Here is a 55,986-nt window from a genome sequence, read left to right as displayed (position 1 = left end):
TTGAGCGATATCGAGAAGGCACAAGTGCAACTGAACGAACGCATGAACAGCTTGAGAAAAGATATCTCCATAGTTGTGGAGACCTTGACGGACAATTTGAAAAGCTTGGAGCGGCAAATGCAGTCTTACGGGCAGCAAGCGCAGAGTTTGGAGAGGTCGCTAAACAGGTTGACCAAGTGATCGAACATGAAAAGGCGCAGGAACAAGAAAAACTGCGCCATAGCCGTGATGATGATTATGGTTTTAGTCTATAAAGCAAAGGCAGATCAGACCTACAGCGCTATTTGATTTGCGCGGTCTGATCTGCCTTTTAGAACCTATCAGGTAGGCATGATATAGAAAAATTGTGTCTGGACTTCTAAAAGGTCGTACTCCAAGTGAGCTCCATAAAGAGCATATAAGAACAACAAGAAAGGTCTAGTAATGGGAAGGGCTGGTTCAAACAGTCTTCTTCATGTCGCGAAGAAATCAAAGAACGACGAGTTTTATACTCAGTTATCAGACATTGAGCGTGAGCTAGTGCATTACGAAAGACACTTCCAAGATAAGGTTGTGTACTGCAACTGCGATGATCCGAATGTGAGTAATTTTTTTGATTACTTCTTTACTAATTTTAAGCGACTTGGTCTGAAGAAGCTCGTGGCGGCATGTTACCAAGAACAAGATATCGACCTCTTCGGTGAAATAAAAAATAAACCTGGATTTTTTGTTACCTACTCTGGGGAAGAGAAGGAGAAAGAAGATGTCATTCGGGATAGCGTGGAATATTTCAAAGAGGATGGAGATTTTCGTAGCAATGAAAGTATTAAAATACTGATTGAGTGCGATATTGTTGTAACAAATCCGCCATTTTCTCTTTTTAGAAAATATGTAGATCAACTTGTTAAAAAAGATAAAAAATTTCTGATCATCGGAAACATCAATGCCATAACCTACAAAGAAATATTTAAAATAATCAAAGAAAATAAAGCGTGGCTAGGAATAAATCTTGGGCGAGGCATATCTGGATTTATAGTCCCCTCTCATTACGAGCTGTATGGAACTGAAGCTAGAATAGATGAGAACGGTAATCGGATTGTGTCGCCAAATAACTGCCTTTGGCTTACAAACTTGGATCACGATCAAAGGCATAAAGATATTGATTTGGTGAATTCATATTATGGCAATGAAAAGTCATATCCCAGATATGATAACTATGATGCTATAAATGTAAATAAAACTAGTGACATACCGTATGATTATGAGGGGGTCATGGGGGTGCCGATCACGTTTTTGCACAAGTTTAACCCTGAGCAATTTGAGTTGATAAAGTTCAGAAAAGGAGAGGACGAAAAGGATCTTTCAGTAAATGGGAAATGCCCATACTTCCGGATATTGATCAGAAACAAACGTTGCAGGCCCGTCTCGATCAGAGACACAGTAAAACACAGAAATTTTGTATAAGAAGAGAGTAGATAATGGCAAAGAAGGGCCAGTCAACAAGGTTAACTGACCAGCATAAAAAATCTATGGGAGTGGTCGGAATTTTTGGACAAGTCGCTCGACAGCATGATCTATCTGTTGGAGAGGTCGCGCTGCTCGTTATGAAGTATCTTGAAGAAAAGTACACTGATCTGAAATTTAGGTATAGGAAAGATATATCGAAATCCGAAATACATCAGAAACTATCAAGTATAGATCCTGAATTGGGGCAGTCTATATTCGTTACTGGAGCAAGTATTAGGCCAGATGGAGGCTTGATAGAAGTGCAGGATGATGAAGGAGAATGGCGGGTCATTCTGGTTACGGAGGCCAAGCATCAAGGGAAAGATGTAGAAAATATAAAGGCGGGTCAGATGGTTGGATCACGCGGTGATCAAGACTTAATGGCCGCTGGAAATGCTATAGAAAGATCACATAAAAATATTGCCGAAATCGCCAACTTTATGCTGACAGAGGCTCACTTCCCTTATGTTTTGTTTCTAGAAGGTTCGAACTTCTTGACTAAAACGATAGCTGTTGCTCGGCCGGATGGGAGGGTTGTGACGCTTCATCATAACTCTGGAACGTTAAATAGGTTGGATCGACTAACAGCTGCTAACTACGGTATGGCGATCAACGTAAATCACTGTGTGAATAAATTTATAAAACCAAAAGACAAGACAATTATGCTTCAAGCAGCGTCTCTGTACACCCAAGGTGAGGGGGAAGAGTGGGATCAGGTGAAGATGCTAGAGATTATGACAGAAGTTGCGGAAACTTCTCTTAAGGTCTTGGGTAGCGACCTGTTTAATCAGCTTACGAGCGGAAAGTAAGATAACGTAATTTGGTGAAAGATGACCGATTACCTCAGTGAGGTTGGCTTTTGCGGTACGGAACGAAAGCGCCCCCCTGAACTTTAGAAGGGGGGCATGTAACCTTTTTCTATCCTGCTAGACTTTTCCACCAAGGACGTTGCGCTATAGAACGCCAACCCTTTAGTGCCGATAGTCTCATCGTTTTTTTTTAAAAAGTTTATCTAGTAAACTTTGAGGCTCCGGCGCTTTTGCTTTAGCTAATGTTTGAGCCTGTTCTCTCCAAGCATCTCGATCTTGTTCCGCTGCTGCTGTGCGGTTGCGCTCGGCTTGCAGGACTTCTTTTAGTCCGGTTATTTCAGCTTCCAGCTTCGCAAGCTGAATATGGACAGGGTTATCGGGACTATCCCTGTGACTGTCCCCCTGTTCTACTGCGGACGGAAATGCATCAAGTGGGACATGGATTCTGATTGTCCCATCGTTGCCAGTAGTCCGGTGCCAACGCTTCCTTTGTGCGGTTTTCCGCGCGGATTCCACCTTAATAGCTAGACGATCTGCTAGTTCTTTGTAGGTAAGAGCTACAGTTTCCATAGGTACAATCCCCGTGACTGTCCCTGCGACTGTCGCAGGTATATGATAGGGACAATATAGGGATAAAGTTAAATCTCTTTTTAAATCACGATAGGTAACTGCCTAGCTGAAAAGGGGAATTAAAATGGTTGATGAAGTCTCTGAAAAAATCAAAGAAAATATTACGGAAATTGCTCCGGACGCTGAAAAAACTTTGATGCGTGAACGCATTGCAGAAATCCAAGAGGATTTCAAAAAACTGTTAGGACATTTGCCTTCTGATTTTGATGAGAAGGCTTTTATGGATGAAGGCTGGGAGTGTTAAATTGCTGTATGATCTCCATAAAGTGCCGTGCGGTCGGGACACGATGGACGCACGTAACATTCCTGAGCCGTTTCAATCGCAGTTTCGAAAAGCCATGATAGGGTCAGGAATTCCGACCGCTGACCCGAATATATTCTTTGCCCATGACTGGCTTGATTGGGCTAGTGGAAATTGGCGTTGGGGTGACAAACCTGTCCTACTGGAAGAAACTAATTAAAAACTAGGGTTTCCTGCATAGACGGCCTATCGGTTTGCTTTTGAAACCACTTGGCTAGAGTTGAGTATTCCATTCTCCAATTTGGGATGAAATGATGCATATCCATTAAGTGTAACGCACACGCAAGTGCGGCAGCTCTGAACTCACTTATCGTAGGTAACGAGCCATTGGTGGAAAGAGTGTCAAAGTAGTTTAGACATCGGAGTGTTCTATCTCGTTCAACGCTCAAAAGGAAATCGGATTGCTCTTGTGGAGCCCGACGCTTTTCTCTTACCCAAAACGCGATCCCTTCGAGAAAACCAGAAATTTGACCTTCCTGAACAACGGTCGTCCAGTCTGCTTTTGCTACAAAATTGGTGTCATCAGCATTGGCTAAGTGCTTGATGTACGCGAATACATTACATGCTTCTGTAATGACCATACCGTTATGAACCAATGTGGGCACTCTGCCTACAGGGCTGAATTCTAGCACTGGATTATGGGCTTCACGATTAGCAGCTAGACGTTCCTCTGTGGTGGCCCCTGAACATTAAAGGGGCACAGATATACGGTAGGCCGATTTCACGCCTTTTGCGCAGCCTTCTTGATGGCAGCTACGAAGCCCAACAGTTCGGCTGGCGAGGTGAACCGGAACACCCGACCGGCAAATCCTTCCATTCGAGCAAGGTCGCGCTGTCGTTGCTCCTTTCGGTAATTGATCACAAATCGGAAGAAGGCCCAATCAAAGCGTTCAGGACATCCCGGCGCGAGCTGATCACCGCGATTTCGGCCCAAACCGGATACCGTTCGTCGAATAACTCGCCACAGGCATAACGATGTTGTGTAATCGAGATGGATAAGCGTGTCCGCAGATGCCAATCGCTGCTCAAGCGTGCCGCTATAATTCCCGTCCATAATCCATTCAGATTGCGCCGCAAGCTTTTCGACGGTTTTCTGCCATGATGCGCTATCCGGCCTTTGCCAGCCCGGCTGCCAGTAATGTCTATCGAGGTGGACGACGGGCAAGCGGGTCGCTTCGGCCAGTTCTTTGGCGAGTGTGGATTTCCCGGCGCCCGGACAACCGACGATGAGGACTCGTTTCATTTCTTTGCCTTCCGCATAAGCAGCCGCTCTCCATCGGTGCGCAGCGCGCCCTTAGGATCGACAAACCGGTAGAGCGTCTGTCGTGTGATACCGAGTTCGGCGCAAAGATCGGCCACCTTGGTTTCCGGCTTCCCCATTGCTGCCTGAGCAAGGCGCAGCTTCGCCGGCGTCATTTTGAAGGGCGCTCCGCCGTTCCGGCCACGTGCGCGTGCGGCGGCGAGACCAGCTTTGGTGCGCTCAATGATCAATGCCCGCTCGAACTCAGCCAGCGCCGCGAATATGCCGAACACCAGCCGGCCATTCGCCGTCGAGGTGTCGATCGACGCCCCTTCACCTGCCAGAACCTTGAGGCCGATATGCCGTTGGGTCAGATCATCGACCAGATTGACGAGGTGGCGGAGATCGCGGCCGAGTCGATCGAGCTTCCAGACGACAAGCGTGTCACCGCGACGCAGCGCCTTCAGGCAGGCGGTGAGACCTGGACGGTCCTCTTTCTTTCCTGACGCGGCATCCTCATAGACATTGTTGGCGTCGACACCAGCCTGTGCCAGCGCGTCACGCTGAAGGTCATGGACCTGGCTGCCGTCGGCTTTCGACACTCGCGCATATCCGATCAGAGCTGTCATTTATTCGTCCGTCTGCGTGACAATTTCGATTTGGCCGCGCCAAAGCCTGTAGATTGTCACATAACCCGTCTTGCAAAGTAAGCTCCGCGAACGGTTATCTCCAGTCTTTTTGTGACATATGGAGCGCCGATGCCTCGCCGCATGATTTTGACGGATGCCGAACGGCAGAATTTCCTTGCCCTGCCCAGCGACGACGACACCCTGATCCGCCATTGGAGCCTTGATGATGAGGACCATCGTCTTCTGGAAACGCGCCGTCGCGACGATACCCGTCTTGGCTTGGCCCTTCAGCTTTGTGCGCTCCGTTATCCCGGCCGTCTCATCCAGCGCGGAGAGGTCATCCCGGAAAGCGCGCTCACCTTCCTTGCCGAGCAACTCCGCATCGAGCCGAATGCACTTGCCAGCTTCGCACGAAGAGCGCCCACACGCTACGAACAACTGACCGTCCTCCGCCAACACTACGGGTTCAGCGAGCTGAGCCACCCGTTGCGCACCGATCTGCTTGCCTTCGCGCGCGGCGTGGCGATCGCCTCGACCAAGGACAAATTCGTCGTCGCCGCTCTCGCCGATGAGATGCGCCGGCGGCGTATCGTCATTCCCGGCATCACCGTGATCGAACGGATGGCCGGACAGGCATGCACCGAGGCTGAGGAGGCGCTGTTTGCCGATGTTGCCGGAAGGCTGACGCCCGACATCATCGTCAGAATGGAAGCGCTGCTCGGTATTGGTCCACGCGTCCGCCAGAGCGGGGTCTCCTGGTTACGTGAACCTGCCGGAAAGGCTGGAGACGCAGCGATGCGGGGTCTGATCGATCGGCTTGAGGCCGTGCGCCACGTTGGCCTTTCAAGTGATGTGCTTCAGGCCGTCCCCGCCCATCGGGTGAGCCGCATGGCACAAGAGGGCCGGCGCCTGACCGCCCAGAACTTCGAGCAAATGCGGCCCGGCCGCCGATATGCTACGCTCGCAGCTTTCCTTCTGGAGATGGAAATCGCGCTCACGGATGCCGCAATCGCCATGTTCGAAGTCCTGATCGGCAAGGCGTTTCGGCGGGCCGAGGCAGAGCGCGACAAACGACTGCTGGAAACCGCCACCTCGGCGACATCGGCGCTGGATTTCTTCGTGGGCTTCGGTGAGGCGATCGCTGCCAGGCGAGAAACCGACCTTTCGCTCGATGAGGCGGTCAATGCAGTCGGCGGCTGGGAGCAGTTGATGCGGGCAACCGCGGCTGCGAAGGCAGCATCTCGTCCCCGCAAGGACGATGATCTGATTGCCTATCTGCCGGCGCAATATATGCGTATCCGGCGCTTTGCAGCACCATTCCTGGCAGCCTTCACGTTCGAGGGTAATCGTCAGAGCCGTGATTTCATCAACGTGGTGATGCAAATGACGGCCGCAGGGAAAAGCCGCCGTCGCTCTCTGGACGCGCAATGGATCAAAGCGGCGCTCGATCTGGTCGACAAGCGGTGGAGCAAGGAAATCAGAACGCCAGATGGCTCGGTTGACCGCAGAATGCTGGAAATCTTTGTCATCGTTGAGCTGAAGAACCGGATCGCTGCCAACGAGATCTGGATCAAAGGTTCTCGCACATATCGCGCCCTCGATGAGGGCATGATCTCCCATCAGACTTATTCCATCATCAAGGCCGAGGCCCGCATTCCCGTCGCCATCCCGGTTGATGTCGAGATCTATCTCGCCCAGAAAGCCGAGGCGCTCGATCAAAAATTGCGTGAGGCAGCAAGCCGGCTGGAGGCGGGTCGCGGCGACACGCGGATCGGCGCGAAGGGCCTGCGGGTGCCTGCGGTCAAAACTGCCGAGACCGAAGCCGCGCTCGCCTTCGCAAGGAGAGTTGCGAGCAGCATGCCGCCGATCAGGTTGACGGATCTTGTCGCCGACGTGGATCGAATGACCGGTTTCAGCTCACTGTTCGAGCATCTTCAGACAGGCCGAACGCCGGGCGATATGCGAATTTTCTATGCCGCGCTCATCGCCGAGGCCACCAATCTCGGCTTCTCGAAGATGGCATTGGCCTGCCCCGGCATCACACGCCGCCAGCTACAGCAGATGGCGATCTGGCACTTCCGGGAGGAAACCTTCACCTTGGCACTTGCCCGGCTGGTCGAAGCCCAGCACGCGGCGCCGATCGCCACTGTTTTCGGTTCGAACACGATATCGTCTTCCGACGGACAACATATCCATCTCGGCGATGGCGGCGAAATCGCCGGTGGCGTCAACGGCCGTTACGGAACCAACCCGATCATCAAGCTCTACACGGCGATCTCCGGTCGATATGCTCCCTTCCATACCAAAATCATCGCCGCCACGGCGAGCGAGGCCGTCCATGTTCTCGACGCGCTTCTCGAAACGGATGCGGGCCTCGACATCGTGCGCCATCATGTCGATGGTGGCGGCGTCAGTGATCTCGTCTTCGCCTTCTGCCATGCGCTAGGCTTTGCATTTGTCCCGCGCATTCCCGATCTCGATGGCCGATGCCTCTACGGCTTTGGCCCCGGCAAGCAGTATGGCATTCTCCAGAATGTCATGGGCGATCGCATCGACGCCGATTTGATCCGGGCGCACTGGGACGAGATTCTGCGCTTGATGACCTCACTGCGCACCCGCACCGTCAGCGCTTCGCTCATGCTCAAACGGCTGTCATCAACGACCAGGCAAAGCGGTCTTGCCCAGGCACTACGTCAGATGGGCCGGATCGAGCGAACTCTGTTCACGCTGGACTGGATCAACGACGAGGAACTGAGAAAGACGACAACGGCAGAACTGAACAAAGGGGAAAGCCGCAACAGCCTCGTGCGGGCCGTCAATCTCCATCGCCTCGGCCGCTTCCGCGATCGCAGCCAGGAAAATCTCTCGATCCGGGCCTCCGCCCTCAACCTGGTTGTCACCGCCATCATTCACTGGAACACGATCTATACCGGCCGCGTGGTCGATGCCTTGCACACCGGCGGTCAGCATGTGCCTGATCATTTGCTATCCAGCCTCTCGCCGCTTACCTGGGAGCACGTGAACCTCACCGGCGACTACATATGGGAAGACAAGCCGGCACTCGATGAAACAGGCTTCCGACCTCTCCCGTTCTCGGTCTGATCCCCTACCGTATATCTGTGCCCCTTTAATGTTCAGGGGCCAATATCGCCATCGACCGGCCGCACGCTTCGGTCGACCACGATCAGATCCCCGTGGAAGATCCCGGCGTCCCGCATCGAATTGCCGTCGACCTTCCACAGGAAGGTTGCCGGCGGATTCCGGATCAGGAGCTTGGCAAGGTCGATGGACTCTTCGATGTAGTCATCTGCGGGTGATGGAAAGCCGGCGCATAACCCGTGGAGCATGAGAGGCACATAGATTTCTGCCTCGATTTTCAGGCCGGCGAGCATTCAATTCGATCCTTTCACGACTGGTAGCGAAAGGAACAAACAGGGAACACATGGGGCGTCAAAAATCAAGATAGAAGATTACGCGATCCTAATCTGCAGATCTGCAGCTAACGCGAGTGTCGGCATGGTGGTAGCTTTTCGGGGCACTGTCACAGTGGAGAGGACGAGGATCACCATGGCTGACGAAGTGGAGCACCTTTCAAATACCCTGATGTGGACCGTCGGCATGATTACCCAAGCCGGGCCGGACGACCTCAAGCGCGTGGCAAGGGCCTATCGAGAAGCGCAGGACCTGGTCTCGAAGATCCCGAAGACTGAGGAAGGCGCGCGCCCTCGCATCATCGCTTGTTTTCATAGATCGGATGAGTATCGCGCTGCAGACGATATCGCCTGCGTCGGATGGATCCTGACCGCGATCCAAGAGCGCGTGAACGAAGGCGATCTACGCGACTGGAGGAAGCTGCGAACGGTTGTGAGGCAGATGGTGAAGCTGCTGCAGGAGCCGGCCCCAATGTTGCATTGAGTTCGGGTAGGATTGATGATGCACGCGTTCTTGATAGATCTCTACCATGTCACGATCAGACACCTTCCTGAGCTTCGCTTCGACAAGAACAACGAAGTTCACCGCACGCTCATTTCACTTTACAGCACCATAATCGAGCTTACGAACGCTGCTCTCCACATTCGGCAAGCTGGTGGATACACCGGAATGGATATCCTGCTGCGTTCTGTGCTCGAGGCCCACGTCGATCTTATCAACCTTGCGAATGACGGCGGCTATCTGAGAGTCATGGTGGCAGCTTACCACAAGGAATGGATCAAGCTTGCGGACGATGGGGTGAAGGGTGAGAATCCGTTCCTCGCCTATTTCAAAGACAGTCCGGAAGCACTTGAAAAGCTGCAACACCATAGGGCTCAGCTGGCTGAACTCAAGAAGTCCGGACACATTCCGACCAATCTTGAGAAGTTCCAATGGGCAGGCATGGAGCACGAGTACCGCTCCATCTACAACAGCCTTTGCAACGAGAGCCACAACAACTTGCGAGCGCTGACCAGCCGGCACTTCCGGGAAAACGAGGATGGCAGCTTGGACCTGGTAATATTCGATACGCCTACTCGCGAAGATCTTGCCGCTACGTTGGACACATTCATCGCGACCCTGAACACGTCTAACCGGATCATGCACCACTACTTCAAATCTAAGCCGGAAGTCGCTGGCGAACTCGACCATTTTCGCAGGGTTCGTGAGGAAAAGGGCCTATCGTGGGTGGAAGACCTGGAGGTTTAATCCGATCAGGCGGAACGGTTTTGCCGGGGGAAGTCGGTCCCGGCTTCCGCTTCGCGGCGCTATGCTAAGCCTCCTACGGCTTCCCTTCTTCCGGCAAAACCGTGTCGAGAATTCCCGCTTTCCCGCCCCTGATGGGGGCGGCGCTATGCTGAAAGCTCCGATGTTCTTCATTGTCCTTCTCGGATCTCGGACTGGCGCCGATTGATCCGAGCTATGTCCTCGCCAGACGGGCCGCAAAGGACGCCGCATGAGCGCCGGCTGATCGCCAAGGGCGGCCGGCGCGCGGCGGAAACCAAAGCCAACCCGCTGAGTGTCATGGCGCGGCTTTCGCCGCGCCATTTCTTTTCTGCCTTCCGATCGTCCGGGGCTCCATGGCTATCACCAGGTCATGCACCATCTTCAAGGCCGTATCGTCGAGCTTCTTCAGGTGGTCGAAGGTTTCCTCCATCAGCTGGTCTCTCAGGGCTTCGCGTGACTCGGCTTTGGAGTGAGAGGGCTGTTCGTTGACGAGAGGATCGAAGAACTCTTCCGGGGTGATATTCAGGACTTCGAAAACGTGGAGCAGGCGTCCGACGGTCATCAAGGATGAGGCGTTTTCGTAGCGGGCGTAGGTTGCCTCCTTCACCCCTAGCAGCATGGCCACTTTGGCTTGCGCAAGTTGTCTGTCGGTTCGCAGGTCACGCAGCCTTTGCGCGACCAGCAGATCCAGTTGCCTGAGATCGATGATCTTTCCGTCGAGCGGCTTGCGATAAACCGGATGATCTTTGTCTGGGTCTACAACGCGTTCAAGTCCGAGATAGCTTACCCACTGCTCGAGTCCGAAACCTGCCATTGCCACCAACCACACTGGAATTTCATCGTTGTTCCTCCGGGACAATTAAAGATGGTGCCTCGAAAGTCTACCCTGGATAGCTGCTTTGGCGCATCGCTTTGCGACCCCGCTCTATGCCTTCGGCACGGAGCCAGCAGACACTGTCTCCGCCCATTCGGGTGACGATCGGTTGCGCTGCGGCTTCGCCTCAAATCAGTTTCATCGCAGGCAAAATCCGTTCGGAACATTTACAGCCTCGCCCGATCGACCCATATTGGCTGTTGATCAAGTCAGGTCGTGGCAAGTCTCTAGCCCTTTCTTGTCGCGTGCCTACGGAGGCCGCCCTGCCTCGTATCGGGGCGGCCTTTCCCCTCCCCTACTGCTCTTCACAGTAATCAGCATCAGCGGTTTGCCGGCCTAGGCCAGGATAAAGCAGTGACGCCGGAGGCGTCCTGTCTGTTTCTTTGATGAGGGAAAGAGGAGCGCTGCCCCCTCTCCCTCACAAGGGGAAAAAACGGTCTCCCCGTCCTTCCTTCGCGCAGCCTTAAGGCCGCGCTTTCGTGCAGGATCGCCGCTAACGCGCCGCCCCTTCGGCTTTGCCTCGGGCGGGCGAACCCCCTCCGTTTTTATCCCCTTGCCACCCTCTCCCCCGCTGCTCCGCGCGAGCTCGGGAGCAGGAGCGGGGCTCCTGCCCACGATGGGCATGAGAAGACCGCTTCGCGGAATTGGAGAAAGGGTGAGAACTATGACCACAACCGCAACCGTTTACCTGCTGGACCCGGAAGCCGGGACCATTCAAGCCGCAGAGGTCGCAGCACCTAGCGCATTCTCTCAGACCTACGGGCTGATTGGATGCCAGCTTGTCGAGGTGGTGCCATTCGACACGAACCACGTTCTTATCGTCGATGAGGAGGGTTTGCGGGACGGCTTGACCGCCTTCACCGTCTTTGACGGCTACCCGCAGCCATTGGCTGGAAAGATCGTTCTTGCCAGCCTGGACGGCGCGCATGTCCTACCGCCGCAGATCAGCATTCAGGAAGCAGCGGCCCGCCTGAACGTCTGCAAGCCGGTTCTTGATCCGGTCTTTGCCAAGGCAGACGAGCATTCCCCCAATGGGGTCATTCTGGGCGGCGCCTTGATCGGGTTCCAGACCCGTATCACCCGCACTCACCCAACCGTCATGGCGGGGGTAGTCCGATGATCATCGCTGTTGTCGAGGACCGCACCCTGTCCATTCTCGCCGGAACCTTTGCCGCGACCATCGCGGCGAAGGACATCGAACATAGCTTCCATGCCCTTACTCATTTTCCGGAGCGGCGCACCCTTTCCGAACTGGAAGGGCTGGCAGAGCGCCTGAACGGCTTTGCCGCCTACATGGTGGAGCTGTGGGAGCAAGCAAAACTGCCCCTGCCGGATGCTGAACTAGAGGCCTTTGCTCGCCGTCATGTCGAGATCACCGCCAAGTATTGGGCAGCGGAAGGCCGTTGCATGAACTGGTTCATCACCGGACCTGCGCGTTTTCCCGTCGCCCGCAATGAAAAGCGGATGCGAGTTTCAGACGCCCGCCGTGCTGACATCTCAGCCCATATCGCGATTGCGAAAAAAGCAGTGAAGCGCAAGGCGTTTCCCCACGGGACCGATGACGAGCCGATCCGCTCCGGCGATCCGGCAGCCATGCAGCGCATCGCCTCGCGGATCGAAGACCTGGCACTGTCCATCGACCGGATGAAACGGGCGAATGTCATCATTCGCCGGATGGAGAAGGATCAGGCGAGCGAAGCCGACATTCTGGCCCGTGTGGTGGCCGAAACCGGCATGGACGAGGAGAGGGCATCGCGTGGCGTTACCCTTGCCCCGTGGCAGAACCGACGCGGCTTTTCCACCACCAACACCCGAGCCGAACTGCGCCGCATGCAAACCCGCCTTGCATCGCTTGCTGCGATGAAGAAGCGCGGCGACCGCGCCGAGGACGTCGAGACGGAGGCAGGAGCAGTCACGGTCAAGGAAAATACCGACATGGCCCGCATTCAGTTGCTGTTTCCCGGCAAGCCGGACGAACAGACGCGGCGTACCCTGAAATCTCACGGGTTCCGCTGGTCCCCATCGCAAGGAGCGTGGCAGCGCAACTTGAACGAGGCCGGACGCTATGCGGCCAAGTGCGTCTTGAAATCGATCAGCGGCGACAGCGCCGCTTGATCAGCCCCGGAAAACAGAGGATCCCCACATGAATGAGCAAATTTATACAGTCATGGAGTTTTCCGGCCGAGGCGACGCCATGTTCGGCGGCAGTGCCGCCGACTGGAGCCTATACACCCAAGAAGACGGCTCAAACGCTTTCATGAGTGCAGCCGACGCGCAGCGCCGCCAGCTGGTGAAAGCCTATTTCCCGACCAAGAAGGAGGCAAGTGAGGCCGGAGAGGCAGCCAGTCAGCGCAAGGGCCTGATTTCGGCCCTGCCTGTTCGGCGCGTTGACGAGATCCCCTATGCGCAACTGCGCTGGATTGTCGGAAACATGCACGTTGGGACCAGCGATGACGACTTGAAAGCCGACATCAAGGGACGCGCGAAGTCGGGCATGACCGCGAATCCCGACCTTCTGGCGCAGGCGTGCGCCTATGCACTGGCAAGCCACCGAGCCAATCAGGGCTTGGTTGCCCATTTCCGGCTGTAGGAGGCGAAGCATGAAAAGCAACGGCCAGCGCCGAAGCGTTGAGGTCTTCGACACGCCCTCCGGTTTAGGAGGGAGCCACACGGTTGAGGTTGTCGAGGACCTTGGAAACAGTAAGGTCAGCGTGCGCGTCTGGTATGGACGCGCCACTGCGACAGGTTGGGAAGCGTGGAAGGATTGGGACGGCTACCGCTTTGAGACCGACCGCGCCAGCCTGACCAACAAGCGGTCAATGCCGCTGTTCAAATAGGACCTGGGCCGCATTCGGTGCGGCCCGATATTAGGAGGGACACCATTGAGCCGCTACACCGTGACCGTGAAAACCGACGAAGAGACCGACGAGAACGCCGTAATCGGCTATGATCCGCCGTTGCGCACCTTCTTTCTGCAGGCGTTTCCCGATGAGGAAACCGACGAATATGCCCTATGGTTCGGAACGCATCTTGAGCAGCACCCAAGCCTTGAATCGATCATCGAGAGCGCGCGCCGTTTTGGCTATGAGATCGAAGGGCTGTCACAGAAGGCCATCGTCGCCATGACAAAGGAAGCGGGAACGCCGACGCCGCCAAGCCTTGGCGAGCGGCTAGGATTGGTACGCTGACAATTGTTGGATGCTTTGTTGCGGGGCTGGTTCGGAAGAGCTGGCCCCGTAGCCATTTTGGCAGTTGCGAACCTGGCCGCATCGAGCGGGCTGCGGTCCGCCCGAAGGGAGCCCATGCCCCTCCCCTCGGCTCCCCTCCCGCCCAATTGCTGCCGCTGAAGCGAGGCCGGGATCGGAACGTCAGGGGCGTCCACGAGCGCCAGAGTTTTCAGAAATCGACTTCAGCTCTTGGATAGATAATGAGCTCCTGGTCGCGATCAGATAACCGGCCAGATAGGTCAGCTTCAGATACGCTTCACCGTCGCCTTTTGGCTCATAATTGATGATTGCCAGGCGGCTCGCCTTCGCCTTTCTCCCCCCTTGAACTGCCGCTGAATGCTGATCGATCAGCTCACGAAGCGAAGGTTTTTCTCCTGTCGCACCAGCTGCGATCTCCGTTCCCACTTTGCTTGACGTGGACAATGCCGGAGCCGTTTTGGTGCATCGAGCGGCAATTGCTTCACGGGACGAACGCGAACTGGATGACGACAGTAGCATGGCGGATGCCTCACCGATCTAGTTGCATTGGGGATCGTCTCAGACCATCAAATCGTCCACAACGCACGATAGGATACGAAACAAGACGAAATCTTGGGCTGTAAGTCATTGGAAAAGAACGGTAAGATTTTTGTTCCACCGCCGGCGGATGGAAGCGATTTAAAGGAACTGTTCAAGAAAATGGCTGCTGCGGGTGCCGGACGCCCCTTGGGTGAAGACGGTTTTCCCCAAGGCCCGTGGACGCCGGAGCTACTGGCGGATGCCATCTCAAAGATCGACGCCAACCGTGTCGGAGTGGATCTTCGCACCGTCCAGCTCTGGTTTCAGGAGAATGACAAAGGCATCAGCCCGGCCAACATTCGCTGGCTGGCACGCATCTTCGGTTGCGACGATCGCGAGGCGACGAATGATTGGCTGAATGAGCTCAGCTGGGCCCAAGCGCGCCTGATCGCCAGACGACGAGATCAAAAGAAGACCGGTGGCTCGACTGCGACTGCCCTGCGTGTGCCTGACACGTCAGCGCCAGAAAAAAACCAGGTTCCTCTAACGCCCGTCGTCTCGGTGGACCTTCAAACCATGCCAGCGGAGCGGCCAAGGGGTTTGGCAATCAAGACCGAGGCGATTTTCTCGCACGGATCACATCTGAACTTGCCGGCCTGGATCTTCGCCGGTTCGTCCGCCCTCGGATTCCTCTCTTACATTTTGGGGATCCACAGCATCACCTATGTGCGCGCGGATGGTATCGAGAAGCAGGTTGGCTTCCTCTGGGCACCGAACTGGACCTTCCTGTTCATGGTGCTGTTGCCACTGTTTTTCGCCGTCGTCATCGAGCTTCTGGGTTTCTGGAAACATGATGGCCGGCTCAGGCTAATGGCGGAGGCTGATCGTGTAAGAAGCGGCGACGCCTGGACGCTAAATTTGCAGGCCAACTCACAGACCTATTGGGCAGTTTTCCTGATCTGCATATTATTCGCGGGCGTGGTGCAATGGATCGGCGTGCAGCTTATCCCTCTGCTTGAGCAAGCGCAGGATTTTGCCCCAAGCTGGGGGACGATCGGTATCATCAGGCCGGATATCCTATCGACGCCGGCGGCAATCATATTTACCGCCCTGGCCTATCTCTACATGTCCACAAGCTTCTACCTGCTGTTCGCTGGCCTGATCCTGCTGCATACGATCATCCATGATCTATGGAAGCTTAAACGCGTAGCTGAACTCCTTGGCGAGCAGAGAGCCTGGCCGGACACCAGTGAAATCGGTCTGCGGATCATGCGCGGGGTCTTCAGATGTTCCGTGCTCGTCGTCCTTGCTGCCATCTGCATGAAGGCACAAAGTGCCTATCTTGCATCGCAGGGCCCGGATTTCGTGACATGGCTGGTCCGCGATGTCTGGGCTGCGCTGGCAGATTACGACGATGGAGATAGGACCTTTGATTACATCATGCCCACACACTACAGCAGCTTGCTCGTCGTGCTTTCGACCTGCAGCGTCTTTGTGTATGGAGCAATCCGCTTGGGGGATGATCGGCGGCTTCGTTCCCCCCTGTGGAAGATGTCTGCGGTGATCGGTTTGCTTTTCGTCTCATACATGTTGATCGACGCGTTCGATGGTTTCTCTGTTTTGCTGATCGTTACCGCGCTCATTGCGACCTATGGTCTATTCGATCCGGCATTTGAGTCAGCTTGGCGTGCCCGTGAGATAAGAGGCGACAGCCATGTTTCATAATTGGCTGGATCGTTGGGACGAGGGTCGCGCACAGCGCGGCGAAGAGGCCAAGAAGATCACGGACGTCATTCTGGACGCCGATCGTGCATTTCCCGGCATGGGGGCGGCTGAAACGGTAGAGGAGTTTTGCGTTCTCGCGGAAAAGGCCGCCGCTGACCCGGACTACTTTGAGCCGCCTGATGCGAGCGATCATAGCTTCGAGCTGCGGAATGGCTGGCTGAAATTCCCTTCGGACGTTGCAACCGATGTTGCTGAAAACAACATCGTGTGGGCCAGGATCACCGAGAGCGGAAAACGCGATCAGGCGGTGGTGATCTTGCATCACTGGAACGCCGAAAGTCGGAACCGGCAGATTGCCGGATTCCTCTCCTGGCAAGGGATTACGGTTATCGAGATCGCCATGCCTTACCACTTGGAGCGCAAGCGTCCGGGCTCGCTCTATGCCGATTACATGCTCAGCGCCAATCTCGGCCGAACGGTGCAGGCCGTCAGACAGGCTGTATGGGACGGGCGCAAGCTTATCCGCTGGCTGAAGCGCGAGGGGTATCGGGATGTTTCTGTCCTCGGGATGAGTCTTGGTTCCTGGATAGCCGGACTGGTCGCGGCGCATGAGACCGCCGTTTCTCGGGCGTCACTCTTCCTCACGGCAGGAAGCCTTGCCGAAATGGTATGGACCGGGCGCGCAACCCAATCGATCCGCAAGAGCCTCGAGCCGCATCTTACACTTGCCCAGCTGCAACGAGCGTGGGCACCACTCAATCTTGAAAACCATGCAGACAAGCTGGCGCAGCCAAGCCTCGAACTTCATGTCATCCTAGCATCGAGGGACACGGTTGTTTTGCCGGATCTGTCAGAACGCCTGCTCAAGCGGCTGCAGAATGCCGGAGCCAGAGTGAGCGTGCTGCGGCTGAATTGCGGGCACTACTCTCTTGGGCGGCCACCCTACATCTTGGGAGCCGGATGGAACCTGAAGCGGTTTCTGTTGCGCAAGCGCGACGCCGCTCAGGCATAGGAGCGCTTGAGCGCCGCATCGAGCGGCACCCAACCGCAATGAGGGGAGCCCCCTTCGGCCCCTCCCCTCAAACTCCCCTTCCCCCTCACGACGGACGCGCCCCGCAAGCGGGACGGCTCACTGAGGCTTGTTGTCGTTTCCGGCTAGGAGCATCGACGCGAGCTCAACCACCGCTACAGCATCACGGCGATGGAGATCCGACCTGGCGGCCGGATCACGATTTGCCGGTTGAAGGCAAAGGCGACGGCCGGGGCTACGAAGGCCGCGTTTTCGGGCCGCTCCTTAGTGGCCGTACGTAATCTAATGCTGTGCACGATACGTCAGGCCCCGCCTTGGCGTGCAACCCTAAAGGGTTCTCCTCTCCGCTTCGCTCCGTTGCGATCGCTGCGCGATGCACTCGGCGGTTCCGGCCGTATTCGAGCTTCGCGATTACGCACAACCACTAAGGAGGAACCTCTGATGAAAACGCTCGTAACCTTCTGCCAGAAAACCGGCCGTCGCCTTCGCCAGTTCATCAACCGGCAAATCGCGAAGCTGTCCCATAAGGGCCAACTTCGGTTCTCCATCGCCGTGATGCTTCCGCTCATCGCCAAGGTCGAGTTCAGCTATCAAGTCGAGCTCAACAGCAAGGCCGGAAACGACAACAAGCCTCAGTGAAGTACGGCCGCACCCTGCCCTGCAGGGTGCGGCCTATCCGTCGTGATCCCGAACCCGCGGCCTTGCACGCGCCCGCAGGAAGCATATTTGCTGGAACATGACCGACTTTCCAAAAGCGCCACCCGAAAAGGACGAAAGCCGCTACATCGCTTGTCAGATGGCGGTGGAGACTGTTTTGCAGGACCTGGTCGAGGATGCCTTGCGCCGAGGTTGGGAGGAGACGGAAGTCCTCTCCGCCATTACAGAGGTTGCGGACAACCTGATGCTGGCGGCGGATGCCAATCGGGATCTAGGCCTGCTTCTCGTTACTCTGCGAAGAAACATGCCCCCGCCCAATCTCGCTGGTTAGGCAGGGTTCGACGCGATCTGGCTTGGGATCGAACGGGAGGCGCGGCTGTTCAGGGGCGCCTTATCTTACCTCAGAAGAGGTTGTGGTCGGTTCCAGGCTGAGGGCGAAATGACACTCTGATGTGCGAAGTCAGCCTTCGGCCCGAAGCGGACACCCTGGTCTGAGATGCTGAAGACAGGTTTAGTCCTCACACAGGTGTCTTCGAAATCCATGTGTCGGCTAATCTATCGATTGAAAAGTGAACGTCCCTATGCGTGTCTTGCCCTTACTGCTGGACGAACTGCTGATAGTGATCCTTGGGGCCAGCCTAGACACCGGTTGATCGTCATCAAGCGACCAATCTCGTCCTCAGGCTATGGTTTACGGCAGGGAGGAAAACTTGATGCAATCAAACCCAGTACTCAGCTTCCACGGCGCCGCTGGCACGGTGACGGGATCGTGTTTCTGCCTTGAGGCAAGCGGCCGGAGGGTCATCATTGACTGCGGCATGTTTCAGGGCTCGAAAAGCGAGAAGCAGTTGAACTATAGGGCTTTCCCTTTCGATCCCGGCCAGATTGACGCCGTCATCCTGACGCATGCCCATATCGACCATTCGGGCCTTCTACCGAAGCTCGTGAAGCATGGTTATGGCGGACCGATCTACGCGACGCGCGGTACGATTGATCTGTGCGGCGTGATGCTTCCGGATTCGGCTCATATCCAGGAATTCGAAGTCGACCAGCTAAACCGCCGGAACCGTCGCCGTGGCCGCGACACCGTCAAACCGATCTACACGGCCGAAGACGCCGAGGCAACGCTCACCCAGTTCAGACCATTGTCGTTGCGTCAGTGGCAGGATCTGGGTGACAGCATTCGCATCCGCTTCTGGAATGCCGGGCATCTGCTTGGATCGGCCTCCGTGGAGATCGAGATCGGCGGCGAGGCGCCAGTTCGGCTTCTGTTTTCCGGTGATCTCGGGCCGGCCTTCAAACTGCTTCAGGCTGATCCGGAAGCGCCTCAAGGCTGGGACTACGTGGTGTGCGAGAGCACCTATGGCGACCGGGACCGCATCGATACGACCGACGAGATGCGCAGACGGATCTTGCAGGATGAGGTGAACGCCGCCGCGCGGCATCAGGACGGGGCGCTAATCATTCCCTCCTTCGCCGTCGAGAGAACCCAGGAACTTTTCGCCGATCTCGCCTTCCTGATGGAGCAAGGGAAGATCCCCGAATGCCCTGTCATCATCGACTCCCCGCTGGCAACAAGGGCGACTGAGATATTCAAGGCCCATTCCGGCGAATTGAACAATGGCGACCTTCTGGAGCGCGCGATCCGCTCGCGCTTCGTACGCTTCACCGAGAGCGTCGAGCAATCCAAGGCGCTGGACTTCGTGAAGGGTTTTCATATCGTAATCGCAGCGAGTGGCATGTGCGAGGCAGGTCGCATCCGCCACCGATTGAAGAACTGGTTGTGGCGCGAGGAGGGGACAGTGCTTCTCGTCGGTTTCCAGGCTGCGGGAACGCTCGGACGCATACTCCAGGACGGAGCGGCGACCGTGAAAATCCAGGGTGACGAGATTGCCTTGAGGGCGAGGATCCGTTCGATCGATGTTTACAGCGGACATGCCGATGGTGCTGAGCTGGCGGACTGGCTCTCGGCCCGAAAGCCGATCCGTCACGCGGTTTTCCTCGTGCATGGTGAAGATCAGGCACTGGCCGCCATGAAGGCACGGGTCGCCGGTGTTGTTGGCGAGGAACGGATCTTCATCCCCCACATCGACTCGGCCTTTCGTCTCGAAGCCGATGGACCCGTCGACATCTCAACCTTCCTGCCACCGCCTCGTATGGATCCTGCGCAGGCGGGCCATCGTGACTGGAACAACGACTATCAGGGCCTGATCCAGGATCTCCAGGCTGAGCTCCGCATGGCTGCAGACGACAAGGCCCGCCGCGCCATCGTCCGCAAGATAAGGCGCGCCTTGGAGAGCTAACAGCGTGCGTGACTGTTTCCCATGCTGACCTGCCGGGGCTGGTCTGGTAACCTTGGCTGGCGGCCTCAGGCAGCTCGGAGATGGCCATATCAGCTAGCTGCCGCTCAATGCGAGTTCACGACTATCTCCCCCTCAGGCCCAACCTGATCTGCTTTTCGATCTCGATGATGGTGAAAAAGGCGGCACCCAATGCCGTGATCAGCAATCCGTCGACGAGTGACACGGGCATGGTGCCCAGCAGCGCCTGTAGTGGTGGCAGATAGGTGACCGAAAATTGCGCGGCTGTGATGGCAATCACGACGGTCCACACCACCTTCGTTCCGCGTACGGCGGCCCAGGTGAGCGAAGTGCTGTGGATGTTGCGGATGAAAAACAGGTGGAAGATTTCCAGAACGACGAGGGTGTTCATCGCCATGGTCTGCGCCAAGGCCAGCGGATAGCCACGGTCGACAGCATAGGAAAAAATCCCGAAGACGGCGGCGAGAAACAGCAGCGCGACCAGGATAACATGCCAGACGAGCTCACCCGACAGAATGGGGGCGTTCCTTGGTCGAGGGGGACGTGCCATCGTGCCGGTTTCCGTCGGCTCAAAAGCGAGTGCGATACCAAGTGTGATACCGGTGATCAGGTTGACCCATAGGATCTGGACGGCAGTCACAGGCAGGGCCAACCCCATCAGGAGAGCCAGGACAATCGTCATGGATTCACCGGCATTGGTCGGCAGCGTCCAACTGATCACCTTCTTGAGGTTGTCATAGACGGTGCGACCCTCCCGCACTGCAGCTGCAATGGATGCGAAATTGTCGTCCGCGAGCACCAGGTCAGCCGCCTCCTTCGCGGCCTCGGATCCCTTTTGCCCCATGGCAATGCCAGCATCGGCGCGCTTGAGCGCCGGTGAATCGTTGACGCCGTCTCCGGTCATGGCGACCGATAATCCGCTGCTTTGAAGTGCGGTGACCAGCCGTAGTTTATGTTCGGGGCTGGTGCGGGCAAAGACATCAACACTGACCGCTTCAAGCGCTAGTTGAGCGTCATCCAGCTTGTCGAGGTCTGTTCCCGTCAACACCCGATGGGGGTTTTCCAGTCCGATCTGGGTGGCTATCGCGGCCGCCGTTCCCGCGTGGTCGCCGGTGATCATCTTGACGCGGATGCCAGCGGACCGGCACTCGGCCACTGCGGCAATCGCTTCAGGACGGGGCGGATCAATCAGTCCCACCAAGCCGAGAAAATGCAATCCATGTTCCAAACTGGTGGGAGCGATGGTTTCGCCCAGTTCCTGCCGTTCCGCCAGGGCCAGTACCCGCATACCAAGACCGGCCATAACTTCGGCACGCTGGTGCCAGTGCTGTAGATCTATATCGGCACACATGCGCAAGACCCGTTCGGGCGCACCCTTTACATAGGCGGTTCTGCCTTCGGTGCTCTCGGTGAGGACTGCCATGAAGCGGTGTCGGGAATCGAAGGGAATGGCATCAAGCCGCCGATGGTCGAGCCTGTGGCTCCCGCAAACCTTGCCTGCGAAGGCTAGAAGCGCACCTTCCATCGGATCGCCTTCGACGGTCCATTGACCGTCCCTCAGCGCAAGATGCGCATCGTTGCACAAGGCGCTTGCATGCGCCAATAGCTTGAGATCACCATCGGGTGCGATGATGCCTTCCGGGGCATAGCCTTCGCCGCTAATTCGGAAAGCACCTTCCGGTGTTTCCACTGCGGCCACAACCATCTCGTTGCGGGTCAGCGTGCCAGTCTTGTCTGTGCAGATGACCGAAACCGACCCAATAGCTTCGATCGCTGGCAGTCGACGTACAATCGCGTTGCGCCGCGCCATGGCCTGCACACCGATGGCCAGAGTGATTGTCATAACCGCTGGCAGGCCTTCGGGAATGGCCGAAACGGCCACCGCCACCACTGTCATGAACATGTCGAGGAAGTCATGATGCGTGACGAAGTAACCATAGGCCAAAAGGAGTGCGGCGATCAGCAGGATGAGAAAGGACAGCCAGCGGGCGAAATGGTCCATCTGCTCAACAAGCGGTGTCGTCAGCTGCTCGACCCCCTCGAGAAGACCACCGATGCGACCAATTTCAGTTTTGCCGCCAGTCGCGACCACCAGCCCGCGGGCCGTTCCCTGGGTGACCAGCGTTCCAGACCAGAGCATCGGGTGGCGATCACCGAGGGGTGACTCGGGAGCAACAGCCGGGATGCTCTTTTCCACCGGCACGGATTCACCGGTCAGAATTGCCTCCTGTGCCGCCAGACCACGCGCCTCCAGCAACCTGAGATCTGCGGGCACCTTGTCGCCGGCTTCCAGAAGGACCACATCGCCGGGAACCAACTCTGCACCGTCGACCGTCAGGCGCTCACCGTCTCTCAGGACTGCCGCATGGGGTGCCAGCATGCTCCTGATGGCGGACATCGCGGCTTCCGCCTTACCCTCCTGGATGAAACCGATGATCGCATTGGCCAGAACCACGGCAAGGATGACGCCGGTGTCGACCCAGTGCTGCAGGGCGGCGGTCACAAGCGCTGCCGCCAGCAGGACATAAATCAAAACGTTGTTGAACTGGCCAACGAACCTGATCAGCGGTCCACGACCGGTTGTGTCTGGTAACCGGTTTGGCCCGTATTCCCTGAGGCGCCGGGAGGCTTCCGATGCGGATAGTCCGGTCAGAGACGTGTTCAGGCTAACAAGGCAGACTTCCGGTGATTGGCTGTGAGGAGCTTCGATCGGCATTGCTGTATCCTTGTCGTGCGTCATCGTGCGGTGTAGCCGCCATCAACGACCAATTCAGCTCCAGTCACGAATTTGGCTTCGTCCGAGGCCAGATAGACCGCCGCCCAGGCGATGTCGTCCGGCTCCCCCATGTGGCCGACGGGATGCACGGAGCCGGCCGCGGCCTTGGCGGCCTCCAGATCTTCGGACGTGGCACGGAGATGGTTTTCCACCATCGGCGTCCAGATATAGGCGGGATGGATGGAGTTCACGCGGATCTTCTCCGCGGCATAGGTAATAGCGTCGTTCTTGCTCATCAGGCGCACGGCACCCTTGGATGCGTGATAGGGCGCGATACCGCCGACACCGATGAGACCTGCAATGGACGACAGATTGATGATCGACCCACCGCCAGCCGCACGCAAATGCGGAATGGCATGTTTGGTGCCGAAGAAGACGCCCTTGACGTTGACCGCCTGGACCCGATCCCATTCCTCCTCGGTCACCTGGTCTGTCGGTTTCGGCGTTCCGGATATACCCGCGTTGTTGACCATGATGTGCAAACCACCGAACTGTTTCGCGGCCGCGTCGATTGCAGCCTTCATAGCCTTCTCATCGGCCGCATCGGCTTTCCAGAACGCCACCGCGTGGCCCTTTTTCGTCAGAGCATCGGCAAGGGCGGAGCCCTCTTGTTCGAGCAGATCGAGGATAGCGACCTTCGCGCCTTCCTCGGCCATGCGCTCCACGCAAGCGCGCCCGATGCCAACGGCACCTCCGGTGACGACGGCAGTCTTTCCCTTCAGACGATTCATTGCAGTTCCTCCTTCGGTTGATCGTCCTGCGCAGGCGCTAGACGAGTTGGCGGCCTTCTGTTTCGATATCCGGAATTTCAGTGCGTTCCTCCGTTTCACCGCCGCATAGCAGTTCGACAGCCCGGTCGGCGGCATCCTGGAACGGCTCGAGCACGAGGTCCGCGCCGGATCGCTTGAGATCCGACGTCTCTTTCGCGCCATGCGAAGTGACCGCGACCGTCCCCTGGAAGCCGGCGGTCCTGAGGAGCTGGATCAGCGTCCTTCGTGTGTCTTCAACGGTGAGCCCGGTCACATGCTGGGGTATGGTGGAGACGACCCATCGTGCGCGCTGCAATGGCAGCTCGGCGAGGAATTCCGGGTCAGTTGCATCGCCGAAGCGGGCCTCAAGGCCGAGTTCTCTCCAGCGCTGAACCGCCTGAGGATTGAAGTCCACTCCCAACACCGGTATCCCACGCCGCTGCAGCCTTAGACCGACGGCGCTGCCGAAACGCCCGAGCCCGAACAGGATTATGTCGCCCATCGCCGCCGTCTCGCCCTCGCCTTCCGCGACGGGTTCACGATAGGTGTCACGGCGCTCGAACACGTTCAGCAGCGGTTCGAATTTGGCGAAGAGCGTGTGGGAGTAGGTGATCATGTAGGTGGACATGGCGATCGTCACCAGTCCGACCATGGTGACGAGCCCAAGAGCGTCCTCCCTTACATGGCCGATCGTCACGCCCATGGCGACGAAGATCAGGGAGAACTCACTGATCTGGGCGACAGTCAGGCCGGCAAGGAAACCGGTCCGCTTGCGGTATCCCATGGCACCCATGATCGCTAAGACGATGAGCGGGTTGCCGATGAGAACGAACAGCGAGAAAACGAAGGCGGCAAACATGTTGGCGCCCAGAAGAGACAGATCCAGTGTCGCGCCAAGCGCGATGAAGAAAAAAAGCAGGAGAAAATCCCGCAAGGGTGCAAGGCGGGCAGCGATCGTTTCGCGGTAGGGCGTCGAGGCCAGCGACACGCCGGCCAGCAGCCCGCCCACCTCTTTACCAAGCCCGACAATGTCACCAATTGCGGCGAACACGGCCGCCTGGGCAATGGCGAAGACAACCAGCAGTTCGGGCGCTTTCGCAAGCCGTTCGGTGAGCGGCGTGGCAACGTAGCGGACGAAGACGACGACCAATGCCACCAGCGCCGCCCCAGACAGGAACACGGTGAGAACGGAGCCTTCGCCGTGGCCAACGGATCCTCCGGCCGCACCGATACCGATCGCGGACAGGACGATCATCGCGATGACGACCACCAGATCCTGAACGATCAGGAAGCCAAGAGCAATTTGGCCATGCAGGGAGTCGATCTCCCGTTTGTCGGACAGCAGCTTGACGATGATGATGGTCGACGAGAATGTCAGCGCCACGGCGACATAGAGGCTCGTCAGATGATCGAGCCCGACGGCAAGGCCAATCAGGTAACCGAAAATCGAAGTGAAGGCGACCTGGCCGAGACCTGTCATCAAGGAGACTGGGCCGAGCGAGCGGATCAGGTTGACATCTAGCTTGATGCCGACGAGGAACAAAAGGACCGCGATGCCAAGCTCCGCTAGTAGCTCGATCTGGGCGTCCGAATGCACGACGTCCAGTGCTGAGGGGCCTGCCACCAATCCGACTGCGATGAAGCTGACGATGAGCGGTTGGCGCAAGAGCACACCAACCAGACCGATGAGCGCTGCCATGAACAGCAACAATGCGATCTCGGAAAACGGTGTCAGCAAGGGGATAGCCATCAGTGCTCCTGAATGCTTTTGCCATTGAGGTGCCGAATAGTCTGCACTGCCTCGGGCACTGGCCCGTCAGTCCCACGCGGACGCGTTTCGTGGCAACGAAGGAAGTCCTGCAGATCTGCATCGGAAATGCGCCAACCCTTGCCGATGTCGATCGCCCGGAGTGAGCCATCCTTTATCCAGTGCCGCACCGTGGCCTCGCTCACCTTTAGCCGGTCGGCGATTTCCTGAACGGTCTGATACTGGTCGTGCGGCATCGTATGGCACCCTTTGATCTCATATGCTGAAGGATAGCGGCATATGACGGTGGATCGTTGATCGAAGTCAAAGATGCCTGCGAACACTCGTGCTCTGATGCTCAAGCAGGACGAGAGGAGCGAGTTATGAAGCACATCATGGTGGCGACCGACTTTTCTGAACGATCTGACCGTGCGCTCCGGCGGGCGACGCTTTTGGCCAAGCAGACGGGCGCGTCGATTACACTTGTGACGGCCGTTGATGAGGACAAGCCGCGCCACCTAGTTGATGAGGAGAAACGTGAGGCCGAAGTTCTGCTTCGTGCGATGAGCGCCACCGTCCGTCTTGTCGACGGTGTGCCGTGCGAAGCAAGGGTGGCCCTCGCCGAACCATCTCAGGCAATCATTCAAGCCGCAAACGAGGCAGGGCCCGATCTGCTTGTGATTGGTCCGCATCGGCGACAGCTGTTTCGCGATATCTTCGTGGGCACGACCGCAGAGCGGACGATCCGAAACGCTCCCTGTCCCGTTCTGATGGTGAATGCGACACCGGCAGGGCCATATCGACACGTCCTGCTGACGACGGACCTGAGCGACGGCTCGCGGGATGCGATGACCTCCTATGTCGAGCTTCACCTCGCTGATCAGCTGCCTCATTCGATGCTGTACGTGTTCGATGTCCCCATGCTGAGGCTCGCACTAAGTTCCGGCATAACGGAGCGTGAGAAGAGGCAGTCCATCGAGGACGAGTGGCGCAAAGCGTCGCTTTCTTTGTCCACTTTCCTCGCCTCACTGCCGCTGCAACACGTCAACTCCCTGCTGCGCTACGAGGAGAAGGCAGCAAACCACGAGATCCTGTCGGAGGCAGCCGAAGTCCCTGCCGATTTGATTGTCCTCGCCACCCATGGCAGGCGCGGTCTTGAAAAACTGCTGCTCGGCAGTGTGACCGAAAAGGTCCTGAGGGATTCGGAGGTCGATGTGCTGGCCGTGCCGCCGCAGCGCTCTTCCTGATCTCTGTTGTCCCACTCAACCATACCTACCTGAACGCAAGGAGCCTCCCATGCCCCATATTCGCCTCAGCTACATGCCGCTTGTCACCTATCCGGACGTCGTCCCGGACGAGCCTGTCACAGCGGCCATCTCGCTCGCCGAAAGACTTGGTTGTGAGCTTCATGCCACCACATTTTCTGTAGACATTCCTGCCATGTCCTCGCCATTGGGGGGAATGCTGATCAACGTTGCCGAGCTGGTCCAGACCACAGAAGAACACAGTCGGGGCCATTGCCGGCGACTGCAGGACCTTGTTTTGCAGCACGCTGGATCGTCCGTAAAGGTGGAGTGCTCAAGCAGGCACCTTCCGGCAGGCGTGGCGGGCGACGCTGCGGCAAACGAGGCTCGCTATCACGATGTCTCCTTGTTGCCGTGGGCCAAGGATATGCTCGTCATTCAGGAGTTTGCTCAAGCGGTCATCTTTGCATCTGGACGTCCGGCGATCCTCGTTCCCCCATCTGCCGGTCAGGATCCGGTTCGTCACCTCGCGGTCGCGTGGGATGGAAGCCGTGTCGCGGCTCGCGCCCTTGCCGACGCCTTGATGTTTGTTGACGATCAGACACAGATTACCGTGCTGACAGTTCAGGACGAGAAGCAGCTCGGTCGGCACGACCTTGGGCAGGCTCTGGTCTTGTCGTTGAAGAAGCGTGGCCTTCGAGCGGAAGCCCAAAACGTATCGCTGGATGACCGGTCAATTTCCCTGGCCCTCCAGGAAGCGGCACTCACAGCCGGTGCGAACATGCTGGTCATGGGGGCCTTTGGCCATTCACGCATTCGCGACTTCATCCTTGGGGGCGCCACGAAGGGCGTGTTCGCGGATCTCCGGCTGCCAGTCCTGCTTTCGCACTGATCGGCACCACCCGTGAAACGCTGCTGGGCCGGATGGCTTGAGTCGCGGACTCTTGCTGACGTTTAAGGGTACAAGGCAGGTTGAGCAGATGTATTTTCGAGCACTGGCAGCGGATTATGACGGAACTCTTGCCTGCCACGGCGCCATTGAGCCGTCTACCATTCGGGCCATGCTTCGTCTTCGGGAGGCCGGTCGCAAGCTGGTCCTTGTGACCGGTCGTGAGATGGCAGATCTCAAGCACGTCATGCCTGATCTGACGCTGTTCGACAGGATCGTTGCCGAGAATGGCGGCGTACTATTCGATCCGGCGACGGGCCGGGAGAAGCTGCTTGGTCCTGGACCGCCTGTCGAGCTTGTCAGAAGTCTGATGGCGCGTGGGGTTGAGCCGATTTCCGTGGGGAGGACGATAGTTGCAACATGGCAGCCACACGAAGCTGCGGTCCTTTCAGCTATCTCCGAGCTCGGGCTGGATTATCAGATCATCTTCAACAAGGGGGCTGTGATGGTCCTCCCCTCAGGGGTCACGAAGGCTACCGGCCTGGCTGCAGCTCTCCATGATCTTGGACTTTCGGCCGCGAACGTAGTCGGTGTCGGTGATGCGGAAAATGACCGCTCATTTCTGGCTCTATGTGGCTGTTCCGCAGCGGTGGCCAATGCATTGCAGTCGGTCAAGGAGAGCTGCGACCTCCAACTGAAGTATGATCACGGCTCGGGGGTCACTGAACTCATCGAGGCGATCATGACCCAAGATGCCGCCATTCTTCCTCCAGAGCGCAGAGGCATCTGCTTTGGTATCGATTCGACAGGATCTCGTGCGATCCTCACGCCACAGGAGTCTTTGCTCATCCTTGGAGGCTCGGGAAGCGGAAAGTCGCGCTTCGCGACGATGCTGATAGAACGCATGATGGAGAGGCAGTTCAGCATTTGCGTGCTGGACCCCGAGAGCGAATACGGAAACTTCGAAGCGGCCGTGGTGATAGGCGATGACAAACAGGCAGGGAGCATCACCGAGGCTATGCGCCTCCTGTCCCGCGGGATAAATGTCGTCTTCGGCACGCTGGCCATCAATCTCAATGCGCGCCGCCAGCTTTTTGCGAAGCTTGTTCCCCAAGTCCTCGCATTGCGGGAAACTCAAGGTCGCCCGCATTGGATCGTGGTCGATGAGGCGCATCACTACCTCTTCCGGAGCAGTGCAGAGACCGCCACCGCTCTAGCGCGGCAAGGCCAGGGAATGGTGCTTGCCACAATCACCCCCGAGTGGCTCCCGCAAGAGACTGTGTCCACCGTCGATCATGTCATCGCCTTTGGGAGTGCTGCTCTGGACCTCCTCAAACAATGTTCGGCTGCTCCGCTGCAGACGCGGACCGAGTTTAAACGGCGTACTCCCGATCAGGCATTGTTGTGGTCGCGCAGCTCACCTCGAGAGGTTCGCATCCTGCAGATCGAGGGACCGGTTCAGGTTCATGAGAGGCACAGAGGCAAATATGCCCTTGGCGATGTGGGTGAAGCCAGAGGCTTTTACTTTTCCTGGTCCGGTGACGGAGTGGATCATCGCGCCCACAATCTTGCGAAGTTCATTCAGGAGTCACGCATCATCCCAAGCGAGGTTTGGACGCGTCATCTGAGAGCTGGCGATTTCGCCGCGTGGTTTCTTCACGTGATCCGGGACGAAGAGCTGGCAAGACGGACAGAGGAGATTGCAGGCGACGAGCAGCTTTCGGGGGCTCAGAGCCGCGACCTGATCGAGACTGCGATACGCGACCGCTATGCGATCCCAGTGGATGAATTGCACTAGCAATTGGACGGACACCGGACCTCAGTATCCGTTTACCATTGCCCATATCAACAGGAATACAACTTGACCGCCGTGAAACTGTCCGGCGTGACTGAGATGCTATCAATGCCGCATTCCACCAGGAACTTCCAAATTCGGGATGGTCGCTCGGCGCTTGGCCTCTTGGTCTGAATGCCTTGGGAACGAAACCCTTCAGCAGGGGTGGCTCCGGTTGGCGATCAGTCCAGTCAATCCACCAAATTGCCGGGCGAGGACTCGTCAGGTATATGGAGACATGTCGACGTTTCCTTTAGCGCATTCCAATGCGCATGAAGGCGCAACGCAGGGACCGGCCGGCTTATCGGCATCCCGGATCGCCGGGCGTCTTTCTGTCTGGAGCGATCCCGACTTAACCAATGGACCTCTCGTGCTAACCGAAATCTCCATCGTTGTTTTCCTCACGCTACTCAACGGCGTTCTGGCAATGTCCGAACTTGCCGTCGTTTCCTCCCGCCCCGTAAGGTTGAAACGTAACCGGTGTTCTGCTCCCACATTGTCTGCCGTTGCCTGATCTGTGATCGACGTCCCATGGATGAAGAACGGGAGTTTCTCCATGGAGACTACACTGGAGTTTCTCACAACTACGAAGCCTGTACGTGAGGTTCATCGTCAATGGCCGGACGAGGTTAAAGCGAAGATCGTTTCGGAAAGCTTGAGGCCTGGCACGACGGTCAATGAGGTTGCTCAGCGCTATGGATTGCGAGCGAACAGTCTATCCACCTGGCGCACGATGGCGCGGCAGGGCAAGCTGATCCTTCCAGCACCGGAGGATGCGGTAGAGTTCGCGGCGGTGATCGTCGATCAGCCTGTTTCGGAACCGCCGCCTAAAGCGGTTAGTCGCCCTGAGATCGTCATCGGTCTCGTCACCATCCGCCTTGAGGAAGGTGCGTCTGCTGCCCGGATCGCTGCCATCGCCCGAGCTCTGGCGGCGGCGACATGATCTTTCCGTCGAACCGCGTCAGGATCATGGTAGCGACCAAGCCCGTAGATTTCCGCAAGGGCCATGACGGCTTGGCGGCGCTGGTGAAGAACGAACTGCACAAGGACCCGTTCACCGGAACGGTTTTCGTGTTCCGGTCTCGCAAGGCGGACCGGTTGAAGCTGATCTACTGGGATGGCTCCGGAATCGTCATGGCCTACAAGAGGCTGGAGGAGCACAGCTTCACCTGGCCCGGCATCAAGGATGGCCTGATGAAGCTGAGCCACGCGCAGTTCGAAGCCCTGTTCGCAGGCCTCGATTGGCGGCGGGTTCATGCCGTCCAGACGAGAACGCCGGAGGCCGTCGAATAGCTGCGGCACGATGACTCAGCGCCGCAAATTCCAAAGGCAAATCGGCTCGGGATTGGGTAGTTTCCGGGCATGCTGGACGCCGCCGACCTACCCGATGACGTTGCCGCCCTGAAGGCGATGCTGATTGCGGCACAAGCACGCGAGGCGGCCAAGGACGTCGCGATAGTCAGTAAGGACGAGCATATCGCCCGCAAGGATGAGCGGATCGAACGGCTTGAGAAGCTGGTGGCAGCATTCAAGCAGGCAGCCTTCGGGCGCAAATCCGAGAAGACCGATCCTGACCAATTCGACCTGGCGCTGGAAGACCTGGAGACGGCTATGGCCGCGATCCATGCTGAGGATGAGGCGGACGTTCCTGCTGGAAGCAGGATTGCCAAGCCACGCGCGATCAATCGCGGTTCCCTTCCGAGGCATCTCCCGCGTGTCGAAGAGGTGATCGAGCCGGCAAGCCTGACGTGCGCCTGCGGCGGTTGTCTGCATTGCATTGGCGAGGATGTCTCCGAGCGACTGGACGTGATCCCGGCACAGTTCCGCGTGATCGTCACCCGTCGCCCCAAATATGCTTGCCGCGTCTGTACCGACGGTATCGTCCAGGCCGCAGCTCCAGCACGGTTGATCCCGGCAGGGCTGCCGACGGAAGCGACCGTCGCCCATGTGCTGGTCTCCAAGTATGCCGATCATCTTCCGCTCTATCGGCAGGCCCAGATCATGAGCCGCCAGGGCATCGATCTCGACCGATCAACGCTGGCCGATTGGGTCGGTCGGGCAGCCTATGAACTGCGGCCAGTCTTTGATGCACTGATTGCCGACCTGAAGCGCTCGACCAAGCTGTTCATGGACGAGACCCATGCCCCGGTTCTCGATCCCGGCTCGCGCAAAACCAAGACCGGATACTTCTGGGCACTCGCGCGCGATGATCGCCCATGGGGTGGTGGCGCTCCGCCAGGTGTCGCCTTCACCTACGCTCCCGGGCGCGGTGGCATTCATGCCGAACGGATATTGCAGGGCTTCTCGGGCATCCTGCAGGTGGATGGATATGCCGGATACAACAGGCTGATCGCACCAGAGCGAGTTGGTCCGGACATTCGGCTTGCCTATTGCTGGGCACACGCCCGTCGCAAGCTGGTGGAGATCACCCGCAACGGCTCAGCACCCATCGCCGAGGATGGCGTCAAGCGGATCGGCGAACTGTACCGCATCGAAGCCGAACTTCGGGGCCTTGATCCTGAAGCTCGCCTTGCCGGACGGCAGGAACGATCAGCACCGCTGGTGGCAGAACTGCAGACCTGGCTCGCTTATCACCGCGCACGCGTCGCGGCCAAGTCGCCGCTCGGCGAGGCATTGGCCTACATCACCAAATACTGGGATGGTCTGAAGCTCTTCCTGACCGATGGTCGTATCGAGATCGACAACAACAGCGTCGAGCGAACCATCCGGCCGATTGCCCTCAATCGCAAAAACGCACTCTTCGCGGGTCATGATGCCGGAGCAGAGAACTGGGCGATCATCGCCTCGCTGATTGAGACGTGTAAGCTCAACGCCGTCGACCCGCTGGCCTATATAACCGGCACACTCACCGCCATCGTTAACGGCCACAAGCAGAGCCGGATCGATGAGTTGCTGCCGTGGAATCAGCTTGTCGCCTAGCAATTTCTGACCCATTTATCGCCAAGCATTCGATCCGGTTTCATCCACCACGCGATAGGAAACCAGAATTTAACTGCAGTGATGGCAGGAATTATCTACTTCAAGTTGTCGAGGTGCAGCAATGATAAGAAACCTATTTGGCCTGGTCGCGGGCCCGATAATTTTGACCGGCCTCGGATTTCTGTTCTTTGGAGTGTGGGGAGCGGTCATCGGCTTTTTTGTCTTGATAGCCGCCCTCGTCTTCGTCCCGCTGCTTGGAGCTGGAACAGCAATCATGGGCCCGTCTCTGCCTATGGTGCTTCTTGTTGCGAACGCGATTCCCTTCGGATTCTATATCTTGAACTGCACAGGACGGGCATGTCCCAACTACACTCTTGCCGCCGCCGCGCCCATGTATGTGGCTGCGACTTTCTGCGGCTTCGTTTATTGGCTTGTTGCCGCTCGTAAGCGTTAATGTAGCGACAAATATTGGCGCATGGTCACAAGGCCGCGCATAGTTGAAATATGCAATGTCGACCGGTAAGGCCAGTCAAGGTGCTGGCCGAACACCGCTTACGTTGAAACTCCTTGCCGACCAAGGGAATCGAGGTGCTGCAATCGCTATCAGGCTTGCCGAAGACCCAGGCCGCTTCCTCTCCACCGTCCAGATCGGCATTACCCTTGTCGGCGTGCTTTCCGGCGCCTTTTCAGGCGCCACGCTCGGCGCGCGTCTTGCCGGCTGGCTGGAAACCCAAGGTCTGTCTGAGGCCCTGGCTGACGGTTTAGGTGTCGGATCTGTCGTCGTAGCGATCACCTACCTTTCGCTGATCGTCGGTGAATTGGTTCCCAAGCAGATCGCACTTCGTGCGCCAGAAGCCGTCGCATCCAAAGTCGCGCCGGCCATGGCGATGCTCTCCAAGTCGCCCTTCCCCTTGTCTGGTTGCTCAATGCCTCTGGCAAGGCCGTTCTGGCCCTCCTTGGCCAGAAGGGTGAAACCGACGAGAAGATGACCGACGAAGAAATCAAAACAGTTCTCGCCGAAGCACACAGCGCCGGGGTAATTGAAGAAACAGAGTCCGAGATGATCTCCGGCGTGATGCGTCTCGCAGACCGGACCGCGCGTGGCCTGATGACACCGCGGCGCGACGTCGAAGTCATTGACATCGAGGACGACCTCGCCTTCATCCGCGAGCAGTTACGCAACTCGCAGCGTTCGCGCCTGCCGGTGCGCAACGGTTCCTCAGATGAGATCCTGGGCGTCGTTTTCGTCAAGGACGCGCTGGATGCATTCCTCCAAGGTACCGATCTCGATATCCGCGCGCTGATGCGTGAGGCACCAGTGGTGTCCGACATGACCGGTGCTATGAATGTCATCCAATCGCTCCGCCGTTCGCCGGCCCATATGGTTCTGGTCTATGACGAGTATGGTCATTTCGAAGGCATCGTCACATCAGGTGACGTTCTCGAAGCCATCACCGGGGTCTTCCAAGAAGAAGACGGCGAGGAGCCCCCGCTTGCTCAACGCGAAGATGGGTCCTTCCTGGTCGCCGGCTGGATGCCCATCGACGAGTTTGCCGACGAAATGGGTTTTGCGGTTGACGACGATCGCGACTACGAAACGGTTGCGGGGTTTGTGATCGACGAAATCAAACGCCTGCCCATTCTCGGGGAAAAATTCACTGCGAAGGGATGGTCCTTCGAAGTGATCGACATGGACGGTCGCCGCGTCGACAAGGTGCTCGTGCAGCGCATCGACGCCTAATCCGTTCTATCGCTCATGCAATCCAAGGAGCCGGCTGTTGTATCACCGCGACTGCCGGTTCCCCATTTGCTGGACAACGGCAAACATGATGCCAACCACGAGCGCAGGAACCAGATCATCCAGCATTACACCCCAGCCGGCGGGGAGCTGCTCTACATAGGCCATTGGCCAAGGCTTCAGCCTATCGAGGAATAGGAAGAGGGCGGCGAAGGGCACCAGCATCTTCCAGCCCGCTTGGCGGATTAAGGAGGCACCGATCAGAAAGGCCGCGACTTCGTCGATGACAATCCTCCGGTCGTCCTTGATCCCCGTTCCCAGGTCTATGGCAGAGGAGACATAGACGCCCAGAACGAAGATGGTGGCTGCGAGCACGGGCACTGCTAGCCGTGGCAGCTTGATAGACAGTAGTAGCAGCGGCAAAAGGGCAAAGACCGCGAGGGCTGCTCGAAAGGGAACCTTCAACCCCGCCCCAAACCAGGTTGCCAGCAGCCATTGCCACGTCGGAACCAGATTGAGACCGGGCGGCTCGAGAAATTGCAATTCGGGCATGTGCCTCACGGATAGCGGTTTGTAAATTTCGATTGTCCCTCAGGACGCAAGCGGTATAGGCCTTTGAGGTAAGCGCTAGCGGCTGAAGTTCGAGGCAGGTAACGTGAAGTTTTTCTCAGATAGGCTCAGCAGCCGGGTCGCCCTCCGCACTCTGTTCTGGCGGGACATGATTGCTGTCGGCACAACATTGAGTCTGGCGTGCCTGGCAGTGTCGCTACTTCTTGCGGCTTCCGAGGTGCCCATCTGGCTTGTTGTCGTCGTTTTTCTGCTTCCGCTACCGTACAACGCCTTTATGTGGCACTGCGTCTGGCAGGCTGCAGACAGACATGCGGCCTTTGACAAGTTGGTGATCCGGACAGCAGCAAGCGCGTGGCTGTTGATTGTTGTTTTTGTATAGCCAGTTCAGGTCAACACAGGCACTGATTTATCTCGGCGTCGACCTTACGACAAATTCGAGCGCGCTCCGACGCAAAGCAATAGCTCAAGCAGCACGCTGTATCTACCGAGTGCCGAGCCTGCCTTGCGTGATGGCTCCGGCACTGGGGGGGGGGGTGGACGCCTCTCGGCCCAAACCGCCACAGGACTCGGCCACCATGGACCGCCTAGGGTTGCGTGAAGACGCTGGCTTGCTACTATCTCGTGGCGAACAAACTCAAACATATGAAGGAGCCATCTTGATGGACCAACATATTGGCGATCTGATCGTAACAGACGTGACCATAGTCAGTCGTCATGTCACTGGCCTCACTCATGTCAAACCGGGTGGAAACCTTGTAGCTTCGGGGGGCCTGTTAGGCGGACTCAAGATTGAAGCCGGCGCGAATGCAGTTGTATCCGGTGAGGTGGGCCGCAACATTCACAACGAGGGAAACCTCGTGCTGAGCGGCAGGGTCCTGGGAAGCGGATCAGTCATCAAGAGCGCTGAGGCAAGCATAAGCGGCGAAGACCGGCCGTTGACCTCATAATGACCGCAATTGGCGCGAAACGGCCAGATGCGAGCTGTCCCAGATGAACTGAAGCCTGGCTGCGACTGTTGAGCGGCTGTTTCAGATCGCCCACTACATCATGAACGCAACGCCCAGGCTGTAGAAGCACGGAACGGTTTTGCCGGGGGAAGTCGGTCCCGGCTTCCGCTTCGCGGCACTATGCTAAGCCTCCTGCGGCTTCCCTTCTTCCGTCAAACCGTGTCGAGAATTCCCGCTTTCCCGCCCCTGAAGGGGGGCGGCGCTATGCTGAAAGCTCCGATGTTCTTCATTGTCCTTCTCGGATCTCAGACTGGCGCCGATTGATCCGAGCCGAGCGGCTAACCGCCGCTATCGACACGTTGAATCAAGTTGAAATGGAGAGCTGCCCGAGGAGCGCAGCGCTCAGCACTCGGAGCGCAGCGGGCAGATCCATCTTTTTATAACCTGGATCAGACGGAGAACCGGCGTCGCCGGTTCGCATCCGCAAGGAGCGGCCGATCGGCCGCCCAACTATCCTACCCTGTACCGCTCTTACGACAGGTCGCCGATCGCGCCAATGGGCAAGCGCGCAAGCGCTGTCGCTCGTCAGGAAAAACGGCTTTCGCCGTCAAGCCGGCAAACCTTCCGTTTTTCCTTCCTCCCGCCCCATGACCCGATCCGCGTCCTAACGGGAGCGGGCTCAAGCCCTCCCCCTTCGTTCCGCCGGATGTGGGAGCACATCCTTCGAAAACGAAGGCAGAGGCTTCGCCCACTAGCGGGGCTTGCTCCCAAGGGAAAAGGGAAAAACTGGAGCAAGAGACCATGAGCGACATCATCACGATAGCATTAAGCAAGCTTGACGCAGACCCGAAGAACGTCCGCAAGACGTACACCAAGGAGAGCATTGAGAGCCTGTCGGCCTCAATCCTCGCCAATGGCGTCATTCAAAACCTTGTGGTGCGCAAGGCACCCAAGGGGAGATACCTCGTAACCGCTGGCGGTCGCCGCCTTGCAGCCCTCAATCTTCTGGCCGAACGGGGCGAGATCACGGCTGACTACGCTGTGAATGTCATTGTCCGGGAGGCGGGTGACGCCACGGAATTAAGCCTGACCGAGAACGTGATGCGGGAGGCGATGCACCCCGCCGACCAGTTTGAAGCATTCAGAGCGTTGTTCGATGAGGGCAAGTCCATCAAGGACATCGCCGCCCGGTTCGGGACAACCGAAATCATCGTCAAACGCCGTCTTGCGCTGGCGAAGGTTTCCCCTGTCCTGTTCGCGGCGTTCCGCGCCGAGGATATGACCTTTGAGCAGCTTGCCGCCTTCACCATCACCGACGATCACGCTCGACAGGAAGAGGTCTGGAATACCCTCCCCTCATGGGACCGCAGCGCCAATACAATCAAGCGCCGTCTCGCCGTGGATGAAGTCCCCGCAAGCGACAAGCGGCTCGCGCTGATCGGCGGGTTAGAGGTTTATGAGGCGGCTGGCGGTCCAGTGCGCCGCGACCTGTTTGCCGAGCAGGGAGGAGGCTTTGCATGCGATAGCGGCTTGCTTGAAAAGCTGGTTGCCGAGAAGTTGGAGGTAGAGGCCGAAGCTGTGAAGGCCGAAGGCTGGAAATGGGTCGAGTGGTGCGCTCAACAGCCGGATAACATCTATCAGATGGCCCGGGTTTACCCGCAGCGCGTGGACCTCAGCGACGAAGATCAAGCCAAGCTTGACGCACTGACTGAGCGTTATGACGAACTGGCGGCGCAGATCGATGCGGATCAGGAGGATGTCGCTGCCGAGGCGGCCTTGTCCGCCGTCGAGCAGGAAATCACCGTCCTGCAGAAGCGCGAAGAAGCCTATCGCAGCGAAGACCTCGCAATGGCAGGGGCAATCGTTACAATCGACCATTGGGGAAAGTTGTCGGTGCTGAGAGGCCTTGTCCGCGACGAGGACAAGAAGAAGGCCGAGGCGACGGAAGGGAAGCAATGCGGGGCGAACGAGGAAGCTGACGGCGCTTCGAAATCTACGGGACTGACCCATTCAGCCGCATTGATTGAAGACCTGACCGCTCAGAAGACGGCGGCACTTCGTATCGAGCTGGCGAACAATCCCGATATTGCGCTTGTGGCGGTCGTCCACGCGATGTTGCTCAAGGTGCAGTATCGCACGGCATGGGGCATTCCCGGTCACCAGAGCGCGCTTGAAATCTCTGTCACCCATGAAGTGCTGGACGGTTCGATGAAGCGTCCCGCCGAGAATAAGGCCCTTGAGGCGTGGGGAAGCCTTGAGGAAAACTATGGGCATCGGCTTCCCGGCGATCCTGCTGACCTTTGGGAATGGCTGATGGATCAATCGCAAAGCGAATTGTTGCAGCTTCTGGCCTATGCCGCCGCCCATTCCGTCAATGCGGTTGAGAAGAAGTTCAGCAGTCGCAGCCAAGCGCTGGCCCATGCCGACCAGATGGGCCGCGCATTGAACGTGGACATGCGTGACTGGTTTGAGACTACGGCGGAAAGCTATTTCAGCCACGTCAACAGGCCGACCATTCAAGCCGTTGTTGCCGAGGTGCGCGGCGAGGATTTCGCCGCTGATGTCGGCAGCATGAAGAAGGGCGAGGCTGCGGAGTATGCCGCCAAGTCCATCAAGGACAGCGGTTGGCTTCCGCCTTACGTTCGGATCGCGTCTGACCCCGACGCAGAGGGTGAGGCTGAAACCTCAGAGGACAAGAACGAACACTCGTTCCCGATGGCAGCGGAATAATCCCGCCGCTGCTTGTCCCCGGTCACGTCCTCCAGCGTGACCGGCTCCCTTATTCCAGAGGACAAGCCATGCTTGATTCCGTACCTGATCCGACCCTTGCCGCCGAAAGCTGCTGCCAGCTAATCAACGCCTACCTGAACGATCCGGAGCATGTTGATTGGGATGACGTGCGAAAGGCACTCGATACAGCGCTAAAGGCCTTCGATCTGCCACCGACCCACTTTGAGGAGGCTATTCAGCGCGGCTGAGTTTACTGCAAGATCGCACCTTAGCGCCCGCTTTGGCATCGAGCCAATGCGGGCGCTTTCGCAGGTGCCTGGGAGGCAGAAACGTATCGGGGGACGGCACAGCAGGCCGCTTGTTGAGAGGAGGCCCGCGCCCCCTCCTCTCAAACTCTCCTCCCCACCCGGTTGAATTTCCCCAACAATAACGGGGGGTAAATCCTACTCTGGAAACGTTCCAGATTTCCGCGTGAAGAGAGGGAAGGCGCGGAAAAGTATACTAACACATTGAAATATAGGCGCCATTTCAGATGTCGATTGAACCGGCGCAGCAGCGCGGAAATGTGTCAACTTGCATCAAATCGGTATCTCGGGCTACAAATCGTAACGAGCGGAACCGTAACCGATTCCGACTCACACATTCTAACAGCTTTTTGGAGATCACACCCGGCCCAGAAAAGAAAAACCGCTCCCGAAGAATCCGGAAGCGGTCTGCAGTTCGGTAATAATAAGCCAAAACTGTTCTCGCAGACCTCCCCTCCGATGTCAATAATCAAAACACCTTCTCGGTGAACGGCGGAGCTTTGTCTGGCCTCTGACAGGAGACGGACGATGGGGGAACCCACACAACACAAGCGGCCGACAGGTCGCAGAATGACGAAGGAGCGAGCCGAATTCCGGCGACTGGCGCAGTCAACGGAAATCGGAACGGTGACGCGCGGGCAGCTTGCAGTGCTTGCAAAAAACCTGATGACAATCGGGATGATTACGACCGCAGAATATGCGTTGCTGGAAGCAATCATCACGACCGCCAAGGCAGACGCCTTCGACAAAGGAGGGCGGCCGATCGTCTACAAGTCGAACCGACAGCTCGGCTATGACATCAACAAGTCGCCAGGGCGCGTAAGCCGGATTCTCTCCCGATTGTACGACCTTGGCCTTGTCACCATGCAGGACAGTGCGAATTTCAAGCGCTACCCGATCCGTGACGGCGAAGGTGATATTGCCGACGCCTGCGGCATTGATCTGCGTGTCCTGATCGCTCGGCACCATGAACTTGATCAGCTGGTGCGCCAGAAGCGGGAAGAGATTCGAGTGCGCGACAGCGCGGCGCGTCGCTTCCGGGACGCTCTGCGTGCCGCGAGATATGCTCTGGCGTCCTCAACCGAGCGAGGGGAAGCCATTCTCGGGCGGATCGGGTCCCGTGTCGAGAAGGTCGCTGCCTTCATCGAATCAGCCAGGTACGCACCGGCCCAAGTCCTCCGGAAGGCAACAATGCTTTTGGAGTGGCTTGCCGACCGATTGCGCAACGTGAATCGGATCCCGCAAGCTTCTGACATAGATGCAAATATGACATGCACGGATGTCGAAAACGACATGCACATACAGTTTACAACCCCAAGACCTTTTGAAGCTCGTAATGATGAACGGCGTTCGCCTAACGGCGAACAAATCAGTTCGCTAAGGGCTGGCTCCGCCAGCAAGAGGGCTTTTGAGGAAAGCCTGGGGAGCGGTTCGCGCCAAAGCAATAGGCAACTGCAAGTGCGGCCTTCACTTGTGGCGCTGGAAGATGTGTGGCGGGCTACGCCAAGCCTTGCCGAATATGGCTACCAGCCCCCGCGTAGCTGGGCGGACCTGGACCGGATCGCTCCCAAACTTTGCCGCATCGCCGGCGTGTCCGAGGATGCGCGCCAGCGGGCCGTGGAACGAATGGGCCAGCAGGCGGCTGCGGTTGCGATCGCTCTCACCTTTGAGAAATACACACGCGCCGAAATCAGCTCGCCGGGCGGGTATTTGCGGGCCATGACAGACCGAGCCGCGAGCGGAGAGCTTCATCTGAACCGCTCGGTATTTGGGTTGGCAGCCCGCAATTCTATGGAGGCGCGCGCTTGATGAATATTCGTTTGGTGGGAGCCGCGCTGGCTGCGCTTCTGTTCACTGCTTCCGCTGCGTCGGCCGATTTTTCAGGCCGGGCGCGGGTGATTGATGGAGACACCTTCAGCATCCGCCAGCAGAGGATCCGCATTGCGGCTATCGACGCATGTGAGCGCGATCAGACCGGCTTCAAGAATGGCGCGATATGGAGGTGTGGAGTCGAGGCACGACAGTTCCTCGCCAGCATGATCGATGGAAAGCATGTTCGCTGTGTCGAAATTGATCGGGACCAGTACCGACGCCTTGTCGGCCAGTGCTTCATCGAGCGCTCGGATATCGGCGTTGAAATGGTGAAAGCGGGCCAGGCCAGCCTCTTGTTGCGCTATCTGCCAAGATCCCACCCGATCGACCTGAGCCAGTACCGCCGCGCCGAGAATCGTGCCCGACAGCTCGGCCAAGGCTTGTGGGGCGCTCAGATTGAATCGCCCTCCTCCTATCGCCGCAGCCATACCGGCAACTGAAGCACTAGCGGCTTAGATATGGGGGACAGATGGCGAGATCTCACGTGGCGGCGCAACTCTCGGTTAACCCAGCCTCTTGTTTCAGGTTGTTGGTTCGGTTGCGTTCAGCACAATCCTGCACGCTACCAGTGCCGATGTCCCATTTGTCGAGGTGACGTATTGCTGCAAGCGCTCAGGCCCCACACCTCCAAAGTGGTTGCTCTTGATGCCCGTTCGCACGGCGATGCGGTTAGCGCAAAGCTGTTCGTCTCCAAATTTTCCCCGCCTTTGGCTTCCTCGCGAAACAAAATTTTCCGCCGCCCAGCCTCCTTCGCGGCGCTCCGGCCTACGGTGCGCACCGCTTTTCGCCGTGCCTTATGAACGATCATCGCAACCACCATAGAGGAGTGATTAACATGAGCATGACCAACTTCATCCAGTTCGACAAAGACGACATCGACAACGCCAAGGGAACCGGCCTCATCTCCACCATCGACCGGGACCTGGACATCAAGGTTACACCGTTCGACTCCACAAACGAAAAGGCTCCGACGCATCGCGTCTATGCCAAGTCACCTCGCGGCCACGACATCGAAGTTGGCGGCATCTGGAAGAAGACCAACGGCGAAGGGAAGCCGTACTACACCCTCTCCATCAAGCGCCTCGGCTTCAACGCCAACCTGGGTCGCTACCCCGGCCAAGATGACCTGGCGCTGCAGGCCATCATCGAATGGGAACCCCGCGATTAATCGCTTTGGGAGGCCCGATCTCTGATCGGGCTCCCACCATAAAAGAGCCGATTACCCCGCATTCGCTGGATATTCGGCTCTTTTTGTGCTAAGTTGAATAGTAACTGGAGGCTCTGCCAATGAACGTTCATGCCCCTCGCCCCGATCGCTCTCCGGAAGCTGTTGCAGCCCGACAGAAAGCCGTCGATCAGGCTCGTGCTGCCAATATGCGGCAGGGTTACACTGGCGATCCGGTTTTGGAAGAAGCAAACGGCCGTTACGTTGCGGGAGATATCACTTCCGAGGAAATGCGCCAAGAGTTGCTGGCCCGCTTCAAGCGGGCTTGATCATCACTTAGATATTTCTCGCGGCCGCCTGTGATCTCAGGCGGCTTTTTTGCATGAGGTTTCGCTTGGCCCGCGATGATGAAGCCAAAGGCTCCTACACCTATCCAAACACTTCAGAGGATAAGGATTTCAGGGATGTTCTGAAGAACAAGCTGGATATCAGAAGCCATTCGGCGCTGCGTGAGGCCGAATACGCTTTCACGGCTTTGAGGCAAACGGAGCTGGCTGAGGGAAAAGGTCCGACCGGTAATCACGACGCAGCGCATCTGAAGGCTCTGCACGGCTACATCTTTCAGGATGTCTATGAATGGGCAGGACATACGCGAAATGAAAGTCCTGTCGTCGATGGCCAGCGGGTAGAGCCGGTAGGTGGGCTTTCGAAGGGCGACACAACTTTCCTCCCCGGCTCGCGCATCGAAATGGGTCTCAACGAGGCGCTGAGGCCCGCCAGAGACGATCAGGGCCTAAGAGCTGCGACACCTGAGCAATTTGCCGAGAAAGCCGCGCACGTTCTTTCTGAGCTGAATTACGTTCATGCTTTTCGGGAAGGCAATGGAAGGGCAAACGAGGCGCTAGTGGTCTCGTTGGGCCGCACCTACGGTCATGACATCGATCTTACCGTCATCACCAAGCCTCGCATGATCGAGGCATCCATTGAGACCACCAATGATCCGTCCAGTCCGGCGATGAAGCATCTCATCCAGGATGCGATGGATCCTAACCGCCGCGAGGCTATCCGCAGTGCCATGTCAGATCTTGAGCAGGCTGGCGAGAATCCGTTCGAACACAACATCCGCACGGCCCGCCCGGGCGAAGTGATCGAAGGGCAAGTACTCGGGCACGACAATCGCGTGGCGAGCCTCGTGACCGAGAGGGGGATTGTGGCCGTTGACCGCGCTGACCTTCCCGAGCGGATGCCTCCCGACGACGAGGAGGTGAAGTTCACCGCTCGATCTGATTTCAAGACTCTGGGGCGGCCGGAACAGGTCCAAGATGCCCAATCGCCGCCAAGTCAGCAAAAGGCCCAAGAGCCTCAGTCGCAGCACATCAACGCCGAGCTTAAGGCTATCGAAGCGCAGCAGCTTGCCGATCGCCAGCGAAACCGCGACCAAGACGACCGAGAGCGCTGACCAGCGGCCCGGTCGCTGCGGTGAGGGCCTGTGTCGTTGGCCGGGGTGCCGGAGCTCTGCGCCCTCCCCTGTCCGTTGGATGATTTGACGGACAAACTACGATAGCCCCTCCCCCATTCAACCGCTTGCGCGGTCCTACACTCCGTTGCGGCCCTACGGGTGCATGGGGTCGTTTCGCTATCTTCGGATCTTTGCCGTCAACCATCGAACAGGAGACGGCGATGCAGAGCGTAAAGGACACCTACCAGCGGATCACCGACACCATCATTCAGCAGCTCGAGGCCGGCACCAAGCCTTGGATCCGGCCATGGCGCGGAAACAGCCGCAGGTCGGCTACACCGCTCCGCGCCTCCGGCGAAGCCTATCGCGGCATCAATGTGGTCATGCTGTGGCTCTCCGGGCAACTCGCCGGCTACGACGAAAACACATGGATGACATACCGGCAGGCTCAGGAGCTTGGCGCTCAGGTCCGCAAGGGCGAACAAGGAACCCTCGTCGTCAAGTACGGCACCTTCACGCCGAAGGAGCAGGAGGCGGACGATCGCGCAGTCCCCTATCTCAAGGGCTACACCGTCTTCAACGTCGAGCAGATCGACAACCTGCCTGACCGCTTCAAGAGCCCGGCCGATGATGTGCCAATGGATGCCGTTCCAGTTCTCGAAAACGTCGAATCCTTCATAGATCGCACTGGCGCGAAGATCACCTACGGCGGCAAGCAGGCTTGTTATCGCCCTGGTCTCGATGACATTCTGATTCCGGATCGGGGGCGGTTCCTCAGCGAGGTTCACCTTTACAGCACGGTTCTTCATGAAATTTCTCATTGGAGTGGTGCAAAGGCACGTTTGGGCCGTGACCTGAGTGGGCGGTTCGGCAGTGAGGCCTACGCCATGGAGGAGCTTGTTGCTGAGATCTCAGCCGCCTTCGTCTGCGCCGATCTTGGCATCGAGCATGATCCGCGAGACAACACCGCGACTTACGTTGAAAACTGGCTCAAGGTGCTCAAGCAGGATTCACGTGCAGTCATCACTGCCGCCGCAAAGGCTCAGGCAGTCGCTGACTATCTGCGAACTCTGAATCTCTCGAATTCAACGGATTGCCATCCGAGAAGTTAGTCGCATCTTCCGTTCCTGTGATTGCGGCGAGTTCGATGCCCTAACTCGCCGCTGCAGACTGATTCTAGTTAGTCGGGGCAATCAGATCCAAGAGCGCGTTTTATAATGTCTGCTGATTGTCAGCTGACAATTGGATCAAGCCATTGAATCCAATCATATCTTTCTCTTGGTCCAAGAGGTTAATTTGCGTTAACCAAAAACTGCTTGACGGATAGACGCGCCATGAGATCATTTGCGCAAATTGCAGCGAATTATCGGGTTTACCGTGAATGGCGAATAAGACCGCTAAAATCAGCCGGATCGAAAAAATCGAACGCGTTTCGATTGATAAAACTATTGCCGATGATTCTGCAAAACTCAGCAGCAATCTGCAGGAACTATCAGCGCGTCTGTTTTCACCTGACGAACAAAAAGCGTTGAGGCGTTTCAGTAGTACCGAAGCTGCAAAGTTGCTTGGCGTGACCGACAGCTATGTCCGGCACCTGGCTTCACAGGAGGACTCGGTCACGTCCGAGAAGACAGCGGGTGGTCGCCGAACCTTTTCTCTGTCGGAGATCAACACGATCCGACACATCCTGGGAAAGACTAAACCCGCGTATCTTCCTGGACGCCGTGAAGGGGACCACCTGCAGGTCATAGCAGTTACTAACTTCAAGGGCGGATCTGGTAAGACGACGTCGTCAACGCATCTCGCTCAGTATCTGGCGCTCCGTGGCTATCGTGTGCTTGCTGTCGACCTTGATCCTCAGGCGTCGATGTCAGCCATGCTTGGATATCAGCCGGAATTCGATGTTGGCGAAAACGAGACGCTATTCGGAGCTATCCGATATGATGAGCTTCGCCGTCCAGTAGGGGAGGTGGTTCGGGAGACTTATTTCCCTGGACTTGATCTGATCCCGGGCAATCTCGAATTGCATGAATTTGAGCACGACACCCCTAGGGCTCTTGCCGAGCGCAGCAGCTCGGAGACCGACATGTTCTTTCTCAGGGTAGGGAAGGCGTTAAGCGATCTTTCCGATCGCTATGACGTCGTTGTCATAGACTGCCCGCCAACTCTGGGATTTTTGACGCTGTCAGCGCTGTGCGCGGCAACTGCGGTGTTGATAACAGTTCACCCTCAGATGCTGGACGTGGCATCAATGAACCAGTTCTTGGCTATGACCTCTGATCTTCTCTCCGTGGTCAAGGAAGCAGGTGGCAATCTCGAATACGATTGGATGCGATATCTCGTCACACGGTACGAGCCGAACGACGGCCCCCAAGCGCAAATCGTTGCCTTCTTGCGAAGTTTGTTTGGCGAACGCGTCCTTACATCAATGATGGTGAAATCAACTGCGATCTCTGATGCGGGCCTGTCGAAGCAGACAATTTATGAAGCGGCGCGAGAGTCAATGAATCGGCAGACATATGATCGCGCCGTGGAAGCGATGGACGGAGTCAATTTGGAAGTTGAGAACCTGCTGAAGAGTTCATGGGGGCGTGCATGAAAGGCCGCGATATCCTGAAGAACATGGTGAGCTCGTCTGCGAGCGATTCAACCAAGTCGCCCGTTCAAGCGCAGCCTCCACACAAGCCAGCTGGGGCCGTTCGAGCTATGAACCTCTCACTCGGTCGACTCGGTGATGAGGCCGCCGCTGCGAAGGAGCTTCGCACCGCGCTTGCAGCTGGTGATAAAGTTGTCGAGCTAAGTCCCGCTCAAATCGAAGCCTCGTTCATTCGGGATCGTATCCCGACTGACCATGATCCCGCCCTGCAAGAACTCATTTCGTCCATGAGGGAAAGCGGACAGCAAGTTCCCATCTTAGTGCGTCCGCATCCAACAAAGGAAAACCACTATCAGGCGGCATATGGCCATCGAAGATTGCGTGCGGCGGTAATTCTGGATCGCCCAATCAAGGCAATCGTGCGCCAACTTTCGGACGATGAACTGATCGTCGCACAAGGGCAAGAAAACGGTCCCCGCGTCGATCTCAGCTTCATAGAGCGTGCCCTCTTTGCGAAACATCTCGAGCTGCATGGTTTTGACCGGGACAGGATTTCCCTGGTTCTGTCAGTGGACAAACCTGAAATTTCCCGTCTTTTGCAAGTTGCTGACGCTATCCCAGAACAAATAATCCTCGCGATAGGGCCAGCCGCAAAGGTGGGGCGACCTCGCTGGTTGGCGTTTGCCGATCTCTTGAAGGACAAGGCAGCCTACGGAAGGATCACTGAAGCGATTGGCGAGGCCGAGTTCACATCAATTGGTTCAAACGAGAGATTTACGCGTCTCTGGCTAAGCGGTCAGGCACCGAAAGCTTCGAAAGACAATAGTCGAGGACAGATTCGCACTCGGAAGGGGCTTGTTCTGGCAGCTGTTGAGCGGACGTCAAAAGGCTCAAAAATCACTGTTACATCAAGAGCGTTCGCAGAGTTCCTTGACGCTAAGATGAGCGATCTCGTCGAACAGTTCGAACGAGAAAATTCTTCTCAAACAGACAATTAGCGTGATTGTCAGCTGACAATCACTTGTGAAACCAGGAGACCAGACCCGCAAAAGAAAAAGGCCCCCAAAACGTCGCCGTCGTGGAAGCCCTTCTCATCGTGTAGCAACTAGAGAATCGCATTTCCCCGAATCCCAGTCAAGAGTCTAGGGCGCCAATTTGGTGAGCAGTCTTCTTTTGCCTTATTGAAGGCTGAGATAATGCAAAGTGGAAATGTGACGACGCCTTTTGGGCGGCGGCCAGCGGTGCTTGCTCTCGTGAAGAGGCAGCTCCAGACGTCCGAGGCGAAACCAAACCGCCCGGTCGAAAAATGGAAAGTGTTTCGCGACGCCTGTGAGGCCCGTGAACGCCTTGGCCTCCAGGACAGGGCGCTGACTGTGCTGGACGCATTGCTGACGTTTTATCCAGAGAGCGAGCTCAACTGCGATAGTGGATTGGTGGTCTTTCCATCCAACGCCCAGCTGTCTGTCAGAGCGCACGGCATAACCGGAACGACCTTGCGGCGGCATTTGGCTGCCCTGGTCGAAGCCGGGCTCATCCAGCGCAAGGATAGTCCGAACGGCAAGCGCTACGCTCACCGGGACAAGGGTGGCGATATCGAGCAGGCTTTTGGATTCGATCTTTCTCCACTTTTGGCTCGTGCTGCGGAACTTGCAGGTCTGGCACAGGAAGTCGCTGCCGAGCGCCTGCAGTTCAGACGAGCCAAAGAAGCGCTGACTATCTGCCGGCGTGATGTACGCAAGCTAATTTCCGCCGCGATGGATGAAGGGGCCGACGGCGACTGGGAAGCCATCGAAAACATGTATGTCGGCATTGTCAGCCGACTCCCCCGCAATCCTGACCGTCGCCAGGTGGAGGCAATCCTCGACGAGATGCAGCTTTTGCGCACCGAAATCATCAACCTTCTGGAAAATCAGTTAGATTCTCAAAATATGAACGGCAATGCTGTTCAAAATGGCTGCCACATACAGAATTCAAAACCCGAATCCATCTATGAAGTTGAACCTAGCTCTGGAAAAGAGCAGGGCGGCGCCGTCGAGCTGGAAGTAGCACCCAAAGCGGTTGCTCAGCCGCTGGCAAAGCCGGAACAGATGAAGGCGTTCCCGCTGTCGATGGTCCTGAAAGCCTGCCCGCAGATTTCGGACTACGGGCCCGGCGGCACGATCTCCCATTGGCGCGAGCTGATGGGCGCCGCGGTGGTGGTACGATCAATGCTTGGTGTTAGCCCGTCGGCTTACCAGGAGGCTTGCGAGGTGATGGGGCCGGAGAACGCGGCGGTTGCCATGGCTGCAATCTTGGAGAGGGCAGGGCATATCAATTCGGCAGGTGGATATCTCCGCGATCTCACGCGCCGGGCGAGGGGAGGGGAGTTCGGACTGGGACCGATGCTGATGTCGCTCATGCGTGCAAATGCGAACAGCGATCGGAAAACGGGGTGAGGGACGACGCGTTCCTAAATGGCCATCACTTGACGGCCCTTTCTGTTCTTCAATCGTCTGTCGGGGTATCGACCTTGGATGATTTTCGACCTGGTGGCCGGCCAGGGGGACGGCCTTTCCTGCTGACTCTCGCCGCTTTTCTAGTCAGTCGTTGGCGTTCGGCCTCAGCTTGTGCTTCGGCCTCCGCTTCCGCTTTTTGCCGAGCTTCAAGAACATCCTTAGGCGTCAGTTGGCCAACTATACCGATCAAACTGCGTATGGTGTCATGCGGGAGGTCATGAATGAGTCTGAAGAGTTCAACACGATCATCGGCCTCTTCAGGATTGTTACCGTAGAGATGAGGTGCAGCGGCATGAATCATCTGCATCGGCAGGAACCCAAGGAGCTCGGAAAGGTGAATCATTCGAGAGACGGTCAGTCGCGAAATGTTCAGTTCGTAGCGGCTGTAGACCACTCGAGCGAGACCAGCCAGGGTCGCGAAATCACTCTGGGTCAGACCAGTTTTCGCGCGTTCGTCGAGTAGGAATGCGGAAAGTTTTGCGTCGATCTCGCCGAAGCTGACTATGCCGTCGAATCCCTCCTTGCGGTACAAGGGTCTCTGGAAATCTGGATCTGTAGTCTCAACCAGTTCTCTTGATTTGATATAGTCGGATAGATTCCGCACAGTCGGTATTCCCTCAGTCCCCAAATCCGCCTGTGGCAGATATCACGCACCATAACGTGCCATTAAGGCACTGTCATCCTGGGCGCCAGTTACAAAGCCCTAACAAAAGTGGGGGGAATGAATGCCAGGATGCTGATCTCCTCGATATAAAATTCGCAACTCAGGGCGCGTTGTCCATCACCTCAAGATCCAGTGGGAGCATTCCTTCTCAGGGCTTTCGCAGCGATCAGGTTCCAGCTGTGGGCGCTGGATTGAAAAACGCCTTCGACCGTTCTTTCTTCGGAGATCCAGCTCAGCTTCACGCGCATTTCGCATGCCAATGAAAGCTCGTCGATGCTGATGCACCTTGTGATCAAAATCTCAGACTTCGGCCCAAATGTCTCAAAGTCCCACATCGCAAACCGGAACAGCTCCCGTTTCGCGTGTTCGTTGGTTGGCCAATCAGCTTGTTTGACCGGCTCGGCTGGAGAAGAACCAATAACAGGCATAGTCCTCTTTATGGACTGAATGTCGATCCCTGCCTTCTCCGCTGCTTCAGGGTTGATCAAGAAGCCAAGGGTGGTGCCTACGGCCACCCCGGCCAGAAATCGAAGGTCGAGGATCAATAACCATTATCCTTCAGGAACTGGTCGATTGCGGCCTTGACGATCACCGTCATTTTTAAGTCGTTTTCAGAGGCTGCGCGCTCCAAGCGTTTCTTGGTGTCGTAATCAAGAGGGCAATTGACGAAGTGCTTGCTCTCGCGCGCCTTGTTCTGCTTGAGCTCCTGCAGTCGTATTCTGGACGCCTCACGCTCCAACGACTTGTTCGTCGCCCTCTCCCGGCGAGCCTCCGGTGAGGGCAAAATCAAACTTGATCTTGGGGGCACCTGAACGGCTGGTACCTGAGCGGGAGCTTCTTCGACAGCGACCTCGTCCGGTTGATGGCTGGCGACCGCGTTTTCTGCTTCGTTGTCTATAGCCGGCTGCGACATTGGATTGGGTACATTCCCCCGGGACCGTCGCGGTGCAACGGGAAAATCAGATATGCTGGAAGTCCCTTTAGCCATCTTACGACCTCTTCTGCTCGTTCGGCAGGAAACGTTCAATTTCTTGCATCAAGGTCATGACCTCGCTCCGGGCCTTTTTGACTGAGTCGCTCAGCTCCAGCATTTGCAGCGTCCCATATCCAAGTCTGATGTCGCGGTATGGGTTTCGCTCATAAAGCTCAGTGTCCAAGAGGTATGAATCATATCCCTGTTCCTGCAAGTTTGCGATGAAGGGGCGTATCAGGCGGTAGGCTTCCAGTGAAGGGGTCGGCTCCGGCTGGGGGCGGAATGACACTCTAAGCCGTTGCTTCCTTGGGCCAGAGATATTCGCCGGTCAGTAATATGTGTGCCCAACCCAGCGGAGAGATATGCGCCAGAAGTTCGGGCGGCACATCGAGTCCTTCGCTTCGCCGTTCGGCGACCGCGTGGCCGATGTGGACAGTGTTCCAGTAGATGATGATTGCGGTGAGCAGGTTGAGGCCAGCAATCCGGTAATGTTGCCCTTCGGTGGTGCGGTCACGGATTTCGCCTTGGCGGCCGATGCGCAACGCATTCTTGAGAGCATGGTGAGCCTCGCCCTTGTTGAGACCGATCTGGGCGCGCCGCTGCATGTCCGTGTCGAGGATCCACTCAATTATAAAGAGTGTTCGTTCCACACGGCCGACCTCACGCAGCGCAACCGCCAGATCGTTCTGGCGCGGGTAGGAGGCGAGCTTGCGGAGCAACTGGCTCGGCTTGATCTTGCCGGCAGCCATGGTAGCGGCGCAGCGGAATAGGTCAGGCCAGTTCGCAACGATCAGTTCCTCGCGGATCTTGCCGCCGACCAGCTTGCGCAAATCCTTCGGCGTCCCTGCCGGATTGAACACGTATAGGCGCTTGGAGGGCAAATCGCGGATGCGCAGGACGAGCCGATATCCGAGCATGCCGCTGGTCCCGAACAGGTGATCTGTAAAGCCGGCCGTATCGGCATATTGCTCTCCAACCTGCCGACCGGCCTCGTTCATCAGAAGACCATCAAGAATGTATGGGGCCTCGCTGACTGTCGCGGGAATAGTCTGTGACGCGAACGGCGCGAACTGATCGTTGACGTGTGTGTAAGCCTTGAGGCCGGGTTCGTTTCCATACTTGGCGTTGACCATGTTCATCGCCTCGCCCTGCCGGGCCGAAGGGAAGAACTGGCCATCGCTCGACGCGGTCGTTCCGATGCCCCAGAACCGGGACATCGGCAGCTTTGCCTGCGCGGCCACCACGATCGCCAGCGCCTGGTCCATTGCGTCGCTTTCGACGTGCCACCGGGCAAGGCGCGATAGCTGCCAGTAATCATGCGTATTCGTGGCCTCCGCCATCTTCCGCAGTCCCAGATTCAGTCCTTCTGCGAGCAGCACATTGAGCAGGCCGACCTGGTCACCGCATGGAACCCCGGTTCTCAGATGAGTGAAGGCTTCGGTGAACCCGAGCGCAGCATCGACCTCCAACAAGATGTCGGTGATCCGAACTGGCGGCATCCGGCGATAGAGATCAAGTATCAGTTCCTCGGCACTGTCCGGAACGTCAGCAGTCAGCCGGTCGATCCGCAACGTTCCATCCTCGATGCTGCCACGAGGGATGGTTCCGTCGCGCGCTGCTCGTGCAAGTCTCTTCAGGCCATCGGCCAGCCGAGCCTTTCGATCAGTCAGCCATACTTGCGGATCGAGGGGCACTGCTAGTCTTGTGTTAGCTTGTGCCGCAATCATCGGCACCAACACCTGTTTGAGATCGCCATATCGGCGCGAATGGTCGAGCCAGATGTCACCGGATCGGAAGGCATCCCGCAGGTGAAACAGGACCGCCACCTCCCGAAGGCGATTGTCGCCCTGGTCTTGTGCTCTCAAATGGCGGTGCCATTTCGAATTCGGACGCAAGAAGCTGTCGGTTGCCGATGGTGACGCTTGCATTTCGCCGATGGCTTTTGCCGCCGCAATCAAGGGCTGGGCTACCGATGCTGCCTTGAGCTTCAGGCACCGCAACATGCGCGGCGCGTAGCGGCGGAAGCGATGATATCCTTGTCCGACATGAGCCAATGGATCGTCCGCCAGCGTATTGCTGAGCTGGGCACCGGTCGCGACCAGTTGTTCGAGCCGACCCCATTCCACCGATTTGGCGACCGCCATTTCCAGCGGCATACCATCGTTGCGGGCTTCGAGCAGGGAAGCTCCGAGTGTGGTGAAGGCGCGTAGCGTATCGGTGACAGTTGCCTTGGAATCGGCAATCCGTTCTTCATGCAGCCGTTTCGCCTCGCGCCAGGTCTTTCCGACGATCCGGTCATGGGTCTCGACTACCGTATCGGCGATCGCCGCCTCCCATTCCACGGCGCAGACGGCAAGGATCGCCCAGCGCCGATCAGAGCTGATGTCCCGCAAGCCATCGGTAAAATAGCGCTCGCCCTGCCGACGCAGGCGTGCGACACGGTGCGGCGGGATACCGGCGAGAAGCTGCGGATCGAGAGCAAGGCTACTCAGCAACTCCAGCCTGTCGAGCAACCGGTTCGCCGCTGCGGAATTGTTGCCGACCTCGAACTGGCGAAGCCAGATGAACCGGCTGACATTGGCTTCGAGCACTTCGGTCAGCAGCCCATCAAGCCGTTCGCGTGCATTATTGTCGAGCTTTTCCGCGATCCGCGTCTCGATCCGCCGCTCGGCGGCGACCAGCGCGTCCGCACATAGTCGCTCGATTGTCGATACCGCTGGCAAGATCGTCAGAGTTTCACGACACCGCGCAACCAGACGCTGCGCAAGATCCTCGTTCGAACGGGCCTCTTCCGCCTGATCGAAAAGCCAGTCCCGCAGATCACGGGCACCACGACCCGTGAAAGTCTTGTAGCCGTAGATCTCGCGCAACGCCTCCATATGCTCCTGGCGGGTCTGTCGTCGTGCGGCATAGGTGAGAAGCGCATCGGCCGGGACACCAAGCTGAGCCCCGATGAACGACAAGACCTCATGCGGGATCACCTCGCCCGGAGCCAGCGCGCGTCCTGGATATCGCAACGCGCAAAGCTGCAGGGCGAACCCCAGCCTGTTCTCCGGCCTGCGGCGTTCCTGGATGTGTCCAAGATCATCGTCGCCCAGGGTGTAATGCCGAAGCAGTGACAATTCATCGGTTGGCAGATCGAAGAGTGCCGAGCGCTGTCGCTCGGTGAGAATATGTCTTCTCGGCATGCGAGCGTTGTCCCTATTGAAGTAGAGTCTGTTTTGGACAACAATCGGCCCATGCAAATCAAGGCCTCCAGGCATCAAATTTCGTAAGGGTTCAATTGGGACAGCGCGCCGCAATCTATTGCCGTGTTTCGACCGCCGATCAGTCGTGCGAGCGGCAGGAAGATGATCTGACGGCATTTGCTTTGCGGGCCGGTTACGAAGTGGCGGCAATTTTCAAGGAAACTGGCTCCGGCGCTAAGCTCGATCGTGCCGAACGGCGCAAGGTAATGGCAATGGCCCAAGCTCGTAAAATCGATGTGGTGCTCGTTACTGAGCTGTCTCGCTGGGGCCGTTCAACGGTCGATCTTCTCCATACCCTTCGTGAGCTCGAAAGCTGGAAGGTCTCGGTCATCGCTATGAACGGGATGGCGTTCGACTTGTCTTCGCCACATGGCCGCATGCTCGCGACCTTTCTCTCGGGCATTGCTGAGTTCGAGCGAGATCTCATCAGTGAGCGGGTCAAGTCCGGTCTAGCCGCCGCGAAGGCGCGGGGCAAGAGGCTCGGCCGCCAGACCGGAGAGCGCCCCAAATCTGATAGACTAGCGCCGAAGGTCATGGCGCTGACTGCTCAAGGCCGGAGCTATCGCTGGATTGCACGCGATCTAGGCATCAGCAAAAACACGGTCGCTGACATCATTCATCGACACAAATCAAATGATACGATTCGCATATCGACGCCATCCGGAACCGAGCCTTGACGCAACCCCAGACATCATACAGCCCGCACCCCTCACGCTACACCGAGCTTTCGGGTGGAGCCGATCCTGGTCGTGGGATTGAAGCGGTCTGGGTGTCCGTAGCTGACAAGGCCAGCGCCCATCGGGTTCTGCCGGACGGGCGTTGTGATATCATTTTACGGTTCTGCGCCAAGGTGAGTCCGATCAATAGCATCACCGTTGTGGTGACAGGCCCGACGACCCGGCACTATGATGTTGTGGTGGAACCGGGCATGGGCTTTGCTGGTATCCGCCTGCGTCCGGGCTTCTTTCATGCCATCCTGGGGCTGAGCCCTGTGGTTTTGCGGGACGGGAACCTTGTCGGTGAAGCCGCGATCGGGGCCTGCCCACCGCTTACCGATCTATGTGCAGAAGCAACTTCACCGGACGAACTGCCGGGCCGGCTGGTTGCTTTCGTGCAACACCGCATTGCGCCTGGGAACGCCCTTCCGCCCAAACAGACCCTGCGCATTCTAAGCGCGCTCCATGCTTCCGGTGGCCGACTTCCGGTTCAGGATATCGCGCGCATGCAGGACATCAGCACCCGCACGGTTCAGCGGATCGTGCGAGATGCCACGGGGCTGTCGCCCAAATCCTATGCCCGGATATTGCAGTTTCACCGCGCGCTGCGCCTTCTTCGCGACCATCACATGCGCCCATCCGAAGCGGCGTCTGAGGCGGGATATGCTGATCAGGCCCATATGACCCACGCCTTACGCGATTTCGGCGGGCTTTCGCCTGCCCGGCTGGCGGATGTGACACTGGTCACGCTTGGAGACTGATGTCCGATTCTTACAAGACCGGCAGCGCCGCCACTGTCATGGTCGGGTTAGATGAACAAGGACGTCCCTATGACAGTCAGATTCGGCTACACCATTCTCTATGTCCCGGATGTTCGGTCAACTATCGCCTTTTACGAGGCGGCCTTCGGCCTGACGCCTCGGTTTCTGCATGAAAGTAATCTCTATGCCGAGATGGAAACCGGCGCCACCACCCTGGCTTTCGCGGGCGAAGAGATGGCCGAGATGAACGGACTGGCCATTCGGCCCCTGCGTGCCGGTGATCTGGCCCAGGCGGTGGAAATCGCATTGATCTGCGACGATCCGCAATCTTCATGGGACAGAGCGGTCGCGGCCGGGGCAAGCCCGCTGTCGCCGCCAACGGCCAAACCGTGGGGCCAGATCGTCGGCTATGTCCGCGACCTGAACGGCGGCATGGTCGAGCTGTGCTCCGACATGACAGCAATCACGTGAGGGGCCACAATGCAACCAACAACAGCCTCTCCCGCCATTACCACACCGCATGTCGCCGCCTCACGCGCGTTCTACATCAAACATTTCGGCGCCCGCCTCGTGTTCGATTGCGGCTGGTTCATCAGCCTCGAATTCGCCCCTGGACTGTCGCTGCAATTCATGGAACCACAGCCCGAGCAGCCAGCCTGTAACCCCACGGGCCTGACCTATAATTTCCGCGTCGCCGATGTGGATGAAACCTATAACGAACTTCTGGCCACCGGCCTCACCCCCGACACTCCGCCCGAGGATCACCCTTGGGGCGACCGCGGCTTTGCGTTGCGCGATCCAAACGGAGTCATGCTCTACATCTATTCCGACCGGGAACCCGCGCCGGAGTTTCGCACCGCCTTTCTCGGCGGGGCTGATGCATGAACAGGGTCGAGAACCTGCTTGAAGACCTGCGCCTGCATCGCGGCACGCTCTTTCCCATTGTCACGCGCCTGCGCGCAATGGCGCTGGCTTCTGGCCCGGCGATTACCGAAGAGGTCAAATATGGCGGCATCCTCTTCGCATCGAGGACGGGTTTTTGTGGCGTCTTTGTCTACACCAATCACGTGACGCTGGAATTCGGCGACGGCAGCACACTGCCCGACCCGCATGGCGTTCTGGCGGGCAAGGGAAAACTCCGTCGACATATCCGAATCGACAGTGAACACGACCTTGAGGCCAAAAAGGTAGGCGACTACATCAACGCGGCGCGCGCGAGAAGCGATGCTGTCTAGGCGACTGGTCCCAGAACGGTTTTTGTATAAAGGCTTGCAAACGGAGCGGCTTCTCCCCGCAAAACAAACGATCTCTTGCTCAGACCCACCGACGATGGTTAGCGGAAACGCTTAGAGTGTCATTTCGCCCCCAGCCTGAACCGACCCCAACGAGTAGAACTGCATTTCGTTACGCCGCGCATGGAACTGACCACGGGCAAAGCCCTGAA

Annotated in this window: 59 protein-coding genes and 2 pseudogenes (1 of these 61 only partly in view); 45 read left to right on the top strand and 16 right to left on the bottom strand. The window is 57.5% G+C overall.

Annotated features, from left to right (window positions below; genetic code table 11):
• The 3 genes from U2P60_RS21705 to U2P60_RS21695 form a co-directional block, all read left to right on the top strand.
• Positions 1-254: the 3' end of a hypothetical protein gene (locus tag U2P60_RS21705; RefSeq protein WP_413574425.1), read on the top strand. The gene continues 937 nt to the left of window position 1, outside the view; 254 of the gene's 1,191 nt are visible here — the last part of the coding sequence; its start codon lies off the left edge, out of view; it ends in the stop codon at positions 252-254.
• 169 nt (positions 255-423) lie between these two features.
• Entirely contained in the window at positions 424-1,443 is a 1,020-nt protein-coding gene (locus U2P60_RS21700; RefSeq protein WP_413574424.1) for an adenine-specific methyltransferase EcoRI family protein, read from the top strand.
• Between the two features lie 14 nt (positions 1,444-1,457).
• The gene (locus U2P60_RS21695) at positions 1,458-2,294 is read left to right on the top strand and encodes an EcoRI family type II restriction endonuclease (RefSeq protein WP_413574423.1); all 837 of its coding nucleotides are present in this window, start codon (positions 1,458-1,460) and stop codon (positions 2,292-2,294) included.
• A 177-nt stretch (positions 2,295-2,471) separates the two neighbouring features.
• On the opposite strand, the gene U2P60_RS21690 is transcribed toward U2P60_RS21695, so the two are convergent.
• Positions 2,472-2,864 carry a hypothetical protein gene (locus U2P60_RS21690; protein WP_413574422.1) on the bottom strand — a complete coding sequence of 131 codons (393 nt, stop codon included), beginning with the start codon at positions 2,862-2,864 and terminating at the stop codon, positions 2,472-2,474.
• A 124-nt stretch (positions 2,865-2,988) separates the two neighbouring features.
• Between U2P60_RS21690 and U2P60_RS21685 the strand changes: the two genes are divergently transcribed.
• Positions 2,989-3,168 (top strand): hypothetical protein, encoded by a 180-nt coding sequence (locus U2P60_RS21685; protein WP_413574421.1) that lies wholly within the window; start codon positions 2,989-2,991, stop codon positions 3,166-3,168.
• Between the two features lie 778 nt (positions 3,169-3,946).
• On the opposite strand, the gene U2P60_RS21680 is transcribed toward U2P60_RS21685, so the two are convergent.
• Both U2P60_RS21680 and U2P60_RS21675 read right to left on the bottom strand, forming a co-directional pair.
• Positions 3,947-4,468: an AAA family ATPase gene (locus U2P60_RS21680; RefSeq protein ID WP_082186265.1), complete on the bottom strand. Its 522-nt coding sequence runs from the start codon at positions 4,466-4,468 to the stop codon at positions 3,947-3,949.
• Positions 4,465-5,094, bottom strand: a complete 630-nt coding sequence (locus U2P60_RS21675; RefSeq protein ID WP_082186264.1) for a recombinase family protein — start codon at positions 5,092-5,094, stop codon at positions 4,465-4,467. The genes U2P60_RS21680 and U2P60_RS21675 overlap by 4 nt, the downstream gene beginning before the upstream one ends.
• A gap of 129 nt (positions 5,095-5,223) precedes the next feature.
• Here U2P60_RS21675 and U2P60_RS21670 point away from each other — a divergent pair, with 129 nt between their 5' ends.
• Positions 5,224-8,196, top strand: coding sequence for a Tn3 family transposase (locus U2P60_RS21670; protein ID WP_082186263.1), 2,973 nt, complete (start codon positions 5,224-5,226; stop codon positions 8,194-8,196).
• A 32-nt stretch (positions 8,197-8,228) separates the two neighbouring features.
• Here the strand turns inward: U2P60_RS21670 and U2P60_RS21665 are convergent, their stop codons facing one another.
• A complete protein-coding gene (locus tag U2P60_RS21665) occupies positions 8,229-8,486 on the bottom strand; it encodes a LexA family protein (protein ID WP_413574420.1) in 258 nt (85 codons plus the stop codon).
• 175 nt (positions 8,487-8,661) lie between these two features.
• Between U2P60_RS21665 and U2P60_RS21660 the strand changes: the two genes are divergently transcribed.
• Together U2P60_RS21660 and U2P60_RS21655 are read left to right on the top strand one after the other, a co-directional pair.
• A complete protein-coding gene (locus U2P60_RS21660; RefSeq protein ID WP_413574419.1) occupies positions 8,662-9,009 on the top strand; it encodes a hypothetical protein in 348 nt (115 codons plus the stop codon).
• Positions 9,010-9,024: 15 nt separating this feature from the next.
• Positions 9,025-9,774, top strand: a complete 750-nt coding sequence (locus U2P60_RS21655; RefSeq protein ID WP_413574418.1) for a DUF5677 domain-containing protein — start codon at positions 9,025-9,027, stop codon at positions 9,772-9,774.
• 313 nt (positions 9,775-10,087) lie between these two features.
• On the opposite strand, the gene U2P60_RS21650 is transcribed toward U2P60_RS21655, so the two are convergent.
• A complete protein-coding gene (locus tag U2P60_RS21650) occupies positions 10,088-10,606 on the bottom strand; it encodes a helix-turn-helix domain-containing protein (protein ID WP_413574417.1) in 519 nt (172 codons plus the stop codon).
• 724 nt (positions 10,607-11,330) lie between these two features.
• Between U2P60_RS21650 and U2P60_RS21645 the strand changes: the two genes are divergently transcribed.
• The 5 genes from U2P60_RS21645 to U2P60_RS21625 are packed head-to-tail and all read left to right on the top strand — an operon-like array spanning position 11,331 to position 13,854.
• Positions 11,331-11,786, top strand: a complete 456-nt coding sequence (locus tag U2P60_RS21645; RefSeq protein WP_413574429.1) for a protein psiB — start codon at positions 11,331-11,333, stop codon at positions 11,784-11,786.
• The gene (locus U2P60_RS21640) at positions 11,783-12,781 is read left to right on the top strand and encodes a hypothetical protein (RefSeq protein WP_413574416.1); all 999 of its coding nucleotides are present in this window, start codon (positions 11,783-11,785) and stop codon (positions 12,779-12,781) included. The genes U2P60_RS21645 and U2P60_RS21640 overlap by 4 nt, the downstream gene beginning before the upstream one ends.
• Before the next feature lie 28 nt (positions 12,782-12,809).
• The gene (locus U2P60_RS21635) at positions 12,810-13,256 is read left to right on the top strand and encodes a hypothetical protein (protein WP_037094737.1); all 447 of its coding nucleotides are present in this window, start codon (positions 12,810-12,812) and stop codon (positions 13,254-13,256) included.
• 10 nt (positions 13,257-13,266) lie between these two features.
• Positions 13,267-13,503, top strand: a complete 237-nt coding sequence (locus U2P60_RS21630) for a hypothetical protein (protein ID WP_037094735.1) — start codon at positions 13,267-13,269, stop codon at positions 13,501-13,503.
• 45 nt (positions 13,504-13,548) lie between these two features.
• The gene (locus tag U2P60_RS21625) at positions 13,549-13,854 is read left to right on the top strand and encodes a hypothetical protein (RefSeq protein ID WP_037094732.1); all 306 of its coding nucleotides are present in this window, start codon (positions 13,549-13,551) and stop codon (positions 13,852-13,854) included.
• A 180-nt stretch (positions 13,855-14,034) separates the two neighbouring features.
• Here U2P60_RS21625 and U2P60_RS21620 read toward each other — a convergent pair whose 3' ends face one another.
• Complete coding sequence (locus U2P60_RS21620) at positions 14,035-14,391, bottom strand: hypothetical protein (protein ID WP_413574415.1); 357 nt, start codon at positions 14,389-14,391, stop codon at positions 14,035-14,037.
• A 108-nt stretch (positions 14,392-14,499) separates the two neighbouring features.
• Between U2P60_RS21620 and U2P60_RS21615 the strand changes: the two genes are divergently transcribed.
• The 5 genes from U2P60_RS21615 to U2P60_RS21595 all read left to right on the top strand — a co-directional run bounded on the left by U2P60_RS21615 (position 14,500) and on the right by U2P60_RS21595 (position 20,106).
• Positions 14,500-16,116, top strand: a complete 1,617-nt coding sequence (locus U2P60_RS21615; RefSeq protein WP_413574414.1) for an RcgA family putative transporter — start codon at positions 14,500-14,502, stop codon at positions 16,114-16,116.
• The gene (locus U2P60_RS21610; protein ID WP_413574413.1) at positions 16,106-17,128 is read left to right on the top strand and encodes an alpha/beta fold hydrolase; all 1,023 of its coding nucleotides are present in this window, start codon (positions 16,106-16,108) and stop codon (positions 17,126-17,128) included. Before U2P60_RS21615 ends, U2P60_RS21610 begins: the two co-directional genes overlap by 11 nt.
• A 459-nt stretch (positions 17,129-17,587) precedes the next feature.
• Complete coding sequence (locus U2P60_RS21605; RefSeq protein ID WP_052642493.1) at positions 17,588-17,785, top strand: hypothetical protein; 198 nt, start codon at positions 17,588-17,590, stop codon at positions 17,783-17,785.
• A 97-nt stretch (positions 17,786-17,882) separates the two neighbouring features.
• Positions 17,883-18,134 (top strand): hypothetical protein, encoded by a 252-nt coding sequence (locus tag U2P60_RS21600; protein WP_413574412.1) that lies wholly within the window; start codon positions 17,883-17,885, stop codon positions 18,132-18,134.
• A gap of 382 nt (positions 18,135-18,516) precedes the next feature.
• Complete coding sequence (locus U2P60_RS21595; protein ID WP_413574428.1) at positions 18,517-20,106, top strand: MBL fold metallo-hydrolase; 1,590 nt, start codon at positions 18,517-18,519, stop codon at positions 20,104-20,106.
• A gap of 121 nt (positions 20,107-20,227) precedes the next feature.
• On the opposite strand, the gene U2P60_RS21590 is transcribed toward U2P60_RS21595, so the two are convergent.
• Genes U2P60_RS21590 through U2P60_RS21575 form a run of 4 tightly spaced genes read right to left on the bottom strand, consistent with a single transcriptional unit; the run spans position 20,228 to position 25,653 of the window.
• Positions 20,228-22,840: a cation-transporting P-type ATPase gene (locus U2P60_RS21590; RefSeq protein ID WP_413574411.1), complete on the bottom strand. Its 2,613-nt coding sequence runs from the start codon at positions 22,838-22,840 to the stop codon at positions 20,228-20,230.
• Positions 22,841-22,860: 20 nt separating this feature from the next.
• Positions 22,861-23,631: an SDR family NAD(P)-dependent oxidoreductase gene (locus U2P60_RS21585; protein WP_413574410.1), complete on the bottom strand. Its 771-nt coding sequence runs from the start codon at positions 23,629-23,631 to the stop codon at positions 22,861-22,863.
• A gap of 37 nt (positions 23,632-23,668) precedes the next feature.
• Complete coding sequence (locus tag U2P60_RS21580) at positions 23,669-25,399, bottom strand: cation:proton antiporter (protein ID WP_413574409.1); 1,731 nt, start codon at positions 25,397-25,399, stop codon at positions 23,669-23,671.
• Entirely contained in the window at positions 25,399-25,653 is a 255-nt protein-coding gene (locus tag U2P60_RS21575; RefSeq protein WP_413574408.1) for a helix-turn-helix domain-containing protein, read from the bottom strand. The genes U2P60_RS21580 and U2P60_RS21575 overlap by 1 nt, the downstream gene beginning before the upstream one ends.
• Before the next feature lie 126 nt (positions 25,654-25,779).
• Here U2P60_RS21575 and U2P60_RS21570 point away from each other — a divergent pair, with 126 nt between their 5' ends.
• The 10 genes and pseudogenes from U2P60_RS21570 (at position 25,780) to U2P60_RS21525 (ending at position 34,044) form a co-directional block, all read left to right on the top strand.
• Positions 25,780-26,643 (top strand): universal stress protein, encoded by an 864-nt coding sequence (locus U2P60_RS21570; protein ID WP_413574407.1) that lies wholly within the window; start codon positions 25,780-25,782, stop codon positions 26,641-26,643.
• Positions 26,644-26,692: 49 nt separating this feature from the next.
• Positions 26,693-27,532: a universal stress protein gene (locus U2P60_RS21565; protein WP_413574406.1), complete on the top strand. Its 840-nt coding sequence runs from the start codon at positions 26,693-26,695 to the stop codon at positions 27,530-27,532.
• A gap of 88 nt (positions 27,533-27,620) precedes the next feature.
• Positions 27,621-29,327 (top strand): HAD hydrolase family protein, encoded by a 1,707-nt coding sequence (locus tag U2P60_RS21560; RefSeq protein ID WP_413574405.1) that lies wholly within the window; start codon positions 27,621-27,623, stop codon positions 29,325-29,327.
• 274 nt (positions 29,328-29,601) lie between these two features.
• Positions 29,602-29,877, top strand: a complete 276-nt coding sequence (locus tag U2P60_RS21555) for a hypothetical protein (protein WP_413574430.1) — start codon at positions 29,602-29,604, stop codon at positions 29,875-29,877.
• Positions 29,878-29,919: 42 nt separating this feature from the next.
• The gene (tnpA, locus tag U2P60_RS21550; protein ID WP_413574404.1) at positions 29,920-30,306 is read left to right on the top strand and encodes an IS66-like element accessory protein TnpA; all 387 of its coding nucleotides are present in this window, start codon (positions 29,920-29,922) and stop codon (positions 30,304-30,306) included.
• Positions 30,303-30,656 carry an IS66 family insertion sequence element accessory protein TnpB gene (gene tnpB / locus U2P60_RS21545; RefSeq protein WP_413574402.1) on the top strand — a complete coding sequence of 118 codons (354 nt, stop codon included), beginning with the start codon at positions 30,303-30,305 and terminating at the stop codon, positions 30,654-30,656. Before tnpA ends, tnpB begins: the two co-directional genes overlap by 4 nt.
• Positions 30,657-30,725: 69 nt before the next feature.
• Positions 30,726-32,303, top strand: a complete 1,578-nt coding sequence (gene tnpC, locus U2P60_RS21540; RefSeq protein ID WP_413574401.1) for an IS66 family transposase — start codon at positions 30,726-30,728, stop codon at positions 32,301-32,303.
• Positions 32,304-32,424: 121 nt separating this feature from the next.
• The gene (locus U2P60_RS21535; RefSeq protein WP_413574400.1) at positions 32,425-32,757 is read left to right on the top strand and encodes a hypothetical protein; all 333 of its coding nucleotides are present in this window, start codon (positions 32,425-32,427) and stop codon (positions 32,755-32,757) included.
• A 55-nt stretch (positions 32,758-32,812) separates the two neighbouring features.
• A pseudogene (locus U2P60_RS21530) lies at positions 32,813-33,297 on the top strand (CNNM domain-containing protein); the annotation flags it as partial.
• A complete protein-coding gene (locus U2P60_RS21525) occupies positions 33,289-34,044 on the top strand; it encodes a hemolysin family protein (protein ID WP_413574427.1) in 756 nt (251 codons plus the stop codon). The pseudogene U2P60_RS21530 and the gene U2P60_RS21525, both read left to right, overlap by 9 nt.
• A 42-nt stretch (positions 34,045-34,086) precedes the next feature.
• Here U2P60_RS21525 and U2P60_RS21520 read toward each other — a convergent pair whose 3' ends face one another.
• On the bottom strand, positions 34,087-34,593 hold the full coding sequence (locus U2P60_RS21520) for a phosphatidylglycerophosphatase A (RefSeq protein WP_413574399.1): 507 nt from the start codon (positions 34,591-34,593) through the stop codon (positions 34,087-34,089).
• 103 nt (positions 34,594-34,696) lie between these two features.
• On the opposite strand from U2P60_RS21520, the gene U2P60_RS21515 reads away from it, so the two are divergent.
• The 13 genes from U2P60_RS21515 to repC (U2P60_RS21455) all read left to right on the top strand — a co-directional run bounded on the left by U2P60_RS21515 (position 34,697) and on the right by repC (U2P60_RS21455) (position 48,120).
• A complete protein-coding gene (locus U2P60_RS21515; RefSeq protein WP_413574398.1) occupies positions 34,697-34,990 on the top strand; it encodes a hypothetical protein in 294 nt (97 codons plus the stop codon).
• A 280-nt stretch (positions 34,991-35,270) separates the two neighbouring features.
• Positions 35,271-35,558 carry a hypothetical protein gene (locus U2P60_RS21510; RefSeq protein ID WP_413574397.1) on the top strand — a complete coding sequence of 96 codons (288 nt, stop codon included), beginning with the start codon at positions 35,271-35,273 and terminating at the stop codon, positions 35,556-35,558.
• An 801-nt stretch (positions 35,559-36,359) separates the two neighbouring features.
• The gene (locus tag U2P60_RS21505) at positions 36,360-38,288 is read left to right on the top strand and encodes a ParB/RepB/Spo0J family partition protein (RefSeq protein ID WP_413574396.1); all 1,929 of its coding nucleotides are present in this window, start codon (positions 36,360-36,362) and stop codon (positions 38,286-38,288) included.
• Between the two features lie 68 nt (positions 38,289-38,356).
• Positions 38,357-38,536: a hypothetical protein gene (locus U2P60_RS21500; protein WP_413574395.1), complete on the top strand. Its 180-nt coding sequence runs from the start codon at positions 38,357-38,359 to the stop codon at positions 38,534-38,536.
• 627 nt (positions 38,537-39,163) lie between these two features.
• On the top strand, positions 39,164-40,402 hold the full coding sequence (gene repC / locus U2P60_RS21495) for a plasmid replication protein RepC (protein WP_413574394.1): 1,239 nt from the start codon (positions 39,164-39,166) through the stop codon (positions 40,400-40,402).
• On the top strand, positions 40,402-40,905 hold the full coding sequence (locus U2P60_RS21490; RefSeq protein ID WP_413574426.1) for a thermonuclease family protein: 504 nt from the start codon (positions 40,402-40,404) through the stop codon (positions 40,903-40,905). The genes repC (U2P60_RS21495) and U2P60_RS21490 overlap by 1 nt, the downstream gene beginning before the upstream one ends.
• A gap of 395 nt (positions 40,906-41,300) precedes the next feature.
• Positions 41,301-41,633: a DUF736 family protein gene (locus tag U2P60_RS21485; protein WP_111565340.1), complete on the top strand. Its 333-nt coding sequence runs from the start codon at positions 41,301-41,303 to the stop codon at positions 41,631-41,633.
• Between the two features lie 119 nt (positions 41,634-41,752).
• Positions 41,753-41,959, top strand: coding sequence for an antitoxin VbhA family protein (locus U2P60_RS21480; RefSeq protein ID WP_037093580.1), 207 nt, complete (start codon positions 41,753-41,755; stop codon positions 41,957-41,959).
• A gap of 65 nt (positions 41,960-42,024) precedes the next feature.
• Positions 42,025-43,089: a Fic/DOC family protein gene (locus U2P60_RS21475; protein WP_413574393.1), complete on the top strand. Its 1,065-nt coding sequence runs from the start codon at positions 42,025-42,027 to the stop codon at positions 43,087-43,089.
• Between the two features lie 221 nt (positions 43,090-43,310).
• Positions 43,311-44,201 (top strand): ArdC family protein, encoded by an 891-nt coding sequence (locus U2P60_RS21470; RefSeq protein WP_413574392.1) that lies wholly within the window; start codon positions 43,311-43,313, stop codon positions 44,199-44,201.
• Positions 44,202-44,470: 269 nt separating this feature from the next.
• On the top strand, positions 44,471-45,688 hold the full coding sequence (repA, locus tag U2P60_RS21465; protein WP_147884690.1) for a plasmid partitioning protein RepA: 1,218 nt from the start codon (positions 44,471-44,473) through the stop codon (positions 45,686-45,688).
• Positions 45,685-46,683, top strand: coding sequence for a plasmid partitioning protein RepB (gene repB, locus U2P60_RS21460; protein WP_413574391.1), 999 nt, complete (start codon positions 45,685-45,687; stop codon positions 46,681-46,683). Before repA ends, repB begins: the two co-directional genes overlap by 4 nt.
• A 198-nt stretch (positions 46,684-46,881) precedes the next feature.
• Positions 46,882-48,120 carry a plasmid replication protein RepC gene (gene repC / locus U2P60_RS21455; RefSeq protein ID WP_413574390.1) on the top strand — a complete coding sequence of 413 codons (1,239 nt, stop codon included), beginning with the start codon at positions 46,882-46,884 and terminating at the stop codon, positions 48,118-48,120.
• A gap of 49 nt (positions 48,121-48,169) precedes the next feature.
• On the opposite strand, the gene U2P60_RS21450 is transcribed toward repC (U2P60_RS21455), so the two are convergent.
• From U2P60_RS21450 to U2P60_RS21430, 5 genes and pseudogenes are all read right to left on the bottom strand, one after another.
• Positions 48,170-48,784 (bottom strand): helix-turn-helix domain-containing protein, encoded by a 615-nt coding sequence (locus U2P60_RS21450; RefSeq protein ID WP_413574389.1) that lies wholly within the window; start codon positions 48,782-48,784, stop codon positions 48,170-48,172.
• Positions 48,785-48,966: 182 nt separating this feature from the next.
• The gene (locus tag U2P60_RS21445) at positions 48,967-49,389 is read right to left on the bottom strand and encodes a hypothetical protein (protein ID WP_413574388.1); all 423 of its coding nucleotides are present in this window, start codon (positions 49,387-49,389) and stop codon (positions 48,967-48,969) included.
• Positions 49,386-49,757, bottom strand: a complete 372-nt coding sequence (locus U2P60_RS21440; RefSeq protein ID WP_244618125.1) for a hypothetical protein — start codon at positions 49,755-49,757, stop codon at positions 49,386-49,388. The genes U2P60_RS21445 and U2P60_RS21440 overlap by 4 nt, the downstream gene beginning before the upstream one ends.
• Positions 49,758-49,833: 76 nt before the next feature.
• Positions 49,834-50,082, bottom strand: a pseudogene (locus U2P60_RS21435) (ParA family protein); the annotation flags it as partial.
• Positions 50,083-50,107: 25 nt separating this feature from the next.
• A complete protein-coding gene (locus U2P60_RS21430) occupies positions 50,108-53,005 on the bottom strand; it encodes a Tn3 family transposase (protein ID WP_413574387.1) in 2,898 nt (965 codons plus the stop codon).
• A gap of 95 nt (positions 53,006-53,100) precedes the next feature.
• Here U2P60_RS21430 and U2P60_RS21425 point away from each other — a divergent pair, with 95 nt between their 5' ends.
• The 5 genes from U2P60_RS21425 to U2P60_RS21405 all read left to right on the top strand — a co-directional run bounded on the left by U2P60_RS21425 (position 53,101) and on the right by U2P60_RS21405 (position 55,777).
• On the top strand, positions 53,101-53,742 hold the full coding sequence (locus U2P60_RS21425; protein ID WP_413574386.1) for a recombinase family protein: 642 nt from the start codon (positions 53,101-53,103) through the stop codon (positions 53,740-53,742).
• Positions 53,739-54,542, top strand: coding sequence for a helix-turn-helix domain-containing protein (locus tag U2P60_RS21420; RefSeq protein WP_413574385.1), 804 nt, complete (start codon positions 53,739-53,741; stop codon positions 54,540-54,542). The genes U2P60_RS21425 and U2P60_RS21420 overlap by 4 nt, the downstream gene beginning before the upstream one ends.
• 69 nt (positions 54,543-54,611) lie before the next feature.
• Entirely contained in the window at positions 54,612-55,013 is a 402-nt protein-coding gene (locus U2P60_RS21415) for a VOC family protein (RefSeq protein ID WP_413574384.1), read from the top strand.
• Between the two features lie 9 nt (positions 55,014-55,022).
• The gene (locus tag U2P60_RS21410) at positions 55,023-55,427 is read left to right on the top strand and encodes a VOC family protein (protein ID WP_133036846.1); all 405 of its coding nucleotides are present in this window, start codon (positions 55,023-55,025) and stop codon (positions 55,425-55,427) included.
• Complete coding sequence (locus U2P60_RS21405; protein ID WP_133036845.1) at positions 55,424-55,777, top strand: DUF1801 domain-containing protein; 354 nt, start codon at positions 55,424-55,426, stop codon at positions 55,775-55,777. The genes U2P60_RS21410 and U2P60_RS21405 overlap by 4 nt, the downstream gene beginning before the upstream one ends.
• Positions 55,778-55,986: the final 209 nt, after the last annotated feature.

It is taken from the genome of Brucella sp. H1_1004 (genome assembly GCF_047308065.1).
In the GTDB taxonomy this organism is placed as follows: Bacteria; Pseudomonadota; Alphaproteobacteria; order Rhizobiales; family Rhizobiaceae; genus Brucella; species Brucella pseudogrignonensis_B.
This window is presented reverse-complemented; position numbering and strand designations above follow the sequence as displayed.

Bases quoted from the DNA above. Each gene is read 5' to 3' on its own strand.
- U2P60_RS21660 (WP_413574419.1), top strand. From the start codon at position 8,662: ATGGCTGACGAAGTGGAGCACCTTTCAAATACCCTGATGTGGACCGTC.
- repB (WP_413574391.1), top strand. From the start codon at position 45,685: ATGAAAGGCCGCGATATCCTGAAGAACATGGTGAGCTCGTCTGCGAGC.
- U2P60_RS21590 (WP_413574411.1), bottom strand. From the start codon at position 22,840: ATGCCGATCGAAGCTCCTCACAGCCAATCACCGGAAGTCTGCCTTGTT.
- U2P60_RS21675 (WP_082186264.1), bottom strand. From the start codon at position 5,094: ATGACAGCTCTGATCGGATATGCGCGAGTGTCGAAAGCCGACGGCAGC.
- U2P60_RS21630 (WP_037094735.1), top strand. From the start codon at position 13,267: ATGAAAAGCAACGGCCAGCGCCGAAGCGTTGAGGTCTTCGACACGCCC.
- repC (WP_413574394.1), top strand. From the start codon at position 39,164: ATGACGAAGGAGCGAGCCGAATTCCGGCGACTGGCGCAGTCAACGGAA.
- U2P60_RS21690 (WP_413574422.1), bottom strand. From the start codon at position 2,864: ATGGAAACTGTAGCTCTTACCTACAAAGAACTAGCAGATCGTCTAGCT.
- U2P60_RS21555 (WP_413574430.1), top strand. From the start codon at position 29,602: ATGTCGACGTTTCCTTTAGCGCATTCCAATGCGCATGAAGGCGCAACG.
- U2P60_RS21685 (WP_413574421.1), top strand. From the start codon at position 2,989: ATGGTTGATGAAGTCTCTGAAAAAATCAAAGAAAATATTACGGAAATT.
- U2P60_RS21695 (WP_413574423.1), top strand. From the start codon at position 1,458: ATGGCAAAGAAGGGCCAGTCAACAAGGTTAACTGACCAGCATAAAAAA.
- U2P60_RS21575 (WP_413574408.1), bottom strand. From the start codon at position 25,653: ATGCCGCACGACCAGTATCAGACCGTTCAGGAAATCGCCGACCGGCTA.
- U2P60_RS21595 (WP_413574428.1), top strand. From the start codon at position 18,517: ATGCAATCAAACCCAGTACTCAGCTTCCACGGCGCCGCTGGCACGGTG.
- U2P60_RS21570 (WP_413574407.1), top strand. From the start codon at position 25,780: ATGAAGCACATCATGGTGGCGACCGACTTTTCTGAACGATCTGACCGT.
- U2P60_RS21585 (WP_413574410.1), bottom strand. From the start codon at position 23,631: ATGAATCGTCTGAAGGGAAAGACTGCCGTCGTCACCGGAGGTGCCGTT.
- repA (WP_147884690.1), top strand. From the start codon at position 44,471: ATGGCGAATAAGACCGCTAAAATCAGCCGGATCGAAAAAATCGAACGC.
- U2P60_RS21655 (WP_413574418.1), top strand. From the start codon at position 9,025: ATGATGCACGCGTTCTTGATAGATCTCTACCATGTCACGATCAGACAC.
- U2P60_RS21490 (WP_413574426.1), top strand. From the start codon at position 40,402: ATGAATATTCGTTTGGTGGGAGCCGCGCTGGCTGCGCTTCTGTTCACT.
- U2P60_RS21650 (WP_413574417.1), bottom strand. From the start codon at position 10,606: ATGGCAGGTTTCGGACTCGAGCAGTGGGTAAGCTATCTCGGACTTGAA.
- U2P60_RS21680 (WP_082186265.1), bottom strand. From the start codon at position 4,468: ATGAAACGAGTCCTCATCGTCGGTTGTCCGGGCGCCGGGAAATCCACA.
- U2P60_RS21605 (WP_052642493.1), top strand. From the start codon at position 17,588: ATGAAAACGCTCGTAACCTTCTGCCAGAAAACCGGCCGTCGCCTTCGC.
- U2P60_RS21440 (WP_244618125.1), bottom strand. From the start codon at position 49,757: ATGTCGCAGCCGGCTATAGACAACGAAGCAGAAAACGCGGTCGCCAGC.
- U2P60_RS21640 (WP_413574416.1), top strand. From the start codon at position 11,783: ATGATCATCGCTGTTGTCGAGGACCGCACCCTGTCCATTCTCGCCGGA.
- U2P60_RS21620 (WP_413574415.1), bottom strand. From the start codon at position 14,391: ATGCTACTGTCGTCATCCAGTTCGCGTTCGTCCCGTGAAGCAATTGCC.
- U2P60_RS21535 (WP_413574400.1), top strand. From the start codon at position 32,425: ATGATAAGAAACCTATTTGGCCTGGTCGCGGGCCCGATAATTTTGACC.
- U2P60_RS21670 (WP_082186263.1), top strand. From the start codon at position 5,224: ATGCCTCGCCGCATGATTTTGACGGATGCCGAACGGCAGAATTTCCTT.
- U2P60_RS21485 (WP_111565340.1), top strand. From the start codon at position 41,301: ATGAGCATGACCAACTTCATCCAGTTCGACAAAGACGACATCGACAAC.
- U2P60_RS21635 (WP_037094737.1), top strand. From the start codon at position 12,810: ATGAATGAGCAAATTTATACAGTCATGGAGTTTTCCGGCCGAGGCGAC.
- tnpC (WP_413574401.1), top strand. From the start codon at position 30,726: ATGCTGGACGCCGCCGACCTACCCGATGACGTTGCCGCCCTGAAGGCG.
- U2P60_RS21645 (WP_413574429.1), top strand. From the start codon at position 11,331: ATGACCACAACCGCAACCGTTTACCTGCTGGACCCGGAAGCCGGGACC.
- U2P60_RS21600 (WP_413574412.1), top strand. From the start codon at position 17,883: ATGACCGACTTTCCAAAAGCGCCACCCGAAAAGGACGAAAGCCGCTAC.
- tnpB (WP_413574402.1), top strand. From the start codon at position 30,303: ATGATCTTTCCGTCGAACCGCGTCAGGATCATGGTAGCGACCAAGCCC.
- U2P60_RS21415 (WP_413574384.1), top strand. From the start codon at position 54,612: ATGACAGTCAGATTCGGCTACACCATTCTCTATGTCCCGGATGTTCGG.
- U2P60_RS21560 (WP_413574405.1), top strand. From the start codon at position 27,621: ATGTATTTTCGAGCACTGGCAGCGGATTATGACGGAACTCTTGCCTGC.
- U2P60_RS21700 (WP_413574424.1), top strand. From the start codon at position 424: ATGGGAAGGGCTGGTTCAAACAGTCTTCTTCATGTCGCGAAGAAATCA.
- U2P60_RS21480 (WP_037093580.1), top strand. From the start codon at position 41,753: ATGAACGTTCATGCCCCTCGCCCCGATCGCTCTCCGGAAGCTGTTGCA.
- repC (WP_413574390.1), top strand. From the start codon at position 46,882: ATGCAAAGTGGAAATGTGACGACGCCTTTTGGGCGGCGGCCAGCGGTG.
- U2P60_RS21520 (WP_413574399.1), bottom strand. From the start codon at position 34,593: ATGCCCGAATTGCAATTTCTCGAGCCGCCCGGTCTCAATCTGGTTCCG.
- U2P60_RS21510 (WP_413574397.1), top strand. From the start codon at position 35,271: ATGGACCAACATATTGGCGATCTGATCGTAACAGACGTGACCATAGTC.
- U2P60_RS21505 (WP_413574396.1), top strand. From the start codon at position 36,360: ATGAGCGACATCATCACGATAGCATTAAGCAAGCTTGACGCAGACCCG.
- U2P60_RS21565 (WP_413574406.1), top strand. From the start codon at position 26,693: ATGCCCCATATTCGCCTCAGCTACATGCCGCTTGTCACCTATCCGGAC.
- U2P60_RS21580 (WP_413574409.1), bottom strand. From the start codon at position 25,399: ATGGCTATCCCCTTGCTGACACCGTTTTCCGAGATCGCATTGTTGCTG.
- U2P60_RS21410 (WP_133036846.1), top strand. From the start codon at position 55,023: ATGCAACCAACAACAGCCTCTCCCGCCATTACCACACCGCATGTCGCC.
- U2P60_RS21500 (WP_413574395.1), top strand. From the start codon at position 38,357: ATGCTTGATTCCGTACCTGATCCGACCCTTGCCGCCGAAAGCTGCTGC.
- U2P60_RS21610 (WP_413574413.1), top strand. From the start codon at position 16,106: ATGTTTCATAATTGGCTGGATCGTTGGGACGAGGGTCGCGCACAGCGC.
- U2P60_RS21665 (WP_413574420.1), bottom strand. From the start codon at position 8,486: ATGCTCGCCGGCCTGAAAATCGAGGCAGAAATCTATGTGCCTCTCATG.
- tnpA (WP_413574404.1), top strand. From the start codon at position 29,920: ATGGAGACTACACTGGAGTTTCTCACAACTACGAAGCCTGTACGTGAG.
- U2P60_RS21430 (WP_413574387.1), bottom strand. From the start codon at position 53,005: ATGCCGAGAAGACATATTCTCACCGAGCGACAGCGCTCGGCACTCTTC.
- U2P60_RS21405 (WP_133036845.1), top strand. From the start codon at position 55,424: ATGAACAGGGTCGAGAACCTGCTTGAAGACCTGCGCCTGCATCGCGGC.
- U2P60_RS21525 (WP_413574427.1), top strand. From the start codon at position 33,289: ATGACCGACGAAGAAATCAAAACAGTTCTCGCCGAAGCACACAGCGCC.
- U2P60_RS21470 (WP_413574392.1), top strand. From the start codon at position 43,311: ATGCAGAGCGTAAAGGACACCTACCAGCGGATCACCGACACCATCATT.